Origin of the sequence: Streptomyces sp. BPTC-684, assembly GCF_030028635.1 — a bacterium.
GTDB lineage: Bacteria > Actinomycetota > Actinomycetes > Streptomycetales > Streptomycetaceae > Streptomyces > Streptomyces noboritoensis.
In genome coordinates this window covers 5395939-5451540 of record NZ_CP124863.1, presented here as the reverse complement: position 1 = coordinate 5451540, position 55602 = coordinate 5395939, and the positions used below count along the sequence as shown (strand labels likewise).

At 72.7% G+C, this 55602-nt stretch carries 53 protein-coding genes and 5 tRNA genes (2 of these 58 cut by a window edge); 16 read left to right on the top strand and 42 right to left on the bottom strand.

Translation table 11 applies throughout. The annotated features are described in order from the left end of the window. Nucleotides 1-32, bottom strand: partial view of a hypothetical protein gene (locus QIY60_RS24245; protein WP_283144307.1) — the beginning only. Its footprint begins 415 nt before the window's first position; only the first 32 of its 447 coding nucleotides appear in the window; its start codon is at nt 30-32; its stop codon lies off the left edge, out of view. A 155-nt stretch (nt 33-187) separates the two neighbouring features. On the opposite strand from QIY60_RS24245, the gene QIY60_RS24240 reads away from it, so the two are divergent. Beyond that, nucleotides 188-709, top strand: a complete 522-nt coding sequence (locus tag QIY60_RS24240; protein ID WP_283144306.1) for a DsbA family protein — start codon at nt 188-190, stop codon at nt 707-709. A 60-nt stretch (nt 710-769) separates the two neighbouring features. On the opposite strand, the gene QIY60_RS24235 is transcribed toward QIY60_RS24240, so the two are convergent. The 3 genes from QIY60_RS24235 to QIY60_RS24225 all read right to left on the bottom strand — a co-directional run bounded on the left by QIY60_RS24235 (nt 770) and on the right by QIY60_RS24225 (nt 3547). Then, on the bottom strand, nt 770-1606 hold the full coding sequence (locus QIY60_RS24235) for a GNAT family N-acetyltransferase (protein WP_283144305.1): 837 nt from the start codon (nt 1604-1606) through the stop codon (nt 770-772). A gap of 72 nt (nt 1607-1678) precedes the next feature. After that, on the bottom strand, nt 1679-2500 hold the full coding sequence (locus tag QIY60_RS24230) for an aminodeoxychorismate lyase (RefSeq protein WP_283144304.1): 822 nt from the start codon (nt 2498-2500) through the stop codon (nt 1679-1681). Further along, the gene (locus QIY60_RS24225) at nt 2501-3547 is read right to left on the bottom strand and encodes a chorismate-binding protein (RefSeq protein ID WP_283144303.1); all 1047 of its coding nucleotides are present in this window, start codon (nt 3545-3547) and stop codon (nt 2501-2503) included. A 212-nt stretch (nt 3548-3759) separates the two neighbouring features. Here QIY60_RS24225 and QIY60_RS24220 point away from each other — a divergent pair. From QIY60_RS24220 to QIY60_RS24200, 5 genes are all read left to right on the top strand, one after another. Beyond that, a tRNA-Gly gene (locus tag QIY60_RS24220) sits at nt 3760-3832 on the top strand. Nucleotides 3833-3871: 39 nt separating this feature from the next. Then, nucleotides 3872-3945: transfer RNA gene (locus QIY60_RS24215), tRNA-Cys, on the top strand. Between the two features lies 1 nt (nt 3946). Next, nucleotides 3947-4018 (top strand) — tRNA-Val (locus tag QIY60_RS24210). Between the two features lie 24 nt (nt 4019-4042). Continuing rightward, nucleotides 4043-4114 (top strand) — tRNA-Val (locus QIY60_RS24205). A gap of 49 nt (nt 4115-4163) precedes the next feature. After that, nucleotides 4164-4235, top strand: a tRNA-Val gene (locus QIY60_RS24200). 91 nt (nt 4236-4326) lie between these two features. Here QIY60_RS24200 and QIY60_RS24195 read toward each other — a convergent pair. From QIY60_RS24195 to QIY60_RS24180, 4 genes are all read right to left on the bottom strand, one after another. After that, nucleotides 4327-4641 carry a zf-TFIIB domain-containing protein gene (locus QIY60_RS24195; RefSeq protein WP_283144302.1) on the bottom strand — a complete coding sequence of 105 codons (315 nt, stop codon included), beginning with the start codon at nt 4639-4641 and terminating at the stop codon, nt 4327-4329. A 60-nt stretch (nt 4642-4701) separates the two neighbouring features. Further along, nucleotides 4702-5745, bottom strand: coding sequence for an aminoglycoside phosphotransferase family protein (locus QIY60_RS24190; protein WP_283144301.1), 1044 nt, complete (start codon nt 5743-5745; stop codon nt 4702-4704). Nucleotides 5746-5980: 235 nt separating this feature from the next. Next, nucleotides 5981-6190: a hypothetical protein gene (locus QIY60_RS24185; protein ID WP_190089579.1), complete on the bottom strand. Its 210-nt coding sequence runs from the start codon at nt 6188-6190 to the stop codon at nt 5981-5983. A gap of 187 nt (nt 6191-6377) precedes the next feature. Further along, complete coding sequence (locus QIY60_RS24180) at nt 6378-6644, bottom strand: hypothetical protein (protein WP_283144300.1); 267 nt, start codon at nt 6642-6644, stop codon at nt 6378-6380. 201 nt (nt 6645-6845) lie between these two features. Here QIY60_RS24180 and QIY60_RS24175 point away from each other — a divergent pair, with 201 nt between their 5' ends. Beyond that, nucleotides 6846-8069: a serine/threonine-protein kinase gene (locus QIY60_RS24175; RefSeq protein WP_283144299.1), complete on the top strand. Its 1224-nt coding sequence runs from the start codon at nt 6846-6848 to the stop codon at nt 8067-8069. A gap of 123 nt (nt 8070-8192) precedes the next feature. On the opposite strand, the gene QIY60_RS24170 is transcribed toward QIY60_RS24175, so the two are convergent. The 8 genes from QIY60_RS24170 to QIY60_RS24135 form a co-directional block, all read right to left on the bottom strand. After that, nucleotides 8193-9008, bottom strand: a complete 816-nt coding sequence (locus tag QIY60_RS24170; RefSeq protein ID WP_283144298.1) for an RNA methyltransferase — start codon at nt 9006-9008, stop codon at nt 8193-8195. A 64-nt stretch (nt 9009-9072) separates the two neighbouring features. Continuing rightward, nucleotides 9073-10302: a uroporphyrinogen-III C-methyltransferase gene (gene cobA, locus QIY60_RS24165; RefSeq protein WP_283144297.1), complete on the bottom strand. Its 1230-nt coding sequence runs from the start codon at nt 10300-10302 to the stop codon at nt 9073-9075. A gap of 132 nt (nt 10303-10434) precedes the next feature. Further along, nucleotides 10435-13950, bottom strand: coding sequence for a nicotinate-nucleotide--dimethylbenzimidazole phosphoribosyltransferase (cobT, locus tag QIY60_RS24160; protein ID WP_283144296.1), 3516 nt, complete (start codon nt 13948-13950; stop codon nt 10435-10437). Nucleotides 13951-14286: 336 nt separating this feature from the next. Next, nucleotides 14287-15504 carry a precorrin-6y C5,15-methyltransferase (decarboxylating) subunit CbiE gene (cbiE, locus tag QIY60_RS24155; protein WP_283144295.1) on the bottom strand — a complete coding sequence of 406 codons (1218 nt, stop codon included), beginning with the start codon at nt 15502-15504 and terminating at the stop codon, nt 14287-14289. Nucleotides 15505-15617: 113 nt separating this feature from the next. Next, nucleotides 15618-16274: a GNAT family N-acetyltransferase gene (locus QIY60_RS24150; RefSeq protein ID WP_283144294.1), complete on the bottom strand. Its 657-nt coding sequence runs from the start codon at nt 16272-16274 to the stop codon at nt 15618-15620. A 162-nt stretch (nt 16275-16436) separates the two neighbouring features. Beyond that, nucleotides 16437-17300, bottom strand: coding sequence for a MetQ/NlpA family ABC transporter substrate-binding protein (locus QIY60_RS24145; RefSeq protein WP_283144293.1), 864 nt, complete (start codon nt 17298-17300; stop codon nt 16437-16439). Nucleotides 17301-17369: 69 nt separating this feature from the next. Continuing rightward, nucleotides 17370-18038 carry a methionine ABC transporter permease gene (locus QIY60_RS24140; protein ID WP_283144292.1) on the bottom strand — a complete coding sequence of 223 codons (669 nt, stop codon included), beginning with the start codon at nt 18036-18038 and terminating at the stop codon, nt 17370-17372. Further along, complete coding sequence (locus tag QIY60_RS24135; protein ID WP_283144291.1) at nt 18035-19096, bottom strand: ATP-binding cassette domain-containing protein; 1062 nt, start codon at nt 19094-19096, stop codon at nt 18035-18037. The genes QIY60_RS24140 and QIY60_RS24135 overlap by 4 nt, the downstream gene beginning before the upstream one ends. A gap of 547 nt (nt 19097-19643) precedes the next feature. Here QIY60_RS24135 and QIY60_RS24130 point away from each other — a divergent pair. Then, nucleotides 19644-20003 (top strand): hypothetical protein, encoded by a 360-nt coding sequence (locus QIY60_RS24130; protein ID WP_190089588.1) that lies wholly within the window; start codon nt 19644-19646, stop codon nt 20001-20003. A gap of 2 nt (nt 20004-20005) precedes the next feature. Next, nucleotides 20006-20443 carry a hypothetical protein gene (locus QIY60_RS24125; RefSeq protein WP_283144290.1) on the top strand — a complete coding sequence of 146 codons (438 nt, stop codon included), beginning with the start codon at nt 20006-20008 and terminating at the stop codon, nt 20441-20443. Between the two features lie 127 nt (nt 20444-20570). On the opposite strand, the gene QIY60_RS24120 is transcribed toward QIY60_RS24125, so the two are convergent. The 3 genes from QIY60_RS24120 to QIY60_RS24110 form a co-directional block, all read right to left on the bottom strand. Next, nucleotides 20571-21074 carry a GNAT family N-acetyltransferase gene (locus QIY60_RS24120; protein ID WP_283144289.1) on the bottom strand — a complete coding sequence of 168 codons (504 nt, stop codon included), beginning with the start codon at nt 21072-21074 and terminating at the stop codon, nt 20571-20573. A gap of 36 nt (nt 21075-21110) precedes the next feature. Further along, nucleotides 21111-21605, bottom strand: coding sequence for a sigma-70 family RNA polymerase sigma factor (locus tag QIY60_RS24115; RefSeq protein WP_283144288.1), 495 nt, complete (start codon nt 21603-21605; stop codon nt 21111-21113). A gap of 82 nt (nt 21606-21687) precedes the next feature. Beyond that, complete coding sequence (locus QIY60_RS24110) at nt 21688-22869, bottom strand: glycerophosphodiester phosphodiesterase (protein WP_283144287.1); 1182 nt, start codon at nt 22867-22869, stop codon at nt 21688-21690. Between the two features lie 255 nt (nt 22870-23124). Between QIY60_RS24110 and QIY60_RS24105 the strand changes: the two genes are divergently transcribed. Beyond that, nucleotides 23125-23796 carry a lysophospholipid acyltransferase family protein gene (locus QIY60_RS24105; RefSeq protein WP_101387443.1) on the top strand — a complete coding sequence of 224 codons (672 nt, stop codon included), beginning with the start codon at nt 23125-23127 and terminating at the stop codon, nt 23794-23796. A gap of 146 nt (nt 23797-23942) precedes the next feature. Here the strand turns inward: QIY60_RS24105 and QIY60_RS24100 are convergent, their stop codons facing one another. Continuing rightward, a complete protein-coding gene (locus QIY60_RS24100) occupies nt 23943-25487 on the bottom strand; it encodes an MFS transporter (RefSeq protein ID WP_283144286.1) in 1545 nt (514 codons plus the stop codon). Then, nucleotides 25484-26035 carry a TetR/AcrR family transcriptional regulator gene (locus QIY60_RS24095; protein WP_283144285.1) on the bottom strand — a complete coding sequence of 184 codons (552 nt, stop codon included), beginning with the start codon at nt 26033-26035 and terminating at the stop codon, nt 25484-25486. The genes QIY60_RS24100 and QIY60_RS24095 overlap by 4 nt, the downstream gene beginning before the upstream one ends. 116 nt (nt 26036-26151) lie before the next feature. Here QIY60_RS24095 and QIY60_RS24090 point away from each other — a divergent pair, with 116 nt between their 5' ends. After that, a complete protein-coding gene (locus QIY60_RS24090) occupies nt 26152-26658 on the top strand; it encodes a DinB family protein (protein ID WP_283144284.1) in 507 nt (168 codons plus the stop codon). Nucleotides 26659-26727: 69 nt separating this feature from the next. On the opposite strand, the gene lepB is transcribed toward QIY60_RS24090, so the two are convergent. The 3 genes from lepB to QIY60_RS24075 all read right to left on the bottom strand — a co-directional run bounded on the left by lepB (nt 26728) and on the right by QIY60_RS24075 (nt 30451). Then, nucleotides 26728-27627, bottom strand: coding sequence for a signal peptidase I (gene lepB, locus QIY60_RS24085; RefSeq protein ID WP_283144283.1), 900 nt, complete (start codon nt 27625-27627; stop codon nt 26728-26730). Nucleotides 27628-27746: 119 nt separating this feature from the next. Then, nucleotides 27747-29174, bottom strand: coding sequence for an argininosuccinate lyase (gene argH / locus QIY60_RS24080; protein ID WP_283144282.1), 1428 nt, complete (start codon nt 29172-29174; stop codon nt 27747-27749). A gap of 83 nt (nt 29175-29257) precedes the next feature. Next, the gene (locus tag QIY60_RS24075) at nt 29258-30451 is read right to left on the bottom strand and encodes an argininosuccinate synthase (RefSeq protein ID WP_190089597.1); all 1194 of its coding nucleotides are present in this window, start codon (nt 30449-30451) and stop codon (nt 29258-29260) included. Nucleotides 30452-30624: 173 nt separating this feature from the next. On the opposite strand from QIY60_RS24075, the gene QIY60_RS24070 reads away from it, so the two are divergent. Further along, nucleotides 30625-31335: a L,D-transpeptidase family protein gene (locus QIY60_RS24070; RefSeq protein ID WP_283146054.1), complete on the top strand. Its 711-nt coding sequence runs from the start codon at nt 30625-30627 to the stop codon at nt 31333-31335. Between the two features lie 12 nt (nt 31336-31347). On the opposite strand, the gene QIY60_RS24065 is transcribed toward QIY60_RS24070, so the two are convergent. The 11 genes from QIY60_RS24065 to QIY60_RS24015 all read right to left on the bottom strand — a co-directional run bounded on the left by QIY60_RS24065 (nt 31348) and on the right by QIY60_RS24015 (nt 43354). Continuing rightward, nucleotides 31348-31887 (bottom strand): arginine repressor, encoded by a 540-nt coding sequence (locus QIY60_RS24065; RefSeq protein WP_190089598.1) that lies wholly within the window; start codon nt 31885-31887, stop codon nt 31348-31350. Nucleotides 31888-31894: 7 nt separating this feature from the next. Beyond that, nucleotides 31895-33088: an acetylornithine transaminase gene (locus tag QIY60_RS24060; protein WP_283144281.1), complete on the bottom strand. Its 1194-nt coding sequence runs from the start codon at nt 33086-33088 to the stop codon at nt 31895-31897. After that, entirely contained in the window at nt 33085-33984 is a 900-nt protein-coding gene (argB, locus tag QIY60_RS24055) for an acetylglutamate kinase (RefSeq protein WP_283144280.1), read from the bottom strand. The genes QIY60_RS24060 and argB overlap by 4 nt, the downstream gene beginning before the upstream one ends. After that, complete coding sequence (gene argJ, locus QIY60_RS24050) at nt 33981-35138, bottom strand: bifunctional glutamate N-acetyltransferase/amino-acid acetyltransferase ArgJ (RefSeq protein WP_283144279.1); 1158 nt, start codon at nt 35136-35138, stop codon at nt 33981-33983. Before argJ ends, argB begins: the two co-directional genes overlap by 4 nt. Continuing rightward, nucleotides 35135-36166 carry an N-acetyl-gamma-glutamyl-phosphate reductase gene (gene argC / locus QIY60_RS24045; RefSeq protein WP_283144278.1) on the bottom strand — a complete coding sequence of 344 codons (1032 nt, stop codon included), beginning with the start codon at nt 36164-36166 and terminating at the stop codon, nt 35135-35137. The genes argJ and argC overlap by 4 nt, the downstream gene beginning before the upstream one ends. 93 nt (nt 36167-36259) lie before the next feature. After that, nucleotides 36260-37318: a VWA domain-containing protein gene (locus QIY60_RS24040; protein WP_283144277.1), complete on the bottom strand. Its 1059-nt coding sequence runs from the start codon at nt 37316-37318 to the stop codon at nt 36260-36262. Nucleotides 37319-37430: 112 nt separating this feature from the next. After that, nucleotides 37431-38108 carry a response regulator transcription factor gene (locus tag QIY60_RS24035; protein ID WP_283144276.1) on the bottom strand — a complete coding sequence of 226 codons (678 nt, stop codon included), beginning with the start codon at nt 38106-38108 and terminating at the stop codon, nt 37431-37433. Further along, entirely contained in the window at nt 38105-39343 is a 1239-nt protein-coding gene (locus QIY60_RS24030) for a sensor histidine kinase (RefSeq protein WP_283146053.1), read from the bottom strand. Before QIY60_RS24030 ends, QIY60_RS24035 begins: the two co-directional genes overlap by 4 nt. A 79-nt stretch (nt 39344-39422) precedes the next feature. Next, nucleotides 39423-40592, bottom strand: a complete 1170-nt coding sequence (locus tag QIY60_RS24025; protein ID WP_283144275.1) for an acyltransferase — start codon at nt 40590-40592, stop codon at nt 39423-39425. Beyond that, the gene (locus QIY60_RS24020; RefSeq protein ID WP_283144274.1) at nt 40585-41544 is read right to left on the bottom strand and encodes an alpha/beta hydrolase; all 960 of its coding nucleotides are present in this window, start codon (nt 41542-41544) and stop codon (nt 40585-40587) included. Before QIY60_RS24020 ends, QIY60_RS24025 begins: the two co-directional genes overlap by 8 nt. Nucleotides 41545-41905: 361 nt before the next feature. Then, complete coding sequence (locus QIY60_RS24015) at nt 41906-43354, bottom strand: PLP-dependent aminotransferase family protein (RefSeq protein WP_283144273.1); 1449 nt, start codon at nt 43352-43354, stop codon at nt 41906-41908. On the opposite strand from QIY60_RS24015, the gene QIY60_RS24010 reads away from it, so the two are divergent. Both QIY60_RS24010 and QIY60_RS24005 read left to right on the top strand, forming a co-directional pair. Beyond that, nucleotides 43353-44306, top strand: coding sequence for a DMT family transporter (locus QIY60_RS24010; RefSeq protein WP_283144272.1), 954 nt, complete (start codon nt 43353-43355; stop codon nt 44304-44306). The two genes, QIY60_RS24015 and QIY60_RS24010, sit on opposite strands and share 2 nt — an antisense overlap. A gap of 73 nt (nt 44307-44379) precedes the next feature. After that, the gene (locus QIY60_RS24005) at nt 44380-44571 is read left to right on the top strand and encodes a DUF1918 domain-containing protein (RefSeq protein ID WP_283144271.1); all 192 of its coding nucleotides are present in this window, start codon (nt 44380-44382) and stop codon (nt 44569-44571) included. A gap of 9 nt (nt 44572-44580) precedes the next feature. Here QIY60_RS24005 and QIY60_RS24000 read toward each other — a convergent pair whose 3' ends face one another. Then, nucleotides 44581-45864 (bottom strand): family 10 glycosylhydrolase, encoded by a 1284-nt coding sequence (locus QIY60_RS24000; protein WP_283144270.1) that lies wholly within the window; start codon nt 45862-45864, stop codon nt 44581-44583. A 166-nt stretch (nt 45865-46030) separates the two neighbouring features. Here QIY60_RS24000 and QIY60_RS23995 point away from each other — a divergent pair, with 166 nt between their 5' ends. Together QIY60_RS23995 and QIY60_RS23990 are read left to right on the top strand one after the other, a co-directional pair. Then, a complete protein-coding gene (locus QIY60_RS23995; protein ID WP_283144269.1) occupies nt 46031-46891 on the top strand; it encodes a 3-hydroxybutyryl-CoA dehydrogenase in 861 nt (286 codons plus the stop codon). Between the two features lie 189 nt (nt 46892-47080). Then, the gene (locus QIY60_RS23990; protein ID WP_283144268.1) at nt 47081-47338 is read left to right on the top strand and encodes a hypothetical protein; all 258 of its coding nucleotides are present in this window, start codon (nt 47081-47083) and stop codon (nt 47336-47338) included. An 8-nt stretch (nt 47339-47346) separates the two neighbouring features. On the opposite strand, the gene QIY60_RS23985 is transcribed toward QIY60_RS23990, so the two are convergent. From QIY60_RS23985 to QIY60_RS23960, 6 genes are all read right to left on the bottom strand, one after another. Next, nucleotides 47347-47883, bottom strand: a complete 537-nt coding sequence (locus QIY60_RS23985; RefSeq protein WP_283144267.1) for an NUDIX domain-containing protein — start codon at nt 47881-47883, stop codon at nt 47347-47349. 51 nt (nt 47884-47934) lie between these two features. Continuing rightward, entirely contained in the window at nt 47935-49275 is a 1341-nt protein-coding gene (locus tag QIY60_RS23980; RefSeq protein ID WP_283144266.1) for a transcriptional regulator, read from the bottom strand. Between the two features lie 253 nt (nt 49276-49528). Then, on the bottom strand, nt 49529-50596 hold the full coding sequence (locus tag QIY60_RS23975) for a PP2C family protein-serine/threonine phosphatase (protein WP_283144265.1): 1068 nt from the start codon (nt 50594-50596) through the stop codon (nt 49529-49531). A gap of 214 nt (nt 50597-50810) precedes the next feature. Beyond that, nucleotides 50811-53339 carry a phenylalanine--tRNA ligase subunit beta gene (gene pheT / locus QIY60_RS23970; RefSeq protein ID WP_283144264.1) on the bottom strand — a complete coding sequence of 843 codons (2529 nt, stop codon included), beginning with the start codon at nt 53337-53339 and terminating at the stop codon, nt 50811-50813. Further along, nucleotides 53339-54460 carry a phenylalanine--tRNA ligase subunit alpha gene (pheS, locus tag QIY60_RS23965; protein WP_283144263.1) on the bottom strand — a complete coding sequence of 374 codons (1122 nt, stop codon included), beginning with the start codon at nt 54458-54460 and terminating at the stop codon, nt 53339-53341. Before pheS ends, pheT begins: the two co-directional genes overlap by 1 nt. Nucleotides 54461-54609: 149 nt before the next feature. Next, nucleotides 54610-55602 carry the 3' portion of an ATP-binding protein gene (locus QIY60_RS23960; protein ID WP_283144262.1) on the bottom strand. Its footprint extends 132 nt past the window's final position, so the window shows 993 of its 1125 coding nt (coding positions 133-1125); the start codon falls outside the window, past its right edge; it ends in the stop codon at nt 54610-54612.

The following is a 55602-nucleotide window of genomic DNA, read 5'->3' as shown; positions in this document are numbered from 1 at the left end:
GACGCGGCGGAGCAGACGGTCTCGGCAAGCATCCGGTTCCTCCAGACATGGGGGGTGTGGCCCTTCCATCCTGCACCGGAGCGGGCCGTCCGGGCCACGGTGCGCCAGGACATCAGGGAGATCTCCGGGGCGGATCCTCCCCAGGTCCCGGTTGGGGCCCGTCGGGCGGGGCTGGAAGACTGGCCCCATGAGCGAGACCACCCCCGAAACCCCCGGCTCCGCCCCCGTCGTCCTCGACGTGTGGTGCGAGCTCCAGTGCCCCGACTGCCACGCCGCCCTCGACGACGTCCGCGCCCTGCGGGCCCGGTACGGCGACCGGCTGGACATCCGGCTGCGGCACTTCCCGCTGGAGAAGCACAAGCACGCCTACGCCGCCGCCCAGGCCGCCGAGGAGGCGTTCGGGCAGGGCCGGGGCTGGCCGTACGTGGAGGCGGTGCTCGCCCGCACCGAGGAGCTGGGCGAGCGGGGAGAGCGCGTACTGCTCGACGCCGCGCGGGAACTGGGCCTGGACGCCGAGGAGTTCGACACCGCCCTCATCGACGGCCGGCACCTGCTGATCGTCGACGCCGACCAGGCCGAGGGCAAGGCGATCGGCGTCACCGGCACGCCCACGTACGTCATCGACGGGGAGCGCCTGGACGGCGGCAAGAGCCAGGCGGGCCTGCGGGCCCGCATCGAGGAGATCGCGGACCGGCTACTGGGAGCTTGAGCGCTCGGCCGGGAGTGCGGTCATTTCGGCTGCGGGCCGTCTCCGGCTGGTCGCGCGGGTCTACAACAGCGGCTTCGCCCGGTTGTACTCCGTCGGCTCGTACCCCAGCGACTCGTACAGCCGCACGGCCGGGGTGTTGTCGCTGAAGACGTGCAGGGCCAGCGTGGACATGCCGTCGGCCAGCGCCGCCCGCTCGGCCAGCAGCATCAGGGCCCGGCCGTGGCCCCGGCCCCGGTGCTCCTCGGCGACCGCCACGTCGTAGACGTAGGCGGCGGGTCCCGTCTCCAGCTCCTTGCGGGCGACCCAGACGTGGCCGACCACGGAGTCGCCGCTGACCAGCACCTCCAGGTGGACGCCCGGCGTCGCCAGGCCGTCGGGCAGCAGGCCGCGGTGGTCGGCCTCGGACTTGGCGCGGGCCTGGTCGGCCGGGACGCCCCGGGCGATCCAGCTGCGGGCGTAGTTCTCCTGCTCGTCGTGGTGCCAGACGGTGTACTCGGCCTCGGTCATCGGGCGCCCGGTGACCGAGGCGGGCAGGGCGGGCGGCTCGGCGGGCAGCCGCTTGACCATGTTGCGGCTGCGCTCGGTGTAGCCGAGCGCGTCGGCCAGCCGCAGGGCCGCCACGGCGTCCGCGGGCACCGCCGCGCGCACCTGGGTGCAGCCCCAGCCGCGCAGCACCTCCTCGGCGGCGAGCGCGGCGACGGTCCCCCGGCCGCGGCCCCGGTCGGGCTCGTCGATGCGCAGCCCGCTGATCACCCCCATGGCGCGGCCGAAAGCCGCGTCGGTGGCGACGGTGATGGTGCCGACGCGTCTGCTGTTCACACAGACGTCGTACGTACGGGAGGCGGCGCCGTCGGCGCCCTGCTGGAGCGGCCCGGTCGGCCGAATGGTCGTGGTCATCAAGGCCGTTGTACCTGCCGGGCCGCCGTCCGTCACCGCATTTGCCGGGACGTAACCGCTCGCTTCCCGTCTCTACGGGTCGAGGTCGGAGGCGGCCCGCTCGTCGAAGACGCGCATCGCCTTGGCGGTGACCGGGCCCGGCGTGCCCGTCAGCTCCCGGCCGTCGACCCGGTGCACCGCCTGGACGTCCCGGAGCGTGGAGGTCAGGAAGACCTCCTCGGCGGATGCGAGCACGTCGAGCGGCAGCTCGGTCTCCTGGGCGCCGGTCCACTCCACGACCAGCTCGCGGGTGATCCCGGCGAGGCAGCCGGAGGCGAGCGGCGGGGTGTGCAGCTGTCCGTCGACGACCACGAAGACGTTGGAGCCGGTCCCCTCGCAGAGCGCGCCGACGGTGTTGCCGAAGAGCGCCTCGGTGGCTCCGTGCCCGTGGGCGCGGGCAAGGGCGACGACGTTCTCGGCGTACGAGGTGGTCTTGAGCCCGGCGACGGCGCTGCGCTCGTTGCGCGTCCAGGGGACGGTGACCACGGCGGTGGTGTCGGGTCGGCGCCGGGTCTCGCCGACCGCGACGACCAGCGTCGGGCCGGTGTCGCCGCGCTCGGAGCCGAGCGGGGAGAGGCCGCCGGTGTAGGTGATCCGCAGCCGGCCGAGGGCGACCGGGTTGGCGTCGAGCACGGCGGCGCAGGCGCGGCGGACCTCGTCCGGATCGGGGTCGGGCAGCCCGAGGCCGCGGGCCGAGCGGGTCATCCGGGCGAGATGGCGGGTGAGCGCGAACGTCGTCCCCTTCTCCGCCTTCACCGTCTCGAAGATGCCGTCGCCCACGGTCATCCCGTGGTCGAGGACGGACACCCGTGCGGCGTCGGCGTCCCGCAGTGCGCCGTTCACCCAGATCTGCATTTACGCGGTCCTTCCACTCTGCGTATACGCGCCCGACGCTACCGCGAGGAGCCGCGCCGCCTTCAGCTCGGTCTCGGCCCACTCCCGCTCGGGGTCCGAGCCCCAGGTGATGCCCGCGCCGGTGCCGAAGCGGAGCACGCCTCGGGGGCGGTCGATCCAGAAGGTGCGTATGCCGACGGCGAGCTCGGCCCGGCCCCGGTCGGCGTCGACCCAGCCGATGCCGCCGCAGTAGGGGCCGCGCGGGGCGGTCTCCAGGGCCTCGATGATCCGCAGCGCACTGGACTTGGGCGCCCCGGTGACCGAGCCGGGCGGGAAGGAGGCGTCGAGCAGCTCCTTCCACCCCGCTCCTTCGCGCAGTTCCCCGCGCACGGTCGAGACGAGGTGGACCAGGCCCGGGTGCGGCTCGACCGCGCAGAGCTCGGGCACGGTGACCGAGCCGGTGGCGCAGACCCGCCCCAGGTCGTTGCGGACCAGGTCGACGATCATCACGTTCTCGGCGTGGTCCTTCTCCAGGAGGTCCTCGGCCGTTCGGCCGGTCCCCTTGATGGGTCCGGACTCGACGACCCGTCCCGTACGCCGCAGGAAGAGCTCGGGCGAGGCGGTGGCGATCTCCACGCCGTGCGCAGGAAGCCGAATCGTTCCTGCGTAGGGGGCGGGGTTGCCCCGGGCGAGCAGCGCGGTGAGCGCGTCGACGTCGGCGGCGGCCGGATCGGGCAGCGGCGCGGTCAGCACGCGGCAGAGGTTCGCCTGGTAGACCTCGCCGGCCGCGATGTGCTCGCGGATCCTGCGTACGCCCGCGATGTACGCGGCGCGGTCGAGGGAGGACGTCCAGTCACCGGCGGCGGGCCCGCGCCAGGCGCCCGGGACGGGCGCGGGGACGGGGGCGGCCCGTACGTCCGCGAAGCGGGCGCAGACGAGGCGGCCCTCGAAGTCGGCGGCGACGGCCCAGAAGCCGGCGGAGTCCAGCGCCTCCGGGTCGGCGGTCACATCGCGGAGATCGGAGGCGAGGAGCCCGCCGAAACGGGCCAGAGGAGCGAGGTCATGCACGGTTGTGAGTCTAGGGGTGCCGCCGTACGGCCGCCCCGGACCGGCGCGGACCAGGGACGACGCCGGGGCGCCGCCGGGCCGGGGGCGGCCCCGGCGGCGGGTGCGGGCCGAGCACACCGCAGCACGCTGCGGAAACGCGTTTTTGTACTGGCCCAGGAATCCGCTAGAGTTCAACACGTCGCCGGGACGCGCAAGCGGAACGGAAACGACAAGCGGACGTGGCTCAGTTGGTAGAGCATCACCTTGCCAAGGTGAGGGTCGCGAGTTCGAATCTCGTCGTCCGCTCGATGTGGGGGATCTTCCCGAACCCCTGCTCTCACTCCTGGTGGAGTGGCCGAGAGGCGAGGCAACGGCCTGCAAAGCCGTCTACACGGGTTCAAATCCCGTCTCCACCTCCAAGGACGATTAGCTCAGCGGGAGAGCGCTTCCCTGACACGGAAGAGGTCACTGGTTCAATCCCAGTATCGTCCACTGGATCTTCTCGAAGATCTGCCCGCGCGATTAGCTCAGCGGGAGAGCGCTTCCCTGACACGGAAGAGGTCACTGGTTCAATCCCAGTATCGCGCACGCAGTACCACCCGGTCCGGAACCGTCCTGTATGGTTCTGACCGACCCCGCGCGATTAGCTCAGCGGGAGAGCGCTTCCCTGACACGGAAGAGGTCACTGGTTCAATCCCAGTATCGCGCACAGCCCGGAGCCCCCGGCCTTCTCGAAGGCCGGGGGCTCCGTCGTGCGCAGGGTTCGGCGTACGGGGCCCCGGCGTGCGGGGCCTCGCCGCTCAGGACGAGAAGAGCATGTGGCCGAAGCCCTTGTGGCGCTTGTGGCCGCCGTAGTGACCGCCGTGGCCGCCGTGCTGCGGGGCGCCCCAGGCCGGGGCGTGCGGGGCCTGGGCCGGGTAGCCCTGCGGGGCCGGGGGCGCGGGGTAGGCCTGCGGAGCGGGCGGCGCCTGCTGCACCCACTGCGACTCCAGCCGGGTCAGCGACTCCAGCTCCCCGTAGTCGAGGAAGATCCCCCGGCAGCCGCTGCACTGCTCGATCTGGACACCGTTGCGGTTGTACGTGTGCATCGGTGCGTGGCACTTGGGACACTGCATGACCGGCTCAACTCCTCGCCGTTTCTACGATGGGCAACCAGCACCCTACGTCGGCCGCCGTCACGGGAACTCGGGCGGGAGTGCTGCGATTCGGGTACAGCTCTCGATCATGGCCAGCTCCGCCTCGTCCGGTGCGCGGCGCTCGCCCGCGCACTTGGCGAGGGCCAGGGCCGCCGTCTGTACGGTCAGGGCGCGGGCGGGCGCGTCGAGTTGGGGCCACGGGTCGCCCTCCGGCGGGACGGCGGGACCGCCCGCTTCCCGGTACGCGGCGAGGAAGCGGGCCCAGTCGTCGGGGTCGAGCAGGCCCGCCGCGTACCAGGCGGCGGGGCGCGCCAAGTCCCAGGCGGGCTCGCCCAGTCCCAGGTCGTCCACGTCGATGAGCAGCCAGTCGCCGCTGCCGGCCGGGTGCCGGATGAGCTGGCCGAGGTGGAAGTCGCCGTGGCAGAGCCGGGCGGTGCGCTCGGCCGGACCGGGGTGGAGGGTCTCGGCCCGGGCCCACGCGGGGAGTTGGCCCCAGGCCCGCAGCACGGCGTCGGCCGCCGCCCCCGGGATCCCGACGCCCCGCATCCGCGCCACCGCCCTGGCCGCCTTGGCGGGTCCCCGCATCGCGGGCAACGGCCCGGGCAGCGCGTCGGTCGGCACTCGGTGCAGGTCCGCCACGAGCCGGCCGGCCTCGGCCCAGGGGGCTCTGTCGGGGTCGGTGGGGTCCACGGGGGTGCCGTGGGGCCAGAGGGTGAGGGGGCGGCACGGCTGGAGGGCTGCGTGTTTGTCTGCGGGCCGGTGGGGGCTTGGCGCGCAGTTCCCCGCGCCCCTTGGGGGGACGGGGGCCGACGGGACGGAGGCCCCGGCCGGGGCGTGCTGGAGAGGGGCCAGCAGCACGCCGTGCAGGAGGGGGTGCGCGGCGACGGCCAGGCGGACGTCGAGCACGGCCCGGTCCGCGTCAGGGGCATGCGCCTTGGCCACGACGCGGCCGTACCGGACGACGGTCCCGTCTGGGCGGTCCGCGAGCACCTCGGTACCGGGCGCGGGGAGCCCGTCCCCCGGCTCGCGCTCGGCCGCCGTACGGGCGGCCTCGGCCAGGGTGGCGACGAGTGAGGGGGGCATAGGTCTCCCAGCGTACGGCTCGGCCTGCGCCCTGAGGGGCGCGGGGAACTGCGCGACCAGCCACAGACGGCCCGCAGCCAAACCACCGGGCCCATACAAAAGGCGTTGCCCGGACGGCTCCCCAGCCGTCCGGGCAACGCCTTTTTACTGCCGTCCGCCGCACCCCCGTCCCCACGGGGCTGAAAATGGCCGGATGTCCCCGACCCGGTCCGCTCTACCGGGTCCGGGGCGCCGCTCAGCGCCCCAGCATCACGCCCACGGACGACGCTTGTGTGACCACCGCGTCCCAGCCGCCGAAGACGACTGTCAGCAGGGCCGCCAGGGGAAGGGCCATGGCCGTCGCCACCAAGGGGTGGCGCGGACCGGACCGGCGGGCGCCGAACGCCGCGGCGTAAGCCCTGCGTCCTCGCGTGCGGAGAACCGTCCGCGTTGCCGTGTCCGCCATGGTCCCTCTCCTGTCGATTGGACAGCGGCGGGCGTCTGACCTCGGGGGACGAGTGCTGCGCCCGCCGCTTGACTTCAACATTAGGGAAACGGCGGCCGCCGGGCGTCATGCCCTCGTACCGATTGCCGGGCCTCCCAGGGGATGAGTGGGTCCCCACTCTCGTACTCCCCTGGGTGGAGACGGGGTCCTAGGACTTGGGGTCTTCCCGGAGGGGACGGGACTGCGCCTCCGACGCGTCCTCCCTGGGGACGGGCTGCTCGACCAGGGCCAGGACCCGGTTCGCCATGAAGCGCGCGGTGCGCACCACCGTGCCGCTGCGGGTGACTTCGCTCACTTCCACCACCCCTCTGCGGACCGCCGTCTCCACCCTGCGACCCGCCCGGCTTGCCACCACTTCGTACGTCCGTGTCGTGTCACCCGCGTCCACGACTATCTCCACTCGGTCACCCTTCACTGATCCAATCCCCCTTCTGCGCCGGACGGTTGGGATCACGCTCGCGCCGCCGCGCCCCGCACGGCGGCTCGCTGACCACTCTTCAAGTTTCCCACCGGGCACTGACAATCGATGGGTGCGCGAGGGCGCGGCCTATGAGCACACCGGCCCGGGGGTACGTAAGCTGTGCCACGTCAACAGGACCGGGCAGCGGGGATGAAAATGGCGATGATGCGGCTCCGGCGCGAGGACCCGCGTGTCGTCGGCTCGTTCCGGCTCCACCGGCGCCTCGGCGCGGGTGGCATGGGTGTCGTCTACCTCGGCTCCGACCGGCGCGGCCAGCGGGTCGCGCTGAAGGTGATCCGGCCGGACCTCGCCGAGGACCAGGAGTTCCGCTCGCGCTTCGCCCGCGAGGTGTCGGCGGCCCGGCGCATCCGCGGCGGCTGCACGGCCCGGCTGGTCGCGGCCGACCTGGAGGCCGAACGCCCCTGGTTCGCGACGCAGTACGTGCCCGGCCCCTCGCTCCACGACAAGGTCGCCGAGGAGGGCCCGCTGGCCGCGGCCGAGACCGCCGCGATCGGCGCCGCGCTCTCCGAGGGACTGGTGGCGGTCCACGAGGCCGGTGTGGTGCACCGGGACCTCAAGCCGTCCAACATCCTGCTCTCCCCCAAGGGCCCCCGGATCATCGACTTCGGCATCGCCTGGGCAACCGGGGCCTCCACGCTGACCCACGTCGGCACGGCGGTGGGCTCGCCGGGCTTCCTCGCGCCCGAGCAGGTGCGCGGCGCGGCGGTCACGCCCGCCACGGACGTCTTCTCGCTGGGCGCGACGCTGGCGTACGCGGCGATGGGCGACTCGCCCTTCGGGCACGGCAGTTCGGAGGTCATGCTCTACCGGGTCGTACACGAGGAAGCGCAGCTGCACGGGGTGCCGGACGCGTTGGCGCCGCTGGTGCGGGCCTGTCTGGCCAAGGACCCGGAGGAGCGTCCCAGCACGCTCCAGCTCTCGATGCGGCTCAAGGAGATCGCGGCGCGGGAGGCGCAGGGCGGCGGCCTGGACGCGCGCCCGCCCGCCCAGCGCGACCGCTCCGAGGCGGACCGCCCCACCGGGCGGCTGAACGAGCGCACCGAGCGGTACGAGCACGACGAGCGCACCCAGCGCTACACGGACACCGGGCGGGGCACCGGCGCGGGGCAGCGTCCCGGGGCACCGCGTCCCAACGGGCCGCGCACCGGTGGCTCGCGGGCGCCCGCGCCGCGCAACGGCGCGCGCCCGGCCAGCCGTACGAACGGGACCAACGGCCGCCCCGGCACCCGTCCGGGCGCCCGGACCGGCACGGGCCGGCTGCGCCCGGCCAACCCCCGGCTGCTGCGCCAGCGGCTGATCGTGTTCTTTGTTGTCACGCTGATCGTGGCGCTGGGGATCGCTGCGGCGCAGCAGCTTTAGCGTTCCACTGGTGGTGTGGTTGCCGATTCGGCTGCGGGCCGTCTGTGGTTGCTCGCGCAGTTCCCCGCGCCCCTTACAGGGCGCCCAGCACGGCATCCAGACCGCCATGAAGCCGTTGGCGCGCTACTCCGGGCGGCCCGTCGCCACCGCGTAGAAGGCTACTGCCGCCGCCGCGCCCACGTTGAGCGAGTCGACGCCGTGGGCCATCGGGATGCGGACCCACTCGTCGGCCGCGACCAGGGCCTGGGTGGAGAGCCCGTCGCCCTCCGCGCCGAGCATCAGGGCCACCTTGTCCAGCCGGTGGGGCGCCGCCTCGTCGATGGCGGAGGCCTTCTCGTCCGGGGTGAGGGCGAGCAGCCGGAAGCCCGCCTCGCGCACGGTCGCCAGGCTCTTGGGCCAGGACTCCAGGCGCGCGTACGGGACGGAGAAGACCGCGCCCATGGAGACCTTCACCGAGCGGCGGTAGAGCGGGTCGGCGCAGTCCGGCGAGAGTAGCACCGCGTCCATGCCGAGGGCCGCCGCGCTCCGGAAAATTGCACCGATATTCGTATGGTCGTTCACGGCTTCCATCACCGCGACCCGTCGGCTGCTCGCGAGGATCTCCTCGGCCGTCGGCAGCGGCTTGCGCTGCATCGAGGCGAGGGCGCCGCGGTGCACGTGGTAGCCGGTGACGCGCTCGGCCAGGTCGGGGCTGACCGCGTAGACCGGCGCCGGGAGTTCGTCGATGACGTCGCGCATGACGTCGACCCACTTGGCGGAGAGCAGCATGGACCGCATCTCGTAACCGGCGTCCTTGGCGCGTCTGATGACCTTCTCGCCCTCGGCGATGAACAGGCCCTCGGCGGGCTCGCGCTTGCGCCGCAGCTCGACGTCGGTCAGGCCCGTGTAGTCGCGCAGGCGCGGGTCGTCGGGGTCGTCGATGGTGATGAGATCAGCCACAGGGTGATACTGCCTTGTCCTGGGTGTGGTGCCAACGGCCCGGACCGAGATCCGTTACCGCGGGTTACGTAGTGGGTCGGGCAGGGCCCACGGCGACGACGTCACCGATCACGATGACGGCCGGCGGCCGCACGTCCTGCGTGGTCACAGTCTCCCCCACCGTGGCGAGGGTCGCGTCGACCCGGCGCTGGGCGGCGGTGGTGCCCTCCTGGACGAGGGCCACGGGGGTGTCGGGGTTCTTGCCGTGGGCGATCAGCGTCCGGGCGATCGCGCCGATCTTGTCGACGCCCATCAGGATCACCAGCGTGCCGGTGAGCCGCGCGAGCGCCTCCCAGTCGACGAGCGAGCGCGCGTCGTCGGGGGCCACATGGCCGCTGACCACGGTGAACTCATGGGCCACGCCCCGGTGGGTGACGGGGATCCCGGCCGCGCCCGGCACCGAGATGGAGCTGGAGATGCCCGGGACGACCGTGCACGGGATGCCCGCGTCGGCGAGCGCCTGGAGCTCCTCCATGCCGCGGCCGAAGACGTACGGGTCGCCGCCCTTGAGCCGGACGACCGCCTTGCCCGCCTTGGCGTGCTCGATCAGCGCGTTGTTGATGGCTTCCTGGGCCATGAACCGGCCGTACGGGATCTTCGCCGCGTCGATCACCTCGACGTGCGGCGGGAGTTCGTCGAGCAGGTCGCGCGGGCCGAGCCGGTCGGCGATGACCACGTCGGCCTCGGCGAGCAGCCGGCGGCCGCGCACGGTGATCAGGTCCGGGTCGCCGGGGCCGCCGCCGACGAGGGCGACGCCGGGCGTCCGGGTGCGGTGGTGCGGGGCGACCAGGGTGCCGTCGCGCAACCCCTCGACGACCGCGTCGCGGATGGCGGCGGTGCGGCGGGGGTCGGGGGCGCCGCCGGTGAGCACGGCGACCGTGACGCCCTCGCTGCGGCCGGTGGCCGGGGTCCAGGCGGTGGCCTGGGTCGCGTCGTCGGAGCGCACGCACCAGACGCGCCGGCGCTCGGCCTCGGCGGAGGCGAGGCGGTTGGCCTCGGTGTCGCTGCTCGCGATCAGCGCGTACCAGGCGTCCGCGAGGTCGCCGTCCTCGTACGGGCGGCGGTGCCAGGTGATCTCGCCGGTGTCCGCCATCGCCTCCACGGAGGGGGTGGCGGACGGGGAGACCAGGACGATGTCGGCGCCGGCCGCGATCAGGGCCGGGAGGCGGCGCTGCGCGACCTGGCCGCCGCCGATGACGACGACGCGGCGGCCGGTGAGGCGCAGGCCTACGGGGTACGCGGGGTGTTCTGCCATGGCGGGTGGCTCCTGGTGCGGCGTCGTCGAAGGCCGGGGCGTCGCCCCGGACCCCATTGTCTGCGGACCGTCGCCCGGCGCGCCCCCCGTTCCGTACTGCGGAACGGGCGGGCACGCCGGGTACGACAGCGGCTACTTCTCGGTAACTCCGGCCGAGTCGAAGGTCGCGACCTCGTGCATCGCCCGGGCCGCGCTCTGGACCAGCGGCAGGGCGAGGAGGGCGCCGGTGCCCTCGCCGAGGCGCAGGTCCAGGTCGACCAGCGGGCGCAGGCCCAGCTTGTTCAGGGCCGCGACGTGGCCGGGCTCCGCGCTGCGGTGGCCCGCGATGCACGCCGCCAGGGCTTCCGGTGCGATGGCCCGGGCGACCAGGGCCGCCGCGCCCGCGCTCACGCCGTCCAGGATCACCGGCGTACGCAGCGAGGCGCCGCCGAGGATGAAGCCGACCATGGCCGCGTGCTCCAGGCCGCCGATCCCGGCGAGGACGCCGATCGGGTCGGCCGGGTCCGGGCTGTGCAGCTCCAGGGCGCGGCGGACCACGTCGACCTTGCGGGCGTGCGTCTCGTCGTTGATGCCGGTGCCGCGGCCGGTGACCTCGGCCGGGTCGACGCCCGTGTAGAGGGAGATCAGGGCGGCCGACACCGTGGTGTTGGCGATGCCCATCTCGCCCGTGAGGAGCGCCTTGTTGCCCGCCGCCACCAGGTCGCGGGCGGTCTCGATGCCCACCTCGACGGCCGCGACGACCTCTTCGCGGGTCATGGCGGGCCCGGTGGTCATGTCGCCGGTGCCGGGGCGCACCTTGCGGGGCAGCAGCCCCGGGGTGGCCGGGAGTTCGCTCGCCACGCCCACGTCGATGACGCAGACCTCGGCGCCGACCTGGTTGGCGAACGCGTTGCAGACCGCGCCGCCGCCCAGGAAGTTGGCCACCATCTGGCCGGTGACCTCCTGCGGCCAGGGGGTGACGCCCTGGGCGTGCACCCCGTGGTCGCCCGCGAAGATCGCCACGGCGGCGGGCTCCGGGATCGGCGGCGGGCACTTGCGCGACAGACCGCTGAGCTGTGCGGAGATGATCTCCAGCATGCCGAGCGCACCGGCCGGCTTGGTCATCCGCTTCTGCCGCTCCCACGCCTCGCCGAGCGCCTTGGCGTCCAGCGGGCGGATGGTGGCGACGGTCTCCTGGAGCAGGTCGTGCGGGTCCTCGCCGGGCAGGGCGCGGCGGCCGTACGTCTCCTCGTGGACCACCCAGGACAGCGGGCGCCGCTTGGACCAGCCCGCCTGCATCAGCTCGGGCTCCTCCGGGAACTCGTCCACGTACCCCACGCAGAGGTAGGCGACGACCTCCAGGTGCTCGGGCAGGCCGAGCGCGCGGACCATCTCGCGCTCGTCGAAGAAGCTGACCCAGCCGACGCCGAGGCCCTCGGCGCGGGCGGCGAGCCAGAGGTTCTCGACGGCGAGCGCCGAGGAGTACGGGGCCATCTGCGGCTGGGTGTAGCGGCCCAGGGTGTGGCGGCCGCCGCGGGTGGGGTCGGCGGTGACCACGATGTTCACCGGGGTGTCGAGGATGGCCTCGATCTTCAGTTCCTTGAACTGCTTGGCGCGGCCCTTGGGCAGCGACTTCGCGTACGCGTCGCGCTGGCGCTGGGCGAGCTCGTGCATGGTGCGGCGGGTCTCGGCGGACCGGATGACCACGAAGTCCCAGGGCTGCGAGTGGCCCACGCTGGGGGCGGTGTGCGCGGCCTCCAGGACGCGCAGCAGCACCTCGTGCGGGATGGGGTCGCCGCGGAAGCCGTTGCGGATGTCGCGCCGCTCGCGCATCACGCGCAGCACGGCCTCGCGCTCGGCGTCGGCGTAGCCGGGGGCCGGGGCGCCCGCCTCGGCGTAGACGTCCTCGGCGTCGGCGCCTTCCGCCTCCGGGGCGGCTTCGGCCTGGAGGGGCTCGCCCTGCTCGACGGCCTCGGCGGCCGGGGCGATCTCCTCGGCTGCGTCCTCGTCGTCCTCGATGATCACGGGAACGGGTGCGGCCTGCTCGGGCTCGGGCTCGGGCTCGACGGCCAGGAGCTCGGGCTCGTCCGTGACGAGCACGGGAGCCGGTGCCTCGGGGGCCGCCGGGACCGTCTCGGGCCGCGGCTCCGGGACGGACTCGGAGCGGGGTACGGGCACGACCGGCGTCGCGGCGGCCGGGACGGGCACGGGCTGCGGCTCGGTCGCGTCCGGCTCCTGGACCTGGGTCCGCTCCTGGACGTGGGTCCGCTCCTGGACCTCGGCCACGGGCTCGGCGGGCGCGGGGGCCTCGACGGGCTCCACGACCTCCGGCGCCACGGCGACCGGGGCGGGCACGGCCTCGACGACCACCGGCTCGGGCTCGGCCGCGACCACGGCGGCGACCGGCTCGGCCACGGCGTCCTCGGCCTCTTCCACGACCACGGGGCCCAAGGCGATGGGCGCCACCGGTGCCACGGGCTCGGCGACGACCTCGGCCACCGGCTCCGGCTGCGCGGCTTCGGGCTGGGGGGACTGGGCGGGCCGCACCGGCTGAGGGGCCTGCGACGGCGGCTCCGCCGAGGTGGCGGCCATGACCGGCCCGGCCACCGGCTCGGCGGCGGGCACCGCGATGGGCTCGGGCACGGGCACGGGCACGTGCTCGGCGGCGGGTGCGGCGACCGGCTCCACCGGCGACGGGGCCAGATGCGGCCCGGTCGGGACCGAGCCCTCCACCGGCACGAACTGACCGACGGCGGGCGGCTGTACGGCAGGTACCGGCGCGACGGGCGAGACCGGCGACACCGGTGCCATGACCGGCGACGGCTGCTCGGCGGCGGCGACGGCGTGGACCGGCACCCCGGCGGGCGCGAGCTCCTCCGGGACGACCGTTTCTGCGGCGCCGACCAGGCCGTTCGGTGACTGCTGGGGCTCAGGCTGCGCGAGGGACGGCTGGGGCCGCACGGCCTGCGGCACAACGGCCTCGGCCCGTACGGGCTCGGGCTGCCGGACCCGCTGGGCCTGCTGCGGCTCGGGCGCGGGCTGCGGCGCCGGGGCCTCGACGGCCTCCTGCGGCGCCACGGACTCCCACGGCGTCGCGCCCTGCGGCGGGAGCTCGCTCAGCTGGGGGCCGGGCAGCGGCGCGGGCGCCTCCTCGCGGGGCACGTCCAGGTATTCGGGACCGGTGGTCGGCGGGCCGGGGGTGCGCATCGGGGCCGGGTTCACCGGGGCGCCGGTGGCCGGGCCGCGGTCGGCGAGGGACCGTACGACACCGCCGGAGGCGTCGGGCATCGGCGGGCCCATGTGCAGCGGGCGGCGGGCGGGCGGGGGCGTCGCGGACGGGGTGCGCACGGCGCCCAGGTCCACCGAGCCGGAGTCGCGGCCGCCGGCCTCGTGGGCGCCGGGCTCGGCGGGCTGCTCCGGGGCGGGGGCGGCGTGCGCCGGGGACGGCACCGGCACGGGGGCCGCGAGCGGGGCGGGCGCGGACTGCGGGTCGATCCAGGCGCCCTGGGCGCCCGGCATCAGCAGGAGGTCGTCGTCGTCCGCGCCGAGCGCCGAACCGTCGGAGGGGTCGAGGAAGGTGTACGCGCCGGGAGCGGGGACGCCCGGCTGCTCCACCATGCCTGCGTCCTCCGGCAGCCCCTCGCCCGGGACCTGGCCGGTGTCAGTCATGCGTACCCCTCGCCCATCTGTAGTGCTTCTTCGGCCTGCGCCCGGGGACCGCCCACGCACGGAGCGCCCCGCACCCGTCAACAAGAACGAGCGGGCACGCCGCGCGGTGCGAACGGCCCGCGAACACACAGCATTCTCGCGGGAGATCGCCGACCTGGCGCCCCGTCTCGGCCACGGAACGTGTGGGGTGCGCCACGTTGCGCTTCCCCGGGATCCGACGTACCGCGACAGGGCTCCAAACCGGTTCCCCATTCCGGACATTGACGAACGTAGCGCCGAACGGCCCGGTGCGGTACAACAGTCGGCCAGCCTACCCCGGACGACACGCCGGAGAGATCACGGGGACCTTTCCCGGCGCCTGCCGGAGAGCAGGAATACGACCGAGCGTTCGCGTTCCGACCAGGCGGTCGTGTCCAGCTCCACGGACTGGAGGAGGGCGCACTCCACCTCGTACCCGCCGGCTTCGAGGGCGGCCCCGATCGCCTCGGCGCCGTCGCGGGTGGCGGCGTGCGCGACGATCCGCTCCGGGCGGCGGTCGGCGCAGGCGGAGACGACCTCCGCTCCCCCGCCGCCGACGCGGACGACGTCGGGTTCGGGCAGCGACTCCAGTACGTGCGGGGCGCGGCCCGCCCGCACCTGGACCTGGACGCCGAAGCGGCGGGCGGCGGCCTCGGTGCGGGCGCAGGCGTCCGGGTCGGCGTCGACGGCGATGACGGCGGCCCCGAACCGGGCGGCCTCGGCGGCCAGCGCGCCGCTGCCGCAGCCGATGTCCCAGACCAGGTCGCCGGTGCGCGGGCCGAGCCGGGCCAGCTGGGCGGCGCGCAGACCGGCCGATTCGCCCGGGCCGAGTCCGTCCCCGTACTCGTGCGCGGGCAGCGCCCAGCCGCGGACCTGCTGCGGGTGGCCGGGGTCGCGTCCGGCGATCCAGCCGGGTCCCGGTACGGCGCCCTGGCCGCCGCCGATGACGATGACCAGGTTGGGGTCGCGCCAGGCGTGGTCGGCGACCTTGTCGGAGGTGAGGACGGTGACCTGTTCGCGCTCGCTGCCGAGCTCCTCGCAGATGACGAAGGTGCGGTGGACGCCTTCGAGGAGCAGGGCGAGCTCGGCGGGCCCGGCGCCCGGCGAGGTGAGGACGGCGACCTTGGTGTGCGCCCGGCACACGTTGACGGCCCGGCGCAGGGTGCGGCGGTGGGCGACGACGATCTGGGCGTCGTCCCAGGGCATCCCGGCCCGGGCGAACGCGGCGGCCACGGCCGAGACGGCGGGCACCACTTCGACTTCCAGGCCGTGCTCGGGGGCGCGCAGGGTGCGTACGACGCCGAAGAAACCGGGGTCCCCGTCGGCCAGGACGACCGCGCTGCCGCGGTGGCCGGCGATGCGGCGGGCGGCGAGGTCGACGCTGCCGAGGCGGATCCGCTCGGCGCGCGGGGGCACTTCGGGCAACGCCAGGTGGTGGGCGGCGCCGGCCACCAGGGTGGCGGCGGACAGCGCGGACCTGGCCGCCGGGGTGAGCGGCGAGCCGTCCCAGCCGATCACCGTGACGCGGTCGGCCATCGTCGTCAGTCTCCTGGAGTTGTCGCAGGTCGGGGCGGCCCCGGTGGGCCCGGCCAGGGTGAGGGTACCTGGTGCGGCGGGGGTGCGGGCGGGCGAGCGGGAGCCGGGCCGACTCAGTTCCAGTCGGCGTACGAGGCGTATCCGGCGTCCGCGAGCTGGTCGGCGACGCCGTCCAGGTCCTCGGGGAGCAGGCTCCACACGATCAGGTCGGTGCGGATGTCCGCCCAGCCGCCGTCCTCCGTCTGCGTGCGCGCTATCCAGGCGTTGCGCAGCACGCCCTCGCTGATGCAGCCGATCTTCTGCGCGACCTGCTGGGAGGCGGTGTTGTCGGCGGCGGTGCGCAGCTCGACGCGCTCGAAGCGCTGGTCCCTGAAGAGCCACTGCGCGGCGGCGAGCACGGCCTCGGTGGCATAGCCCTCGCCGCGCGCCCAGGGGGCGACGACGTAGCCGACCTCGGTGGCCAGGGTGCGCCAGTTGGTGTTCTGCAGGTGGACGACGCCGACCAGGCGCTGGGTGAGGAACTCGGTGACGGCGAAGACGATCCCGCGCCCCGAGGTGCGCTCGGCGGGGGCGTGCAGGCGTACGAACTCCAGGGCGTCGCGGGCCGTGTAGGGGTGGGGCACGGAGGTCCAGGCGATGACTTGCTCGTCGTTCATCATCTCGATGTGCGCCGGGATGTCGTCCTCGTCGAAGGCGCGCAGCACCAGCCGGTCCGTGCTGATGGAGATGTCCGGGAACACCGGGGTCGGGGTAGTCATGTGCCGCTCCATGCCGGGGGACGGTCGTCAGGCCGTAAAGGCACAGCATGCAGCATCGGCGCGGGGATGTGCATGGCCGGGGGGATGCCTGGGAGATGGACCACAGCGCCGGGGCCCCGCGCACCGTGCGGTGTGCGGGGCCCCGGCGCTGTGTCGGGAACTGACCGGCGGGGGTCAGGACTTGACGGCGCCGAAGGCCGGGATGACCGAGCCCTGGTACTTGTCCTGGATGAACTTCTTGACCTCGTCGGAGTTGAGGAGCTGGGCCAGCTTCTGGACCCGCGGGTCGGCCTCGTTGCCCTTCTTGACGGCGAGGAAGTTGGCGTACGGGTTGGCGTCCGCCTTCTCCAGGACGAGCGCGTCCTTGGCCGGGCTGAGCTTGGCCTCGATGGCGTAGTTGCCGTTGATGACCGCGGCGTCGACGTCGTTCAGGGCGCGGGGCAGCGTGGCGGCCTCGATCTCCTTGAACTTCAGGCCCTTGCTGTCCTTGATGTCGGAGAGCTTGGCGGAGGTGCCGACGCCGTCCTTGAGGGTGATCAGGCCGTTGCCCGCGAGCAGCTGGAGCGCGCGGCCCTCGTTGGTGGTGTCGTTCGGGACGGCGATCGTCTGCCCGGAGGCGATCTCCTTCACCGACTTGACCTTCTTGGAGTAGAGGCCGAGCGGCTCCAGTTCGACGTTCACGACCGGCACGATCGTCGTGTGGTTCTTCTTGTTGAAGTCGTCGAGGTACGGCTTGTGCTGGAAGAAGTTGGCGTCGACCTGGCCCTGCTGGGTGGCGGTGTTCGGCAGGACGTAGTCCGTGAACTCCTTGACCTCCAGCTTGAGTCCGGCCTTCTCCGCCAGGTTCTTCTTGACGAAGTTCAGGATGTCGGCGTGCGGGGTCGGGGACGCCGCGACGACGAGCGCCTTGGAGGTGTCGGCCGAGGCGCCCTTGGCGCTCGACGTCTTCGGGTCGGAGGAGGTGCCGCAGGCGGTGAGGCCGAAGGCGAGCGCGGCGGTGGCGGCGGCAGCAGCGGTGATCTTGATGTTGTTACGCACGAAAAGTGCCTCTTCCTGGTGATGCGGTCGGTCGCCCGGACAAGGAGTGCGGGCTCTGCGGAGAGAAGTTCAGGAGGTACGGCCCCGGCGGGCCAGGAGTCGTACGGCGCCGTCGCCGATCAGCTGGATCACGGTGACGATGGCGATGAGCACACCGACGGTGATGAGCATGAACTGCGTCTCGAAGCGCTGGAATCCGTAGGTGATGGCCTTGGAGCCGAGGCCCTCGCCACCGACCGCGCCGGCCATCGCCGAGTAGCTGACCAGCGTGATCACGGTGGTGGTGAGCCCGGCGATCAGCGAGGGCAGCGCCTGCGGGAGCAGCACCTTGCGGACGATGGTCGGGATGGAGCCGCCCATCGACTGGACGGCCTCGACCAGACCGTGGTCGACCTCGCGGATCGCGGTCTCGACGAGCCGGGCGAAGAACGGGATGGCGCCGACGGCGAGCGGCACGATCATCGCGGTGGGGCCGATGAAGGTGCCGACCACCCAGGTGGTGAAGGGGATCAGCGCGATCAGCAGGATGATGAACGGCATCGAGCGGCCGATGTTCACGATCACGCCGATGACCTTGTTCACCGGGCGGTTCTGGAGCAGCCCGCCCTTGTCGGTGAGCACGAGCAGCACACCGAGGGGCAGTCCGCCCGCCACGGTGACCAGGGTGGACCAGAGCACCATGTAGAGGGTGTCGATGGTTCCCTGGGACAGCAGCGGCTGCATCTCGGACCAGCTCACTTGGCACCTTCCTTGACCACGAGGGGGGCGGCGCCCTGCGCCGGGATCTCGATGTCGGATTCGACGACGTCCACCTGGAGTCCCTGCTCGCGCAGGAAGCCGACCGGGACGACGTTGTCCTCGTACCGACCGGGCAGCTCGATGCGCATCCGGCCGATCTGCCGGCCGCCGACGGTGTCCATCGCGGCGCCGAGGATCGAGATGTCGACGTTGTACGTGCGCGCCAGCTGCGAGATGACCGGCTGGGTGGCCGACTCGCCGTGGAAGGTCACGTCGACGACGGTCCGCTCGGGGCCGGTGGCCTCGCCGGTCACCGGGAACAGCTCGGCGGCGAGCTCGGAGCCGGGCGTGGCGAGGAGTTCGCCGACGGTGCCGGACTCGACGATCTGGCCCCGCTTCATCAGCGCGGCCGAGTCGCAGACCGTCTTGACGACGTCCATCTCGTGGGTGATGAGCAGCACGGTGAGGCCGAGCTGCTGGTTGAGGTCGCGCAGCAGCTGGAGGATGGAGCGGGTGGTCTCCGGGTCGAGCGCGCTGGTCGCCTCGTCGGAGAGCAGCACCTTGGGGTCGCCGGCCAGGGCGCGGGCGATGCCGACGCGCTGCTTCTGGCCGCCGGAGAGCTGGGCGGGGTAGGCCTTGGCCTTGTCGGCGAGGCCGACCAGGTCGAGGAGTTCGAGGGCCTTGCGGGAGCGCTCCTTGCCGGAGACGCCGAGGATCTCCAGCGGCAGTTCGATGTTGGCCTGAACGGTACGCGCGGAGAGCAGGTTGAAGTGCTGGAAGACCATGCCGATGCGGCTGCGCGCCTGACGCAGCTCCTTGCCGGCGCGGCGGCCGCGCCCGGCGAGCGCGGTGAGGTCGACGCCGTCGACGGTCACCGTGCCGGTGGTCGGCCGCTCCAGGAGGTTGACGCAGCGGATGAGGGAGGACTTGCCGGCGCCGCTCTGGCCGATGACGCCGAAGACCTCGCCCTCGCGGACATGGAGGTCTACGCCGTCCAGGGCGGTGACCTCGCGGCCGCGCGACTGGTAGACCTTGGTGAGGCCCGTAGTGGTGATCACAGGATTTCCGTCACTGTCGAGTGCGCGGCGCGGTGTCCGCCGGGCACGGTGCATTCGTGTTCGGGACGCGTCACAGCCACATCGGTGGTAACCGGGAGGCATGGCGTGCGCGGGCATGGCTCATGGGTCTCGCTTCGGGGCGCGAGGCTCAGGCGGGGGCCCTCAGAAGGCGCACATTCGACACATACAACGAGCACCGGGCGTGGTCATCGCCTCGGTCGCAAGGGTGCGGCTGCTCGTCGTGGTCATGCATGAAGTAAAGCAGAAGGAGCGAAGAGCGGATCAGCGCTGTCCGCATTCCGGACAGCCATGGACCGCCATACGGACGCGTCCAGGACGGCCGACGGACGGCACAGGCACCCCCGCCCACCCCCTCTCCCCCGTCTGGCCTGGGCCGATACGGAAGGCACCGGCCACCCGCCGACAGCGGCGACGACACCCCGGCCCGAGGCGTCCTGTGGCCAAGGCCACGGTGGCCCGATCGCCCCGGCCGGTCCGGCCCGGGGCGGGCGCATCGGGCGCTTCGGGCCGTAATACGCTCGTTCCCATGCTTGACGCCCTGACGGTCGCGGTCGCCGCCGCCGCGCTCGCCCTCGCCGCCTGGTGCGGCTTCGCCGCCTACCGGGACCAGCCCACCAAGGACTGGCACTTCATCGGCATGGCCGTGGTCTCCGTGCTCGCCCTGGCCCAGCTGGTGGTCGGCATCGTGCAGCTCGGGCGGGGCGAGCGGCCCGACCAGGGCATGGCGATCTTCATCGCCTATCTGGTGGGCTCGTTCGCGGCGGTCCCGGCGGCGGGTCTGCTGTCGCTGAGCGAGCGGACCAAGTGGGGCTCCGTGACGGTCTCGGCCGGCGCGGTGGTGCTCGCGGTGCTCGAAGTGCGTCTCTACGACATCTGGGGAGGGTGACCGTGGCCGAGTCCACCACCGAGTCCACCGGGCGGAACGAGTCCGACGGCAGGAAGCTGGGCAGCGGCCCCGGCCGCGTACTGGTCTGGTTCTACGGGGTGTTCACCGTCGCCGCCGCCTCCCGCTCGATCGTCCAGATGATCCAGGACTTCGGCAAGGCACCGCTGGCGTACGTGCTGTCGGCCGTGGCGGCCGTGGTGTACGGCTTCATCACGTTCTCGCTGGTGCGCGGCGGCGAGCGGCTGCGGCGCACGGCGCTGGTGTGCTGCGCGGCCGAGCTGGTCTTCGTCCTGACCGTGGGCACGTGGACGCTGGCGGACAAGTCGGCGTTCCCCGATGCCACGGTCTGGTCGGACTACGGAGCGGGCTACTTGCTGATCCCGGTGATCCTGCCGGTGCTCGGCATGCTGTGGCTGCGCCGCAACAGGGCTGCCGCCTGAGGGTGCTTTGTCCGCGGACCGTGCTGGGTTGCTCGCGCAGTTCCCCGCGCCCCTAGGTATTTAGGGGCGCGGGGAACTGCGCGACCAGCCACAGCGGGCCCGCAGTCGAACGACCACCAGTGGAGCGCTACGCGCTGGCCACGAACTCCCGAGCCGCCGCATCCTTCTCCAGGGTGACCACAGACAGCCCGGGACTCAGCGCCTCCGTGGCGACGGGCGCGTACCCGTGCTTCCGATACAGCCGCAGATTGGACTCGCTGCGATGCCCCGTGAAGAGCCGGAACCGCTTGGCCGACAGCTTCCCGGCGAAGTGGTCCTCTATGGCGCTCAGCAGCCGGCTGCCCAGACCGTGCCCCTGCATCCGCGGGTGCACGATCAGCTTGTCGATCCGGCCGGTGCCCGACGCGTCCACGCTGCCTCTGACCGAGGCGACCACCTCGTCTCCGAGCCGCGCCACCAGCGCGTACCCGCTGCCGAGCTCACTGCGCAGGCCGTCGAGTGTCTGGGTGAGCGGCTCGATGGAGTAGTCGCCGTACAGCTCCGCCTCGCTCTGGTAGCAGAGGTACTGAAGCTTGAGGATCTGCTCGCAGTCGCCTTCACGCGCCGCAGAGATGGTCACGCTCATGCCCATGTGTGCATGCCTTCCGCTCACCTGTCCGCCGGTTGTCTAACGCTCCCTTCCCCGCAGGCCAGGAGCCGCAACCTCCGCCGCGAGCATTCTGCGCAGGCATCCCAGGCAACGGGAACGCATCGGCCCCAGACTCCCCTGTGAGATATCCAACTCCCCTGCGATTTCGCGGTAAGTGAGGTCGCTGGGCGAAAGAAGTGCGGTCAGCAGGCGCGGGCAGTTCCCCGGAGTTCTGGCCACGGCCGTACGCAGAGCACGGCTCAGCTCCTCGCTCAGAACCCGGCGTTCCGGGCCTGATTCCGGGTCGGCGGCCGGTTCCGCGGCGAACGGCAGTTCGCGCCGCGCCCGGCGACGGGCCCGTCTGACTTCCGCCCGAACGGCCCAACGCACCCAGGGCACGGGGTCCGCCGGACGGATTTCGAGCAGACGCACCCAGACGTCCTGTTCGAGGTCTGCGGGGTCGACTCCGGCGCCCGGCGCCTCCGCGGCGGCCTCGGCGGCCAGCAGCGGGCTCAGCTCTTTGACGAGGTCCATGCCGGGCGGGACGCGACCGCCGCGCGAGGCGGTTTCGACGGCGGCCGCATCTCACCCGTAAGTGAGGACTCGTATACGAGAGCTACCGGTACGGGGACTGGCGCTTCGCCCGGAAGTCTGCCGCCGCCAGCAGCGCCGTGTCCGCGTTGTCGGAGAACACCGCGTCGATACCGGTCGCGAAGTACGCCTTGAAGGCCCCGAACGCGTCCCCGTACGCGTTCGGGTCGGTGCCGCGCCGGAAGTCGGCGGGCAGGAAGGCGTTCTCGTTTCGCATCGTGTACGGGTGGAGGATCAGCCCGTGCGCGTGGGCGTCCGCGACCAGGGTGGTCGGCTTGGTGAGCCGGCCCGCCGCGTCCTTGGGGACGATCAGGTCCAGGGTGGGGCCGATGCCCTGCGCGTACGAGGCGATCCACTTCAGGCCCGCGGGCTTGACCAGGTCGTCGGTCGTGCGCGGGTCGCCGCTCACCACGAAGTCCCAGGGCTTGGTGCCCTTGCCGGAGAGCAGCACGACCGACGGGGTGTCGACCAGTCGGCTCAGCCGCTGGATGCTGCTGGGCTCGAAGGACTGCAGGAACTGCGGGGAGTCGGCGCGGTGGCGCCCGTACCGGCGCAGCAGCCGCGCCACCCGGTCCTCCAGCGGAAGGCCGAGCTTCCGGAAGTAGGTGGGGTGCTTGGTCTCGGTGTGCAGCCAGATGCGACGGCCCAGGCGGCGGCCCTCGCGCTCGGCCCACTGGAGGACCTCCTCGAAGGTGGGCACGTCCCAGCGGCCGTCGTAGAGCGTGTTGCGCTGGCGGACGGCGGGCAGCCGCTCCTTGGCGCGCAGGGTCTTCAGCTCGGCGAGCGTGAAGTCCTCGGTGAACCAGCCGGTGACGGCCACCCCGTCGACCGTCTTGGTGGCCTTGCGGGCGGCGAACTCGGGGTGGTCGGCGACGTCCGTGGTGGCGGTGATGTCGTTCTCGTGACGGCAGACCAGATGCCCGTCCTTGGTGGGGACGAGGTCCTGCTCGATGACGTGGGCGCCGAGGTCCAGGGCGTGCTGGTAGGAGCCGAGGGTGTGCTCGGGGCGGTACCCGGCGGTGCCGCGGTGCCCGATCACGTACGGGACCGGCAGGTCCTTGTACGTGCCGTGGCGGCGCGCCTCGCCGTGCTCCTGCCGGGTCTGCGCGCTCGCGGCCGCGGCGGGCAGCCCGGCGGCCGCCGTGCCCAGAACCGCCGCGCCGAGCACCGTGCGCCGCCCGGGGCTCATCCGCTCACCCTGTGTCATGAACGCTCCTTGGAAGTGTGCTGGTTCCACGTGTCCCGCACCTGTCAACGGGAGGGGTCGAGCGTAGGCGTACCGCCCTTAAGGAGGGGAGCCCCCACGGCCAATGGGGGTGGAACGTGGCGCGAACACGCGTCAACATCGCGTATCCACTCCGTGAACCCGATGTGCGATCGGGCGCGTGCCGCGAGTATCGTCCTCACCTGCGCGGACCTCACTCCCGTGCGGACCCGTCAGCCCACGACACCGGAGGAAGCGTTGTCCCGACTCGCGCTCATCAAGGCAGTGCTCGGACCGATCATGCGCCTGATGTTCCGTCCGCAGGTGGAGGGCGCCGAGAACATCCCCGGGACGGGTCCGGTCATCCTCGCGGGCAACCACCTGACGTTCATCGACTCGATGATCATGCCGGTGTGTCTGGACCGTCCGGTGTACTTCATCGGCAAGGACGAGTACGTCACGGGCAAGGGCCTCAAGGGCCGGCTGATGGCGTGGTTCTTCAGCGGCGTCGGCATGATCCCGGTGAACCGCGACGGCGGGCACGGCGGGGTCGCGGCGCTGATGACGGGGCGTCAGGTCCTGGAAGAGGGCAAGGTCTTCAGCATCTACCCGGAGGGCACCCGCTCCCCCGACGGCCGTCTGTACCGCGGCCGCACCGGCATCGCGCGGCTGACCCTGATGACCGGGGCGCCGGTCGTGCCGTTCGCGATGATCGGCACGGACAAGATCCAGCCGAGCGGGGCGGGGCTGCCGCGGCCCGGCAAGGTGACGGTCCGCTTCGGCGAGCCGATGGAGTTCTCGCGGTACGAGGGCATGGACCGGGACCGCTATGTGCTGCGGGCCGTCACGGATTCGGTGATGGCGGAGGTCATGCGGCTGTCCGGGCAGGAGTACGTCGACATGTACGCCACGAAGGCGAAGGCGGCGTAGCCGCGGCTTTCAGGGGCGCGGGGAACTGCGCGCTCAGCCCAGCACGGTCCGCAGGCGAGGAGGTTGCTCTTCGAGTGCGGACCGTCTGTGGTTGCTCGCGCAGTTCCCCGCGCCCCTAGGGGGTCCCTGGCGGAGCCGCACGCAAGCTACGGGTGTTCCAGGCCCTCCTCCAGGCGTTGGCCCCGCAGCAGGAACCACGCCGCCACCGCCGTCGCGAACAGGACCGCGCTGCCGACCGCCGCCGCCGTCTGGAAGCCGTCCGTGAAGGCGTCCCGGGCGGCGGACAGCAGGGGGTCCGCCTGCTCGGCCGGGAGTCGCGCGGCCGCTTCCACCGCGCCGCCGAGCGAGTCGTGGGCCTCCGCGGAGACGCCCGCGGGCAGGTCCGCCGGGGCCGTGAAGCCGCGGTAGATGCCCGTGACCACGGAACCCAGGAGCGCGATGCCGAGGGCCGCGCCCAGCTCGTACGCCGTCTCCGAGACCGCCGACGCCGCCCCCGCCTGCTCCTTCGGCACGCTGGAGAGGATCACGTCGGCGGTGACCGTGAAGGCGAGACCGGCTCCGAGGCCGCCCACGAACAGCGCGATCCCGAGGGCGAGGACACCCGTGTCGGCCGATACCGCCACACAGGCCGCGAGGGCCGCGCCGACCGCCGCCAGACCCACGGCGACCGCGCTGCGCACCGAGGCCCGGCGGGCCACGTAACCCGCCGCGAGCCCCGCGCCCACCGCGCCCACGGCCGCGGGCAGTTCGATGAGACCGGCCTCCAACGGCGAGCGCACCTGGACCAGTTGGAGGAACTGGGAGAGGAAGAACACCAGGCCCGACAGGCCAAGGATGGTCAGCAGATCGGCCAGGACCGCGCCGGAGAAGCCCCGGTGGTGGAAGAGCCGCATGTCGAGGAGCGGTGAGTCCAGGGTGAGCTGGCGGCGTACGAACCAGATCAGGGCCAGCACGCCCACCAGCGCCACCCCGCCGATCTCCAGGCCGAAGCCGTTGACCGCCGCCTCCTTCACCGCGTACACGATCGCGACCATGCCCACCAGCGACAGCAGGACGCTGACCAGGTCCCACGGGCCGGGGTTGGGGTCGCGCGACTCGGGGAGCAGCTTGCTGCCGACGAGGACGAGGACGGCCATCACCGGCAGGTTGATCAGGAAGACCGAGCCCCACCAGAAGTTCTCCAGGAGGAAGCCGCCGACGACCGGCCCGACGGCCGCGCCCGCCGAGGCCGCCGCGCCCCAGATGCCGACGGCGAGGCTGCGCTCGCGCGGGTCGTGGAAGATGTTCCGGATCAGCGCAAGCGTGGACGGCATCAGGGTCGCGCCCGCGACGCCGAGCAGCGCCCGCGCCAGGATCATCATCTCGGGGCTGGAGGCGTACGCGTTGAGCACCGAGACCGCGCCGAAGGCCACCGCGCCGCAGAGCAGCAGCCGCTTTCGGCCGATCCGGTCGCCGAGGCTGCCCATCGAGACGAGCAGGCCCGCGATGACGAACGAGTAGACGTCGCCGATCCACAGCAGCTGCGGGCCGGACGGCTTCAGGTCCTCGCTGAGGAACGGGGTGGCGAGGCCGAGCACGGTCGCGTCGACCGCGACGAGGAGCACGGCCAGTACGAGCACGGCGAGGGCGAGCCAGCGGCCCGGGTGGCGCACGTCGTGGCCGGATTCGGCCCGCCGGTCGGTACTGGTCATTTCTCCACGCTCCGTCGCGCTCCGCCGAGCAGCAACTCGACGATCATGTACTGGAAGTCGTTGGCGGCCACCCGGCCGACCTGGACGGCCCAGGCGCAGGTGCCGATCAGGCCGTACAGGGCCTCGGTGAGCCAGGCCGGGGTGAGGTCGATACGGAACTCGCCCCGCTCCTGGCCGCGCCGGAAGAGCGCGGAGACGCGGGCGTCGAGGCGGGCCCAGCCCTCGTTCATCTGGTCGCCCTCGAAGAGCTGGTTCTCGGTGACCAGGAAGGCGAGCAGTCCGGCCGCGGGCTCCACCTCGGCGATCAGCCGGCGCAGCGCGTCGGGGGCGGGCCCCTCGTCCAGCCGGGCCGCGTCCAGGGCGGCTTCGAACTGCTCGATGCCGAAGTTCTCCAGCGCCCTGACCAGCGCGTCGCGGCCGGCGAAGTGGCGGTGCAGGGTGGCGCGCCCGATGCCGGCGGCGCGGGCCACCTCGTCCATCGTGGCGGTCGATTTGCGGGAGAGCAGGGCGGCTGCCGTACGCAGCACCTGGTCGCGGTCCACGGTCATGAGACAACCATAGACCGAATGAGACGTCACCGTCTCATTCGAAAGCCTGTCGACTCGCGGCTCCTCGCTCACTAGCCTGGCGGGCGGCCCCTCAACACCCTCGGAAGGAACCCGAAGTGACCGACAACCGCGTGCCGCCGCCCCTGCTCGCCGGTGAGCGCGAGACGCTGCGGGCCTTCCTCGACTACCACCGCGCGACGCTCGCGATGAAGTGCGAGGGCCTGACCGACGACGAGCTGCGCGCCAGGTCCATGCCGCCCTCGACGCTCTCGCTGCTCGGTCTCGTACGGCACATGGCGGAGGTGGAGCGCACCTGGTTCCGCAAGGTCGTCAACGGCGAGGACATCACGCTGGTCTACTCGGACGTGGACGACTACCAGGTGGCGTACGACGCGAGCGGCGCCACCCGGACGGACGCGTTCGAACGGTGGCAGGCCGAGGTCGAGCACTCCCGCCGCATCGAGGGCGCGGCCGAGTCGCTCGACACGGTCGTCCATGCCGCCCGGTGGGACACGGACGTCTCGCTGCGGCTCGTGATGGTGCACGTGACACTGGAGTACGCCCGGCACAACGGCCACGCCGACTTCCTGCGCGAGGGGATCGACGGCGTGGTCGGGGCGTAAGCGCTCCGCCAGTAGCGCGGTGATTCGGCTGCGGGCCGTCTGTGGCCGGTCGCGCAGTTCCCCGCGCCCCTACAGGGCGCGGGTGCTGCGGCGACGCCTGCGCAGCAGCACGATCGGGGCCGCGCCGAGCAGGCCGAGCGCGGCCGGCGCCGCCGCCGCGACCGTGCCGATGCCCGACTGGCCGAAGGTGCTCGGCACCGGAAGCGTGTCCCAGCGGTTGACCGGCCAGGCGATGACGAGCGCGCGCCCCACGACCTTGTCGACCGGCACCGAGCCGCCGCCCGGCTGCTCCTGGTGGTAGCGGGAGTCCGCCGAGTTCTGCCGGTGGTCCCCCATGACCCAGATGCGGCCCTTGGGCACCGTGACCTTGAACTGGCTCTCCGGGTCCGTGCTGCACGGGGTGTTCCCGGCGAAGACGTACGGCTCGTTCAGGTCCTTGCCGTTGACCTTCAGCGGGCCCGTGCCCTTGCACTCCACGGTGTCGCCGCCGACCGCGACGACCCGCTTGATCAGGTCCTTCTCCTCGGCGGACGGCATCAGCCCGACGAAGCTGAGCACCTTCTGCACGGCGTTGGGCTGCGGCGTCGGCTCGCCCTGGAGCCAGTTGCCCGGGTCGTGGAAGACGACGACCTCGCCGCGCTCGGGCTCGGAGCCGAACCACGGCGTCAGCTTGTCCACCAGGACGCGGTCACCGCGCTGCAGCGTGTTCTGCATCGAGTCCGAGGGGATCGAGAACGCCTGCACCAGAAACGTTTTGATCAGCAGTGCGAGGATCAGCGCGATGCCGATGAGCAGCGGCAGCTCCTTCCAGAAGGAGCGCTGCTTCTTGGGGCCGGGGTCCGAGTCACCCGCCTCGGGCTCCGTCGCCGTCCCCTCGGTCCCCTGGGGCCGGTCGAGCCCCTCGGGTCCCTGCTGGGGCCGCTCGGCCTCCCCGTGTCCTTCTTGCGCGCCGACCGCCACGTCCCCCACGTCCACTCCCTCACCGCCGAAGGGACCATGGTCGCACGAAACGGGTGCCGCTGATCGACATCGGCAGGCCACTCCATCCGTACGGGGCATGCGCGGCGCGCACACCCCGTACCGGTATGTCAGTTCTTGGCGGTGGCCCAGGCGTGCTGGACGGTCAGGTCGGCCTTGACCTCGGCGAGTTGGACGGCGACGGCCGAGGGGGCGGTGCCGCCGCGGCCGTCGCGGGAGGCGAGGGCGCCGGGGACGTTCAGGACGGTCCGCACCTCGGGCGTCAGATGCTCGGAGATCTTGGCGAACTGGTCGTCGGTGAGCTCGTCGAGCTCGATCCCCTGCGCCTCGCAGACCTTGACGCACTCCCCCGCGACCTCGTGCGCCACCCGGAACGGCACGCCCTGCTTGACCAGCCACTCCGCGATGTCGGTGGCGAGCGAGAAGCCCGCGGGCGCCAGCGCCTCCATGCGCTCCCGGTTGACCGTGAGGGTCGCCATCATCCCGGTGAACGCGGGCAGCAGCACCTCCAGCTGGTCGCAGGAGTCGAAGACCGGCTCCTTGTCCTCCTGGAGGTCCCGGTTGTACGCGAGCGGCAGCGCCTTCAGCGTCGCCATCAGACCGGTCAGGTTGCCGATCAGACGGCCCGACTTGCCGCGCGCCAGCTCCGCGATGTCCGGGTTCTTCTTCTGCGGCATGATCGAGGAGCCGGTGGAGAAGGCGTCGTGGAGGGTGACGAAGGAGAACTCCTTCGTGTTCCAGATGATGACCTCCTCGGCGATCCGGGAGAGGTTGACGCCGATCATCGCGGTGATGAAGGCGAACTCCGCCACGAAGTCGCGGGAGGCCGTGCCGTCGATGGAGTTGGCGACGGAGCCGTGCTCGAAGCCGAGGTCCTTCGCCACCGCCTCCGGGTCCAGGCCGAGGCTGCTGCCCGCGAGCGCGCCCGATCCGTACGGCGAGACCGCCGTGCGCTCGTCCCACTGCCGCAGCCGCTCGGCGTCCCGGGACAGGGACTGGACGTGGGCCAGCACGTGGTGGGCGAAGAGGACCGGCTGGGCGTGCTGGAGGTGGGTGCGGCCGGGCATCGCCACGTCGGGGTGCGCCTCGGCGAGGCCCACCAGCGCGTCCTGGAGCTCGGCGATCAGGCCGCCGATGATCCGGGCGTGGTCGCGCAGGTACATCCGGAAGAGCGTGGCGACCTGGTCGTTGCGGGACCGGCCGGCCCGCAGCTTGCCGCCGAGGTCGGGGCCGAGGCGTTCGAGCAGGCCCCGCTCCAGGGCGGTGTGCACGTCCTCGTCGGCGATGGTGCCGGTGAACGAGCCGGCGGCGACATCGGCCTCCAGCAGGTCGAGCCCCGCGATCATCCGCTGGAGCTCGTCCTCGGTGAGCAGACCCGCCTTGTGGAGCACTCGGGCGTGAGCGCGCGAACCGGCGATGTCGTACGGCGCGAGCCGCCAGTCGAAGTGGACCGACGCCGACAGCTTCGCCAGCGCCTCGGCCGGACCGTCGGCGAACCGGCCGCCCCAGAGCCGGACGTCACCGTTGTTGCTGCTCACAGCTACTGCTCCTCACAAGGGTGGATATGCGGCCGCCTCCCCGCCGCGGAGGATCGGGGAGGCGGCCGTACAACGAGTCGGGGTTAGGCCAGGTCGCGCTTGGCGGCGATCTTCGAGGAGAGGCCGAAGATCTCGATGAAGCCCTGCGCCTTGGACTGGTCGAAGGTGTCGCCCGAGTCGTAGGTGGCGAGGTTGAAGTCGTACAGCGACTCCTCGGACTTCCGGCCGGTGACGACGGCGCGGCCGCCGTGCAGGGTCATCCGGATGTCGCCGGTGACGTGCTGGTTGGCCTCGTTGATGAAGCCGTCCAGGGCGCGCTTGAGCGGGGAGAACCACAGGCCGTCGTAGACCATCTCGCCCCAGCGCTGCTCGACCTGCCGCTTGTAGCGGGCGAGTTCGCGCTCGACGGTGACGTTCTCCAGCTCCTGGTGGGCGGTGATCAGCGCGATCGCGCCCGGCGCCTCGTAGACCTCGCGGGACTTGATGCCCACGAGCCGGTCCTCGACCATGTCGATCCGGCCGATGCCCTGGCCGCCGGCCCGCTCGTTGAGCTGCTGGATCGCCTGGAGCACGGTGACGGGCTTGCCGTCGATGGCGACCGGGACGCCCTCCTTGAAGGAGATGACGACCTCGTCGGCCTCGCGCTGCTCGGCCGGGTTCGAGGTGTACTCGTAGATGTCCTCGATCGGCGCGTTCCAGATGTCCTCCAGGAAGCCGGTCTCGACGGCCCGCCCGAAGACGTTCTGGTCGATGGAGTACGGCGACTTCTTGGTGGTGGCGATGGGGAGGTTCTTGGCCTCGCAGAAGGCGATCGCCTTGTCCCGGGTCATCGCGTAGTCACGGACCGGGGCGATGCACTTCAGGTCGGGGCCGAGGGCGGCGATGCCGGCCTCGAACCGCACCTGGTCGTTGCCCTTGCCGGTGCAGCCGTGGGCGACCGTGGTGGCGCCGTGCTTCTTGGCGGCGGCCACCAGGTGCTTGACGATGGTCGGCCGGGAGAGGGCGGAGACCAGCGGGTAACGGTCCATGTACAGGGCGTTGGCCTTGATCGCCGGGAGGCAGTACTCGTCGGCGAACTCGTCCTTCGCGTCCGCGACCTCGGCCTCGACGGCACCGCAGGCGAGCGCGCGCTTGCGGATGACGTCCAGGTCCTCGCCACCCTGGCCGACGTCCACGGCAACGGCGATGACCTCGGCGCCCGTCTCCTCGGCGATCCAGCCGATGGCGACGGAGGTGTCCAGACCGCCCGAGTAGGCGAGTACGACGCGCTCGGTCACGGGTTTCTCCTTACGGTGCATTCGGTGATGGGTATAACTATGCAGTGCTCCGTATGTTTTGTCAACGAGAGGTCCAGTGAGAGGGGTGAGGGGGCGCCGGGAGCCCGGCCGGGGTAACGGTTGGATCCCCTGAGAGGACGTCAGCGGGTGGGCCGCGTACGGTCTCGGGCATGATGCGTACCGCTCTCGCGCTCGGCGCGGCCCTGCTCGCGCTCGCGACCCCGGCCGCCGCCGCGGACTCCTGCCCGTTCCGCTCGCCGAACCTGCCCAACCGGATGGCCGACACCGGCGGCGGCACCCAGCTGATCACCGCCGAGGCGTCCTCCACCGGCGCCACCACGGGCACGGTGACCTGGTGGAACAAGCGCGGGCCGCTGTGGGTCGCGGCGGGCCGGGCCGAGGCCAGGTTCGGCTCCAACGGGCTGGTCGAGGGCACCGCCCGCAAGCAGGGCACCAGCACCACCCCGACCGGCCTCTACGACCTGCCGTACGCCTTCGGCACCACGGCCGCGCCCACCGGGACCCGGTTCTCCTACCGCCGCGCCACCGACAAGTCGTGGTGGTGCGAGGACACCGCCTCGCAGGCGTACAACCGCTGGGTGGAGGGCCTGCCCGCCGACTGCCGCGCCGGCGAGTCCGAGAAGATCACCGCCTTCCCCACGCAGTACGCCCGCGCCCTGGTGGTCGGGTTCAACTACGACCAGCCGGTGCGCGGGCGGGGTGCGGGGATCTTCCTGCACGTCAACGGGAAGGGGGCGACGGCCGGTTGCGTGTCCGTCCCGGCGGACGCGATGGCCCGCATCCTGGCCTGGGCGGACCCGGCCAAGCACCCCCACATCGCGATCGGCACGGCGTCCGGGCCGACCGCGATCACACGGTACTGAACCGCGTCCTGCTCAGCGGTCGTTCTGGGCCAGGCGCAGCAGGTGGTCGGCCAGGGCCTGGCCGCCGGCCGGGTCGCGGCTGATCAGCATCAGGGTGTCGTCGCCCGCGATCGTGCCGAGGATGTCGTGCAGTTCGGCCTGGTCGATGGCCGAGGCGAGGAACTGGGCGGCGCCCGGCGGCGTACGGAGCACCACCAGGTTGGCGGAGGCCTCCGCGGAGATCAGCAGCTCCGCGGAGAGCCTGCGCATCCGCTCCTCCTTGGCCGACTCGCCGAGGGGGGCCTTGGGCGTGCGGAAGCCGCCCTCGCTGGGCACCGCGTAGATCAGCTCGCCGCCGGTGTTGCGGATCTTCACCGCGCCCAGCTCGTCGAGGTCGCGGGAGAGCGTCGCCTGGGTGACGCTCAGCCCGTCGTCCGCGAGCAGCTTGGCGAGCTGGCTCTGGGACCGCACCGGCTGCCGGTTGAGGATGTCCACGATCCGGCGGTGGCGGGCGGTGCGGGTCTGCGGTACGGCGGGGCCGCCGAGCTCTTGGTCCTGCGCCTCGTCGGTCATCGTCGTCTCATTCTCCGGATCGTCCGTCCCCGTTGGTCACTGCGTCGAGGACGCCGGGCAGCGACTGGAGGAACGCGTCCACCTCCGCGTCACCGATGATCAGCGGCGGCATGAGCCGTACGACATCGGGGGCGGGCGCGTTGACCAGGAAGCCGGCATCCTGGGCCGCGCGCTGCACCTCGGCGGCGACGGCCTCGGTGAGCACGATACCCAGCAGCAGGCCCGCGCCACGGACATGGGAGACCAGCGGGTGCGCCAGCGCCTCGATTCCGCCCCGCAGCCGCTCGCCGAGCCGCTTCACCCGGTCCAGGGCGCCGTCGGCGGCGAGGGTGTCCAGAACCGCGAGTCCGGCCGCGCACGCCACCGGGTTCCCGCCGAAGGTCGTACCGTGCTGACCGGGCTTCAGGAGGTCGGCGGCCGGGCCGAAGGCGACGGTGGCGCCGATGGGCAGACCGCCGCCGAGGCCCTTGGCGAGCGTCACGATGTCCGGCTCGACGCCTTCGTGCTGCTGGTACTCGAACCAGGTGCCGGTGCGGCCGATGCCGGTCTGCACCTCGTCGAGCACGAGCAGCGTGCCGGTGGCCGCGGTGATCTCGCGGGCCGCCCGCAGATAGCCCTTGGGCGGGACGACCACGCCGTTCTCGCCCTGGATGGGCTCGATGACCACCAGCGCGGTCTCCTCGGTGACCGCGGCCCGCAGCGCCTCGACGTCCCCGTACGGCACATGGGTGACGTCGCCGGGCAGCGGCCGGAAGGGCTCCTGCTTCTTGGGCTGGCCGGTGAGGGAGAGCGCGCCCATCGTCCGGCCGTGGAAGCCGCCGTCGGTGGCGACCATGTGCCCGCGCCCGGTCAGCCGCCCGATCTTGAAGGCGCCTTCGTTGGCCTCGGCGCCCGAGTTGCAGAAGAAGACCCGGCCGGGCCGCCCGAAGAGCTCGATCAGCCGCTCGGCGAGGGCGACCGGGGGTTCGGCGATGTACAGGTTGGAGACGTGGCCGAGCATGGCGATCTGGCGGGACACCGCCTCGACGACGGCCGGGTGGCCGTGGCCGAGGGCGTTGACCGCGATGCCGCCGACGAAGTCGGTGTACTCGGTGCCGTCCGCGTCCCACACCTTGGCGCCCGCGCCGCGCACCAGCGCGAGCTTCGGGGTGCCGTAGTTGTCCGCCATGACCCGCTGCCACCGCTGGGCGAGGCCGCTCATGATTCCCCCTGTCCGTCCGGCACGACCATCGTGCCGATGCCTTCGTCCGTGAAGATCTCCAGCAGGATCGAGTGCTGGACCCGCCCGTCGATCACGCGCGCGGTGGTGACGCCGTTGCGCACGGCGAACAGACAGCCCTCCATCTTGGGGACCATGCCGCTGGAGAGGTCGGGCAGCAGCTTCTCCAGCTGGCTCGCGGTGAGCCTGCTGATGACCTCGTCGCTGTGCGGCCAGTCCTCGTACAGGCCCTCGACGTCGGTGAGGACCATCAGGGTCTCGGCGCCCAGCGCAGCCGCAAGAGCCGCAGCCGCCGTATCAGCATTGACGTTGTAGACATGTCCGTCGTCCTGGGAGCGGGCGATCGAGGAGATGACCGGGATCCGGCCGTCCGCGAGCAGCGCCTCGATGGCGCCGGTGTCGATCGCGGTGATCTCACCGACCCGGCCGATGTCGACGAGCTCGCCGTCGATCTCGGGCCGGTGCTGGGTGGCGGTGATGGTGTGGGCGTCCTCGCCGGTCATGCCGACGGCGAGCGGGCCGTGCTGGTTGAGCAGCCCGACGAGCTCGCGCTGGACCTGCCCGGCGAGCACCATCCGTACGACGTCCATGGCCTCCGGCGTGGTGACGCGAAGGCCCGCCTTGAACTCGCTGACCAGGCCGTGTTTGTCGAGCTGGGCGCTGATCTGGGGGCCGCCGCCGTGCACCACGACGGGTTTGAGGCCGGCGTGCCGCAGGAAGACGACGTCCTGGGCGAAGGCGGCCTTGAGCGCCTCGTCGACCATGGCGTTGCCGCCGAACTTGATGACGACCGTCCTGCCGTGGTGGCGGGTCAGCCACGGCAGCGCCTCGATGAGGATCTGCGCCTTCGGGAGCGCGGTGTGCTTTCGAGTACTCATGAGCTGTACGCGCTGTTCTCGTGGACGTAGTCGGCGGTGAGGTCGTTGGCCCAGATGACGACGGGCTCGGCGGATCCGGCGGCGAGGTCGGCGGTGATCCGGACCTCCCGGTAGCGCATGTCGACGAGGTCGCGGTCCTCGCCGACGCTGCCGTTCTTGCAGACCCACACGCCGTTGATGGCGACGTTGAGCTGGTTCGGGTCGAAGGCGGCCTTGGTGGTGCCGATGGCGGAGAGCACCCGGCCCCAGTTGGGGTCCTCGCCGTGGATGGCGCACTTGAGGAGGTTGTTGCGGGCGATGGAGCGCCCGACCTCGACGGCGTCGTCCTCGCTCGCGGCGTTCACCACCTCGATGCGGATGTCCTTGCTGGCGCCCTCGGCGTCGCGGATCAGCTGCTGGCCGAGGTCGTCGCAGACGGCCCGGACGGCCTCGGCGAACTCCGCGTACTCCGGGGCGACTCCGGCGGCGCCGGAGGCGAGCAGCAGCACGGTGTCGTTGGTGGACATGCAGCCGTCGGAGTCGACCCGGTCGAAGGTGGTCCGGGTGGCGGCGCGCAAGGCCTTGTCGAGAGTGGCCGCGTCCAGGTCGGCGTCGGTGGTGAGGACGACGAGCATGGTGGCGAGGCCGGGGGCGAGCATGCCGGCGCCCTTGGCCATCCCGCCGACGGTCCAGCCGTCCTTGGCCACGACGGACGTCTTGTGGACGGTGTCGGTGGTCTTGATGGCGATGGCGGCCTTCTCGCCGCCGTGCGCGGAGAGCTCGGCTGCGGCCGTCTCGATGCCGGGCAGCAGCTTGTCCATCGGCAGAGTCACGCCGATGAGCCCCGTCGACGCGACGGCGACCTCGCCCGCGCTGTGGCCCTCCAGCACCTCGGCCACCTTCTCCGCGGTGGCGTGGGTGTCCTGGAAGCCCTTCGGGCCCGTACAGGCGTTGGCGCCACCGGAGTTGAGGACGACGGCGGTCACTTCGCCGCCCTTGAGCACCTGCTCGGACCACAGGACCGGCGCGGCCTTGACGCGGTTGGAGGTGAACACGCCGGCGGCGGCTCGGCGGGGCCCGGTGTTGACCACGAGGGCCAGGTCCGGGTTGCCGTTCTCCTTGATCCCGGCGGCGATCCCCGCCGCCGTGAACCCCTTGGCTGCCGTCACGCTCACGGCGCAACTCCGATCGTGGTCAGGCCCGTGGTCTCGTCGAGACCCAGGGCGATGTTCATGCTCTGCACCGCGGCGCCCGCGGTGCCCTTGGTGAGGTTGTCGATCGCGGCGACCACCACGATCCGGTGGGCGCCCTCGTCGTACGCGACCTGGATCTGCACGGCGTTGGAGCCGTACACGGACGCGGTGGCGGGCCACTGCCCCTCGGGGAGCAGATGGACGAACGGCTCGTCGGCGAACGCCTTCTGGTACGCCGCCCGTACGGCCTCCGCGCCCACCCCCGGCTTCGCCTTGGCGGAGCAGGTGGCGAGGATGCCGCGGGCCATCGGGGCGAGGGTCGGCGTGAAGGAGACGGTGACGGGCTCCCCGGCGGCCGCGCTGAGGTTCTGGATCATCTCGGGGGTGTGCCGGTGGCCCCCGCCGACGCCGTACGGCGACATCGACCCCATCACCTCGCTGCCCAGCAGGTGCGGCTTGGGGGCCTTGCCCGCGCCGGAGGTGCCGGAGGCCGCGACGATCACGGCCTCCGGCTCGGCGATACCGCTCTCGTACGCGGGGAAGAGCGCAAGGGAGACGGCGGTGGGGTAGCAACCGGGGACCGCGATGCGCTTGGACCCCTCCAGCGCGGCGCGGCCGCCCGGCAGTTCGGGCAGCCCGTAGGGCCAGGTCCCGGCGTGCGGCGAGCCGTAGAACTTCTCCCAGTCGGCGGCGTCCTTCAGCCGGAAGTCGGCGCCCATGTCGATGACGAGCACCTCGTCGCCGAGCTGCTCGGCGACGGCGGCGGACTGCCCGTGCGGCAGCGCCAGGAACACGACGTCGTGGTCGCGGGCGAGCACCTCGACGGTGGTGGGCTCAAGGACGCGCCCGGCCAGCGGCAGCAGGTGCGGCTGGAGCGCGCCGAGCCGCTGCCCGGCGTTGGTGTTCCCGGTCAGGGCGCCGATCTCGACGCCGGGGTGCGCGATGAGCAGCCGCAGCAGCTCCCCGCCCGCATACCCGCTCGCCCCGGCCACTGCCGCTCGTACCGCCATCGAAGCCTCCTCGTCGATGGCATGACTATACGCAACTATGCAGTTTTATGCAAAGGTCGCCTGTCGAGCGGACGCCGAGGCCGAAGCACGACCTCAGAGCATGATGAGCAGACGCGTCTTCGGCTTGAGCTTCCTGTTCACCGAGCGGCTCTGTACGTAGACCTCCAGCTCGGGGTTGTTCCCCGCCTTCACGGAGACGGTTCCCTGGATGCCCGTGCCGAACAGGAGGCTGCGCGCCGCGTCGCCCGTATAGGCGCGGTCGGTGTCCTTCTCGACCACGATGACCTCCTTGTTCGCCTGGACCTGGGCCCGGGCGCCCAGCTGGTAGTAGCAGGAACCGCGCTCGTACGTGACGCCCGGGTGCGAGTCGACGAAGGGGCGGATCTCGACCTCCTTGTCGACCTTCAGGAGCCGGTACCGGTCGGCCGGGATCGGTTCGAGGTTCGCCCGCACATCGTCGACGGATATGTCCTGGCCGACCGCGAACAGGTTCTTCGTGCCGCGCACACCCCGCTCGCGGCCGCGGAGGAAGCTGGTGGCGGCGGCGCGCACGGTGCCGATCGCCTCCTCGACGCCCTCCTGGGAGTCCGCGTCCCAGATGGCGATGTTGCCGGCCGGGAAGCCGTAGTTCTGGGCGGTGCGCTTCGCCAGGGAGTTGGGGACGAGGATCGCGGAGGTCCAGTGGCCCGGAAGCGCGCCCATCTTCGCCGCGATCCTGTCGAGCCAGGGGCCGAGGACGGCCATGTCGCCGTCGTGCCGCCGGTCGCCGCCGGAGGCGTTCTCCTCGCCGTCCGTCACCACGATCTGGAGGAAGCTGTGCTCGCCGTACCCCTCCCAGATGTGGCCCAGGTCGTCCAGCGACTTCAGCGAGGCTTCGATGAGGGCCGTGGCGCCGTTCTTGACCTCGTACAGACCCCGCATGGACGGCAGGTGCTTCACGTCCATGTCCCAGACCAGGTTCTCCACCCTGTGGTCGAAGGAGTAGAGGCTGATCCGGGTCTCGTGGCCGAGGCTGTCCGACTCGGCCTTCAGACCCGCCACGAACTCGTCCACCACACGCACGAGTTGCCCCTGGTGCTGATGCATGGAACCCGAGCAGTCCACTACCAGCGCGACGTGATTGACCTTGTGCTGGATCCTGTTTGCGGACACGTCTGTGCTCCCCCTCCGGTGTCTCCGAGTGATGTTTTCACTGTAGGAGGAGGCACTGACAACGGCCTTTGACGTCCTCTCAGCCGCCCCGGCCCATCTGCCCCGACCCGGTTCAGTACCCGGTCGGCCGCACCAGCCCCGTCTCGTACGCGAAGACCGCCGCCTGGGTGCGGTCGCGGAGGCCGAGCTTGACCAGGATGCGGCTGACGTGGGTCTTCACGGTCTGTTCGGCCACCACCAGAGCGGTGGCGATCTCCGCGTTGGACAGGCCCTGGGCGATCAATGACAGGACCTCCGTCTCGCGTTCGGTCAGGGTGGCCACGCGGTCCTTGAGCGGGGAGCGGGGAGCGCCCGTCGTACGGGAGAACTCGGCTATCAGGCGCTTGGTGATGTTCGGGGCCAGCAGGGCGTCGCCCGCCGCCACCACCCGCACCGCATGCGCCAGTTCGGCGGCGGAGGCGTCCTTCAGGAGGAAGCCGGAGGCGCCCGCGCGCAGGGCCTCGTACACGTACTCGTCCAGGTCGAAGGTGGTCAGGATGAGGACCTTGACCGTGGCGTCGGCGGGGCCGGTGACGCGGCGGGTGGCCTCGATGCCGCCGAGCTCGGGCATGCGGACGTCCATCAGGACGACGTCGGGGTCCAGTTCGGCGACCTTGGCCACGGCGTCGAGGCCGTCGACCGCCTGGCCGACCACCTCGATGCCGGGTTCGGCGTTGAGCAGCACCGTCAGGCCCTGCCGGACCATCATCTGGTCGTCGGCGATCAGGACGCGGATGGTGGTGGTCGTCATGGGGTGTCCTCGGTGGGGTTCGTGGCGGTGGTGCGGTCCGTGGGCAGGAGCGCCGTGATCTCGTAACCGCCCTCCGGGGTCGCGCCGGTGGCCAGTTCGCCTCCCAGCATCGCAGCCCGCTCCCGCATCCCGAGCAGGCCGTGGCCGGTGCCCGGCGAGGGCGGGGCGGTGCCGGTGGGCGGGGAGTTGGTGACGCGGACGGTGAGCGTGGCCGGGTGGTAGCCGATCGCCACGCGCACGCTCGCCCCGGGCGCGTGCCGCATCGCGTTGCTCAGCGCCTCCTGGACGATGCGGTACGCCGAGAGCCCGACGCCCGGCGACAGCGGGCGCGGGGTGCCCGTGGTCCCGGTGGCCACCTCCAGGCCGGCGGCCCGCACATTGGCGACCAGTTCGCCGAGCCGGTCGAGGGTGGGCTGCGGGGCGTGCCGTACGCCCTCCGCCTCCGGGTCTTCCGAGCGCAGCACGCCCAGGACCCGGCGCAGTTCGGTGAGGGCCTGGACCGCGTTCTCGCGGATGCCCGCCAGGTTCTCGGTGAGCTCCGGGGGCGGGTCGGCCACCAGGTGGGGGGCGACCTGGGCCTGGATGGAGATCACCGACATGTGGTGGGCGACCACGTCGTGCAGCTCGCGGGCGATGCGGCCGCGCTCCTCCAGGAGGGTGCGCCGGGCCCGCTCGTCGGCGGTGAGCCCCTCCTGCTCGACCAGGCGGGAGCGGGCCACCCGGCTGATGCGCAGCGACGCCCCGACCACCACGGCGGTCCCGAAGGCGATGGCGGCCCGGGTGACGTCCTGGTTGTGGCTGCGGCCCGAGAGGGCCAGGTCGAGCAGCCCCGACCCGACGGTGATGACCAGCGCGGCGGCGGCGACCCGGGGACGGACCCGCAGCGACAGCAGGAGCAGCACCACGGTGTGCAGCGCGATCCCGGCGACGCTCCACGGCCACACCCGGCCCTCGGGGACCGTGGCGCCCACGGATTCCGCCGACACGAAGAGCGCGGCCGTGGAGAGCCACCAGGCGGCCACCGGGCGCGAGAGCGCCATGACGACCGCTCCGGCCTGCACCACCGCGCACACCGCGACGGCGGCCTTGGCCAAGCCCGCCGCATAGGTGTACTCCACCCCGTTGGTGACCCCGACAGCCAGCGCGAACAGCACCACATGGACGTGCGGCAGCCAGCCCAGCACCCCCTGGCGCGGCAGCGGGTCGCGCGCCACCGTCCACATCTCCTCGCGCATCCCGCGCGCCCCCGCCCGTACGGCTTCCACCAGCCGTTTCGTGTCCACTCGCAAGTCCCCCTCGCCGATCCCGCCCACCTTAGGCACGCTCCACCGCCCTGCCGCTCCCGGCCCGGTGCACGCGCACGACCCGGCCGCCGCCGCGCGTGCGCCCGCCGCCCTGCTCGTACGTACGGAAGGCGGCCCAGCACACCAGCAGGGCCCCGGCGAACACCGGCAGCCAGGCCAGCCGGGCGAGCACCCAGTCCGCGCCGTCGGGCACGGTGTGCAGGCCGGGCAGCGGGCGGCCCGCGAGCAGTCCGGTCGCGGTGACCGCGATCATCGCGGTCTGGTGCCAGAGGAAGACGGTCATCGCGTACAGGTTGAGCAGGGCCACCGCCGCCCAGACCGCCGGGCGGGCGAGGACCCGCCACAGCGGGCCGAGCAGCAGCAGCGCCGCGCCGCACTGGGCGAGGCCGAAGGTGACGGCCGCGAGGGTGGGCGGGTTCAGGTTGGAGACGGCGGCGCCCGGGACGCCGACCATGGACGCCGGGTAGCCCGCGCCCAGGACGAGCCCGGCGGTGGCGGCGGCGCCCCCGCCGAGCAGCACCCAGCCGGTGGTCCGGGACCGCAGTCCGCCGCGCGCCCGCAGTGCGCCCAGGCAGTACGGGACCATCCAGCCCGCCGCCACGTTGAGCCAGCCGAGCGCGGCGGGGCCGTCGAGTCCGAAGCGGAACAGGTCGACGTAGAGCACGACGGCCAGCGGCCACAGCGGGTGCATCCGGGCGAGCAGCGGGGTCGCCGCGGTCAGCGCGGTGAAGACCAGCAGGAACCAGAGCGGCGACAGGACCAGCTTGAGCAGGGCGTGCACGGTGTCGTAGCCGGCCCCGGCGGCGAACAGCGCGACCACGGCCGCCGTCCACACCACGAGGACGGCCGCGACCGGCCGGAAGAGGCGGGCGAGGCGGGCGCGCAGCCACTGCCCGTAGGTGGCGCCCCGGGCGCGTGCCGAGGCGTGGCCGCTCGCCGCCACCTGCCCGCCGACGAAGAAGAACACGGCCAGGGTCTGGAACGTCCAGGAGAGCGGCGCCAGTTCGGGCATGTGCTGGAGGGGGCTGACGGCGCGCAGGGTGCCGCTGTCCGCGACCAGCGCGGTGACCAGCCAGTGGCCGAGCACCACGCCGAGGATGGCGAAGGCCCGCAGGGCGTCCACGGCCCGGTCGCGGTCGGGCGGGGTGGCGGCGTCGATGCGCCGGACGAGCTCACGCATGGCGGCGCTCCTCGGTCGGTGCCTGGCCGGAGGCGATCAGGGCGATGGTGCGCAGGGAGACCGAACCGGGCTTCAGGTAGTCGCTGTGGCCACCGGTGCCCGCGTCGAAGACCCGCGCCCCGAACGCCGTCGACACCGGGTCGGTGCCGAACCCGACGGTGGTGACCAGGAGCGGAAGCCGCAGATGGGGTACGTCGGAGATCCAGTCGCCCGAGGCCCGGCCCGCCCAGACGGCGGCGCGGGTGTGCAGTTTCCCGACGTCGTGGGCGCCGGTGCCGGGACTGCCGTACAGGACCAGGGTGTCGGCGCGCAGCTCGGGGGCGGCGCGGGCGCAGACGACGGATCCGTAGGAGTGGCAGAGCACCGATATGCGGGCGCTGGGCTTGGCCTCGCTCAACTCCCGTACGAACGCGTCGAGTCGAGGGGCGGCGCGGTCGGCGCGGCCCAGGGTCAGTGACCCGGCGCTGCCGGTGGCCGGGGTCGGGTAGCCGAGCCAGGCGACCACGGCGGACCGGGGGCCCATCTCCCGCTGGAGGGCCACGGCACCGGCCCGGAAGCGCCCGTACTTGTCGAGGCTGGTGTCCGAGCCCGGCACCAGGACGGCGATCCGGTCGGCGTGCGCGAGATCCCCGACGACCTCGGCGGTGCGCCCGCCATCGCGGCCGTCGAAGGAGAGAAAGTGACGGCCGGGCCCGGCCATGGCGCGCAGCGCGGCGGCCCGCCTGCGGTCGCCGTGGCCGGTGGCCATCCGCTCGGCCGCCCCGATGCCGTCGCGGGCCGCGCTGTAGCGCGCGTCGAGCGCGGCCGGGGTCGCGGAGGTCAGCGGGGCGAGGGCGGCCGGGGCGGGCGCCGGTACGGCCGCGGGGCGCACCGCGCCCGACAGCGGCAGCGCCACCGAGGTGACGACGAGCGCGGCGAGCAGGGTGCGGAGCACGCGGGGGCGAGGGGCCATGGGTGGGGGTCCTTCCGTACCGGCTGATGCGCGTCGGCCTCACGGCCTGCGCGCTTGCGGTACCGAAGTTATGGATCAAGGCCTGTCGCCCGCGTCCGACCGGGGAGGGCATCTTCCGCGTAGCTCTGAAGTACTACGAGTACGGGCCGGGTCGCCGAACCGAGCACTTGAGGGCGCGGGGCCGTGACATTGTGCGGCTCCGCCGCGATGGGGGCCCCTGTTCGAGCGAAGCCGAGAACTTGGGGGAGCGCCCGGCCACGCACGGTCCGCAGCCGAATCGTCGCCCTAGCTCGCGGCCAGGCTAAGCGGGCTCAGGTGCAGCGGTGGGCTGGTCAAGAGGCGGGGGCCGCGAGCGGGCCGGTCAGGCCGGTCCCCGGACGCCCACCTCGTCATATGCCGTACGCAACCGCCGTACGCCCTCCTCGATCTCGGCCCGGCCCGCCACGCCCGCGAAGCACAGCCGGAGGTGGGCGGCGGGGGGCTCGGCGCTGAAGTAGGGGCGGCCGGGGGCGACGGCGACGCCGGAGCGCAGGGCCGCGGCGGCGACCGCGTCCTCGGGCGTGCCGTCCGGCAGCCGCAGCCAGAGGTGGTAGCCGCCGGAGGGCAGGTGCGGCACCTCAAGGTCGGGGAGGTGGACGGCCAGGGCGGTCGCCATGGCCTGCCGGCGGTCCCCCAGCTCCTGGGAGACGGACCGCAGATGGCGGGGCCAGGCCGGGGAGCCGACCAGTTCCAGGGCCGCCTCCTGGAGCGGGCGCGGCACGAAGAAGCTGTCGACGACCTGGATCGCGCGCAGCCGTTCCAGGACCGGGCCGCGGGCGGCGAGCGCGCCCACGCGCAGACTGGGCGAGGTCACCTTGGTGAGCGAGCGGACGTGGACGACCACACCGTCCGGGTCGTCGGCGGCGAGCGGCGCGGGCAGCGGCCCCGCGTCCGCGTGGACGAGCAGGCGCGCGAAGTCGTCCTCGATGACGAACGCCCCGAACTCCCGGGCCACAGCACGCACTTCGGCCCGCCGGGCCGGGGAGAGCACCGCGCCCGTCGGGTTCTGGAAGAGCGGCTGGCTGACCAGGACGCGGGCGCCGGTGGCCCGGAAGGCGGCCGCGAGCAGGTCGGGGCGCACCCCGTCGGTGTCGACCGGGACCGGCACCGGCCGCAGCCCCGAGGCGCGGGCCACCGCGAGCATGCCGGGATAGGTGGGCGACTCCACCAGGACCGGCGCGCCCGGCGCCGCGAGCGCCCGCAGCGCCGTGGTGAGCGCGGACTGGCCACCGGCGCAGATCAGCACCTCGGCGGCGGTGACCGTGCCGCCGATCTCGCGGGCGAACCAGTCGCGCAGCTCGGCAAGACCGTCGGTGGGCGGCCGCCCCCAGGCGCCGGGGCGGCGGCCGGCCCGGGCGAGGGCGGCGGCCATCGCGCGCTCCGGCTGGAGGGCGGGGGCGAGGTAGCCGCCGTTGAACTCGATCACCCCGGGCGGGGGCGCGGCGAGGGTGGCCAGGACCCCGGAGGCGTCGACCGCGCGCGGCACCGCGTCGGTGGCGCCTTCGGCGCTGAGCGACACCTCCTGCCAGGAGGTGTCGCCGGGGCGGGACGCGGGCGTACGGGGCTCGGCGCGGAAGACCCCGGCGCCGGGCCGGGTGACGACCAGGCCCTCGGCGGCGAGCTTGGCCAGCGCCCGCGAGACGGTGACCGGCGAGACCCGGTACCGCTCGACCAGCGCCCTGCTCGACGGCAGCTTTCCACCTACTGAGTAGCGGTCGAGGTCTCCCTTGAGGATGTTCGCCAGTTCGGCCACACTGCTACGCTCTTGCATGACAGCACAGGATAGCGCTACTGCCCGGACGTCGATAGCGGTCGCCAGCCCCCGGACCACCTCTGCGGCCCCGGACCCCGCCGCGCCTGCCGCCGCCTCCCGCCAGGGCGCGCTCCTCGCCGGGCTCGGCGTCGTCGCCTTCTCACTGACCTTCCCGGCCACCGCCTGGGGCCTGGAAAGCTTCGGCCCGTGGTCGCTCGTCGCCGTCCGCAGCCTGCTCGCCGGGCTGACCGCGGGCGCCTTCCTGCTGGTGGGCCGGGTACCGCTGCCCGAGCGGCGGCACTGGGCCGGGCTCGCGGTGGTCGCGGCCGGGACCGTGGTCGGCTTCCCGCTCCTCACCACGCTCGCCCTGCGGACGTCGACGACCTCGCACGCGGCGGTCGTCGTGGGCCTGCTGCCGCTGACCACGGCCGCGCTCTCGGCGCTGCGGACCGGACGCCGCCCCTCCCGCGCCTTCTGGGCGGCGGCGCTGGCCGGGGCCGGGGTGGTGGTCGCCTTCACCGTCCAGCAGAGCGGCGGCGCCCTCTCCACCGGCGACCTCTACCTCTTCGGGGCGCTGCTGATCTGCGCCGCCGGGTACACCGAGGGCGGGCGGCTCGCCCGGGTGATGCCGGGGTGGCAGGTGATCGGCTGGGCGCTGATCCTGACGCTGCCGCTCGCCGTCCTCGGCTCGGCGGCCGCGCTCGCCGCCGAACCGGTCCACCTGAACGCGCACGGCGTCCTCGGGGTGCTGTGGGTGGCGGCCGGGTCGCAGTTCTTCGGGCTGTACGTCTGGTACCGGGGCATGGCCGCCATCGGTGTGCCCCGGGCCAGCCAGCTCCAGTTGGCGCAGCCGCTGCTCACGCTGGTCTGGGCGGTCCTGCTGCTCGGCGAGCACCTGTCCCCCGCCGCCCCGCTGGCCGCCGCGGGGGTACTGGTGTGCATCGCCGTGACCCAGCGCGCGGCGGCCTGAAACCGCCCGGACGGTGCCACTCGTGGCCCATCCGCACGGGCTCAACTCGGCCCTCTCGCCCTAGAATGAGCACATGCGAGCGAGCGTGGGCGACCGGCTGCTGGTCCACGGCAGAACCGTCGGACAGCACGACCGGAACGCGGAAGTCATCGAGGTACTGGGCCCCGACGGGTCCCCGCCCTACCGGGTGCGTTTCGAGGACGGGCACGAGACCCTGATGTCCCCGGGTCCCGACACCGTCGTCCAGCACCTGGCCGAGGAGTAGGCGGCCCGGTCACGGCCGCACCCGTCCCGGGTAGTGGTCGGCGACCACGCGTGCCATGGCGCCGATCGGGTCCAGGGCCACGTCCTTCGCCGAGAAGAAGCAGTGGCCCCGCACGGAGGCGTACTTCCGTGCGAGCGTGAGGTGCCGGGACAGCTCCGCCGGGTCCTGCCAGGCGGGCGGCTGCGCCGGGTTCCCCGCCTTGTACAGCGCCTCCCCGATGATCAGCTGGGTCCCGCTGCCCCGCGCCACCGCGTCCCACCAGGGCACGAGCTTGGCGTAGTCGGCGGCCTGGAAGCCGATGTTCCAGTACACCTGCGGGCAGATGTAGTCGATCCAGTGCTCGCGCACCCACTTGCGGGTGTCGGCGTGCAGGTCGTCGTAGGTCTGCACGCCGGCCGTGGTGGGCGAGCCCAGCGGGTCGGTCGCCGCGTTGCGCCAGACCGCGAACGGGCTGATCCCGAACTTCACGCGTCGGCGGATCCGCTTGATCCGGGCGGCCGTCTCCCGTACCAGCTTGTCGATGTTGTCGCGGCGCCAGGCCGCGCGGTCCGGGAAGCCCGCGCCGTACCGGGCGTAGGCCTCGTCGTCGTTGAACGTCTGCCCGGCCACCGGGTACGGATAGAAGTAGTCGTCCCAGTGCACCGCGTCCACGTCGTAGCGCGCGACCGCGTCCAGCATCGCGTCCTGCACGAACCGGCGGACCTCGGGCAGCCCCGGATTGTAGTAGAGCCGCCCGCCGTACGCCACGACCCAGTCGGGGTGCACCCGCGCGGGGTGGGTCGGGACGAGTCTGGACGGGTCGGTGTGGTTGGCCACCCGGTACGGGTTGAACCAGGCGTGCAGCTCGAGGCGGCGCCGGTGGGCCTCGCGGACGGCCGTGCCCAGCGGGTCCCAGCCGGGGTCCCGGCCCTGGGCGCCGCTGAGGTACTGGGTCCACGGCTCGTACGGCGAGGGCCACAGGGCGTCGGCGGTGGGGCGGACCTGGAGCGCCACCACGTTGAGTCTTCGGGCCGCGGCCCGGTCGAGGTGGGCGAGGAGCTCGGCCTCCTGCCGGGCCGGGGGCAGACCCGGTTGTGAGGGCCAATCGAGGTTGGACACCGTGGCCAGCCACATTCCGCGGAACTCCAGGGGCCGCGGCGGGTGCCACGGGCGGGCCGGGCCGGGAGTCGCCAGGACCCCGGGCGCACCCTCCGCGGCACTGGCCGCACCCGCTGTGACCAGCCCGTTCATCGCGCCCGCCGTTCCGGCCGCGAGGGTACCCGCCAGCAGTCCCCGCCGAGTGATCCGTCCCACTTGATGACCCCCTCGTCGCTACGAATGTCCGGTGTTGCGCACAGCATGCCCGCCCCACCCCGTGATCCACACGCAGACGCGGAGTAACGTCGTGGGGTCGGGACGGGCGCCGGAATCACACGGGGGACCCGCCGGGACTTTTTCTGTCAGAAGCGAAAGGCACGATGTGACCGACATCGAACGCGTCGGAGTGGTGGGCTGCGGCCAGATGGGGGCCGGCATCGCGGAGGTCTGCGCCCGCAGCGGCCTGGACGTGAAGGTCGCCGAGACCACCGGCGAAGCCCTGGAGATCGGCCGTACCCGGCTGCACAACTCCCTTTCGAAGGCCGCCGAGCGCGGCAAGATCACCGTGGAGGAGCGCGACGCGACGCTCGCCCGCCTCAGCTTCACCACCGACCTCGGCGAGTTCGCCGACCGCGATCTCGTCATCGAGGCCGTGGTGGAGAACGAGCAGGTCAAGACCGAGATCTTCCAGGTGCTCGACCAGGTGGTGACCCGCCCGGACGCGATCCTGGCCTCCAACACCTCCTCCATCCCGCTGGTGAAGCTCGCGGTCGCCACCTCGCGGCCCGACCAGGTCATCGGCATCCACTTCTTCAACCCGGCCCCGGTGCAGAAGCTCGTCGAGCTGATCCCGGCGCTCACCACCTCCGAGGGCACCCTCAGCCGGGCCCAGGCCATGGTGGAGAAGGTCCTCGGCAAGCACGCGATCCGCGCCCAGGACCGCTCGGGCTTCGTGGTCAACGCCCTCCTCATCCCGTATCTGCTCTCCGCGATCCGGATGTTCGAGTCGGGCATCGCCAGCCGCGAGGACATCGACAACGGCATGGAGCTCGGCTGCGCCCACCCGATGGGCCCGCTCAAGCTGTCCGACCTCATCGGTCTGGACACCGTCGCCTCGGTGGCGGACTCGATGTACAACGAGTTCAAGGAGCCGCTGTACGCGGCGCCGCCGCTGCTCCAGCGCATGGTGGACGCGGGACGCCTGGGCCGCAAGACCGGGTCCGGTTTCTACTCGTACGCCTGAGTACGGCGGGGACATCTGTCGCCGGGCCCGGCTCCTCTGTGTGAGGGCCGGGCCCGCCGCGTTCACACCCGGTGTGCGGCGCGAGCCCGCATATGCTCTTCGCACACTCTCCCGCCCCTGGAACAGGGCGAGTTGACTCCTTGCCGAAAAGTCAATGGCGATCCGCCACAACGACGAAGGAGCCTCGCCGTGCCGAGCGACCCCGGCCACCCGATGGCCGTCGACGAACTGTTCGAGTTACGCCGTTCCCTGGAAGTGGGCCTGGCCCGCATCGACGGGCAGCTGACGCTGCTCACCCACCGCGACGACCAGAGCGAACGCGAGCTGACCGAGCTGGGCGTACGGGTGGCGTCCCTGGAGCACACGAGGTGGCCGCTGCCCGCGCTCACGGTGCTCACCGCCCTCGGCGCGCTGACCGTGGCAGTGTGGCAGGCGCTGGGGCGGTGAGCGGACGGTCAGCCGTCGCCGAGCCGCATGTGGTGCAGGAGCAGGAGCCCGGCCGCCATGTTGGCGGCCGGGACCTCGCCGCGGGCGATCATGTCGGGTACCAGTTTGAGCGGTATCCACTCGCGCCGCGACGACTCGAAGTCGTCCTCGGGGTGGCCGATGTACTCGGCCGTCTCCGACCAGTAGAGGTGGTGGCGGGCGTCGATGAGCCCGTTGGCGGGCTCGACGGTGAGGAGGTGGCGCAGCGGGCCCGGCCGCCACCCGGTCTCCTCCTCCATCTCGCGGGCGGCCGCGGCCGCGATGTCCTCGCCGTCCTCGACGACGCCGGCGGCCAGCTCCCAGCCCCAGCTGTCGGTGATGAACCGGTGCCGCCACAGCAGCAGCACCTCGTTGGCCTCGTTGACGGCGGTCGCCACGGCGACCGGGCGGAGCCGGATCAGGAAGTGGTCCAGGTGCCGCCCGTCCGGGAGGGCGACGTCGGCGAGATTGACGCGGAACCAGCGGTTCTCATACACAGTTTGTTCACTCAGGTTCGTCCACTGCACGTTTTTGCCACCTTCCGACAAGTAGATGGCAATATCGCAGCAGGCGCACGCTCACAGGGGAACGCGCAATGCCCCGTCGATCAGCTCGGCGGCTTCGTCGGCGCCGGCGCAACCGCTCTCGACCAGATGCTCGCGTACGACGCGCAACCGGTCGCGCAACCGCTGCGACTCCATCCCCCGGGCCCGCTCGGCCATTTCGACCGCCGTCGCGGCGGCCCGGTCCACCTCGCCCTGCCGGAGCTCGATCTGCGCGAGCATCGCCAGGCGGTGCACCCTGCCCCGGTCGTGCGAGGGGGCGTGCGCCGCCAGTCCCGCCTGCTCGCGCGCGGCCGGCAGATCGCCGAGCCGCAGCAGGGCCTCCGCCACCTGGACGTTGACCAGGCCCGGCTGGACGTAGCCGGTCTCGGCGGGTTCGTTCTTCGGCCGGATCCGCTCGGCCGCCCGCTCGGCGCCGCGGATGGCGCCGAGCGCGCTGGGCCCGTCGCCGAGGTGCGCGTACGCCTTGGCCTGCATCGCGTGCAGATCCGAGGCGAGCGCCGGGGTGAGCTGGTGGCCCGCCGCCCGCAGCGCCGCCTCCGCGAAGGCGACCGCCTGCCGGTAGTCGCGCATGAACAGCGACTGGTTGACGAGCAGCGCGATCACATACGCGCCGAGTCCCCGGTCCCCGCTCGCCTTCGCCAGACGCAGCGCCTGGTGGAAGTAACGCTGCGCCAGGCCCTGGGCGTTGGAGTCGTACGCGCAGATCCCGGCGATCGCGACCAGGCCGCCGGTCGCCCGGTGCAGCTGGCGGCCGGTCGCGTCGGTGTAGCAGCCGCGCAGCAGCGGCGCGGTCTCGGAGTTGAGGAAGCCCACGATGCGCGAGCGGGTGGCGATGCCCCCGGCCTTGCGGTACATCAGCTCGTAGTGCGCGCGGGCCGCCCGCAGCATCTCGATGTCGCCCTCGCTCACCGCGGTCTGCCCGTGCCGGGACACGTCGGTGTCCTCCGGCGGGTTCTCCCACTCCCACACCGGCATCACGGCCGGGGTGCCGGTGACCGCGGGCGCGCCCAGTATGTGCGGGCGCTGCTGCTCGTCGGAGCGCCACAGGGCGGTGGCGCGCTCCACGAACCCGGCGAGCGGCGAGCCCACTTGGGCGACCGGCTCACCCGGCACGCCGAGCCCGATGTCGTCGAGGGTGACCGACCGGTGCAGCCGGGCCGCCAGCACCTCGCAGATCAGATCGGGCACCTGGCCGCGCGGCCGCTGGCCCTTCAACCACCGGGCCACCGCGGTGTGTTCGTACTTCAGTGCCAGGCCTCTGGCACGGCCGGCCTCGTTCACATGGGCCGCGAGCCCGGCGTTCGAGATGCCGGCCTCGTCGACCAGCGCGTCGAGCAGGGTATTGGGCTGCATCAGGCCCTCCGTTGGCTCGGTGCGCCCAGCGTAAACGAGGCGCGTTCACACGGGGTGTGAAGGGAGTACTCGCATTTATGCGCCGCGCACTCTGCCGCGGGGAGGCGGCGGCCGATTGACTGAACTGCCTCTCCACAGAGGCGTGGTGGGCCGCCGGCTCCCCCTCGTACAGTGCGGCGGCCCGCTCCCGGCGCCGCCGGTCCTGCCGAACTGCCCGTCACTCCGCGGCAGGGCCGACGGCGCACGCGCAGCCTCAGCGCTGTGCCTGCGCGGTCCGCACGGCTCCGGGCTGCGCGGGCACGCGCAGCCGGTCGTTGCGCAGCACCATCAGCGCCACGTCGTCGGCGAGCCGTCCGCCGGTGTGGCGCAGCAGCTCCCGCTGTACGCAGTGGACCACTGCGGCGGGGGACAGCGGGGTGTCCAGGGCCGCCCGGGCGAGTACTTCCTGCAGCCGGAAGAACCGCCCGGCGCGGTCCCGGGCGTCCTCGGCGCCGTCCGTGTGCAGACACAGGGCCTCCCCGGGCAGCAGCCGGGTGCAGCGGTGCAGCGGCAGTTCGGCGGGCAGCGGGAAGGAGCCGAGCGGAGGCAGCGGGTCGCCGGGCAGCAGCGGCTCGGCGCCGCCGCACAGCCGATAGGGCCACGGATGGCCGCAGTTGAGGGCGAGCACCAGGCCGTCGGAGCGGATCTCCAGGAGCAGTACGGTCACGAACTCCTCGGCGAGCGGGTTGTCCGGCGCGCCCGCGCAGCTCGCCGGGTGCTCGGCGCGGGCCTGCTCGCGCAAGTGCCGTTGCAGCGCCCGCTCCAGGCGCCGCAGCACGCCCGCCAGGTCCGGCTCGTCGTGCGCGGCCTCCCGGAAGCTGCCGAGCACCGCCGCGACCGCCGCCAGCGAGCCGAGCCCGTGTCCGCGTACGTCACCCATGACGACCCGTACCCCGTACGGCGTGGCCATCGCCTCGTACAGATCGCCGCCGACCACCGCGCCCCGGCCCGCGCAGAGCTGTCCGGCGGCCACGGTGAGCCCGTCGAGGCGGGGCGGCGGGGGCCGCAGCAGCACCCGCTGGGCGGCGTCGGCGACCTCCTGGACGAGCCGCAGCTCCCGCGCCGCGCCCAGCCGTACGCCGTGCACCAGGCAGACCACCGCGATCAGGAAGGCCGCGCAGGTGGCGATCCGCAGGCCCATGGACTCGTCGGTGGCCAGCGGGCAGGTCAGCTGCCAGACGACGACCACGACCAGCCACAGGGCGGGCAGTGACAGGGCGAGCCCCCGGCCCGTACCGAGGGCGCTCGCGCAGGCCGCCGTCCAACTCCTGGTACGGATCATGCCGTCGGCCCCCCTAGGCCTCTGCACCGTTCACCCCTGTACCGGCTTTCACCGGCTCCCCGACCTTCACGACCGGATTGATTCTGTCGACGGTGCGCCCCCTTTTGCGTACATCGCTCCCTCTTCTCACCCGAACGAGTGAGAAGGCGTGAGGACATGCGCGAAGGGCGCATCCGGCGGTCCGGATGCGCCCTTCAGAGGTCCTGCCTGCGGGTCACGCCCCGCGGAGCACCGCGCCCGTGCGCTCGGCGGCCAGGGCCACCGCGGCGTCGCGGGCGGCCGAGGCCTCCTCGACGGTCAGCGTGCGGTCGGCGGCGCGGAAGCGCAGCGCGTACGCCAGCGACTTCTTGCCCTCGCCGATCTGCTCGCCGGTGTAGACGTCGAACAGCCGGATGGACTCCAGGAGTTCACCGGCGCCGCCGCGCAGGAAGTACTCGACGACGGCGGACGGGACCTCCGTGTCGACGACCAGCGCCACGTCCTGGGTGGCCACCGGGAAGGTGGAGATCCGCGGCGCCCGGAGGGCGCCCTCTCCGGCCTTCGCCAGCAGGTCCAGGTCGAGCTCCATGGCGCAGGTGCGCTCGGGCAGGCTCAGCGCCTTGACCACGCGCGGGTGCAGCTCGCCCGCGTGGCCGATCACCACGATCTCGCTGTCGACGACGACAGCGAGCTCGGCGCACCGGCCCGGGTGCCACGGCCCGTACTGGCCCTGCTGGACGATGAGTTCGGCGCCGGCCTCGGCGGCCAGGGTCCGGGCGGCCTCGACCGCGTCGGCCCAGTCCGCCGGGCGGCCCTTGCCCCACCAGCCGGCCTGCTCGCGCGCACCGGCGAGGACGACGGCCGCGTGCCGGGGCTGCGCGGGCAGCACGGCGTCGAGCGCGGCGATCTCCTCGTCGGTGGGGCGGCGGTCGACGGGCAGCTGGACGGCGACGCCCTGCTGCTCGCCCGGCTTGAACACCAGACCGGTCTCGAAGAGCGCCAGGTCGTGGCTGCCGCGGCCGTCGTTGCGGCGCAACGCGGTGAGCAGCCCCGGCAGCAGCGTGGTGCGCAGCGCCGGCTCCTCGTCGTTGAGCGGGTTGACCAGCTTCACGACGCGGCGGGCCGGGTCACCGGCCTCCAGGCCCAGCTGGTCGAAGACCTGCTCGGAGACGAACGGGTAGTTCAGCGCCTCGACGTAACCGGCGCCCGCGAGCGCGCGGCCCGCGCGGCGGTGCAGCCGCTGCCGCTCGGTGAGCCCGCGCCCGGCCGGGGGCTTGGGCAGCGTCGAGGGCAGGTTCTCGTACCCCTCAAGGCGAATGACCTCTTCGGCGAGGTCGTTCGGCTCGGTGAGGTCGGGGCGCCACGAGGGCACGGTGACGACGAGCTCGTCCTGCCCGTAGACGTCGCAGCCGATCTCCTGGAGGCGGCGCACGACGGTCTCGCGGCCGTAGTCGACGCCCGCCACCCGGTCCGGGTGGTCGGCGGCGACGGAGATGGTGCGCGGCGCGGAGGGCGCGATGACCTCGGTGACGCCGGCCTCGGCGGTGCCGCCCGCGAGCAGCACCAGCAGGTCGACGGTCCGCTGGGCGGCCGCGGAGGCGGCCTGCGGGTCGACGCCGCGCTCGAAGCGCTTGGACGCCTCGGAGGACAGCTTGTGGCGGCGCGCGGTGCGGGCGATGGCGACCGGGTCGAAGTGCGCGGCCTCGATGACCACCTCGGTGGTGCCCCTGACCTGTCCGGTCTCCGGGTCGGTGACCGAGTCGGCGATCTCCGTGTTGGCGCCGCCCATCACACCGGCCAGGCCGATCGGGCCCCGGTTGTCGGTGATGACCAGGTCGGCGGCGTCCAGCTTGCGCTTGGCGCCGTCGAGGGTGGTGAGCACCTCGCCGGGCTCGGCGCGGCGGACCCCGATGGGGCCGTCGACCAGCGTGCGGTCGTAGGCGTGCAGCGGCTGGCCGAGCTCGATCATCACGTAGTTGGTGACGTCGACGGCGAGCGAGATCGGCCGCATGCCGGCCTTCTGGAGGCGGCGCTGGAGCCAGATCGGGGAGCGGGCCTCGGGGTCGAGGCCGCCCACGGTGCGCGCGGTGAAGCGGTCGCAGCCGATCGGGTCGGCGCTCTTCACCGGGTAGCCGTACGAGTTGGGCGCGGGCACGTCGAGCAGCGCCGGGTCGCGCAGCGGCAGGCCGTACGCGATGGCGGTCTCGCGGGCCACGCCGCGCATCGACAGGCAGTCGCCGCGGTTGGCGGTGACGGCGATGTCCAGCACCTCGTCGACGAGCTCAAGGAGCTCGATGGCGTCGGTGCCGGCCTCGTGCTCGGGCGGCAGGACGATGATGCCGCCGCTGCCGTCGTCGCCCATGCCCAGCTCGTCGCCGGAGCAGATCATGCCGTGCGAGGTCTTGCCGTACGTCTGGCGCGCGGCGATGGCGAAGTCGCCGGGCAGCACGGCGCCGGGGAGCACCACGACGACCTTGTCGCCGACCTGGAAGTTGCGCGCGCCGCAGACGATCTCCTGCGGCTCACCGGTGCCGTTGGCCGCGCCGACGTCGACCGTGCAGAAGCGGATGGGCTTCTTGAAGCCCTCCAGCTCCTCGATGGTCAGCACCTGGCCGACGACCAGGGGGCCCTTGAGGCCGGCGCCGAGCTGCTCGACGGTCTCGACCTCAAGGCCGGCGGAAACGAGCTTGGCCTGGACGTCACGGCCGGTCTCCGTCGCCGGCAGGTCGACGTACTCCCGCAGCCAAGAAAGCGGGACCCGCATCAGATCTCCATCCCGAACGGCCGGGTGAACCGGACGTCACCCTCGACCATGTCTCGCATGTCTTCGACGTTGTGGCGGAACATCAGCAGGCGTTCGATGCCGAAGCCGAAGGCGAATCCGCTGTACTTCTCGGGGTCGACGCCGCAGGCGACGAGCACCTTGGGGTTGACCATGCCGCAGCCGCCGAGCTCGATCCAGCCCTCGCTGGAGCAGGTGCGGCAGGGGCGGTCGGGGTTGCCGACGGACTCGCCGCGGCACACGTAGCACACCATGTCCATCTCGGCGGACGGCTCGGTGAACGGGAAGAAGTTCGGCCGCAGCCGGGTCTTCATGTCCTGGCCGAAGAGCGACTGGACCATGTGGTCCAGGGTGCCCTTGAGGTCCGCCATGGTCAGGCCCTCGTCCACGGCGAGCAGCTCGACCTGGTTGAAGACCGGGGTGTGCGTGGCGTCCAGCTCGTCCGTGCGGTAGACCCGGCCGGGGCAGATCACGTAGACCGGCGGCTCGCGGTCGAGCAGCGAGCGGATCTGCACCGGGGAGGTGTGCGTGCGCAGCACCGTGCCGGAGTTGGCAGAGCCGTCGGCGGCCTGGACGAAGAAGGTGTCCGCCTCGCCGCGGGCCGGGTGGTCCGGGCCGATGTTGAGCGCGTCGAAGTTGAACCACTCGGCCTCGACCTGCGGGCCCTCGGCGACCTCGTAGCCCATGGCCACGAAGATGTCCTCGATGCGCTCGGAGAGCGTGGTCAGCGGGTGGCGGGCGCCGGCCGGTACGCGGTCGTACGGCAGCGAGACGTCCACCGCCTCCTCGACCAGGACGCGCGCGTCGCGCTCGGCCTCCAGCTCGGCCTGGCGGGCGGCCAGCGCCTTGTTCACGGCGCCGCGGGCCATGCCCACGAGCTTGCCCGCCGCGGCCTTGGCCTGCGGCGGCAGCGCGCCGATCTCACGGTTGGCGAGCGACAGGGGCGAGGTGCCACCGGCGTGCGCGGTCTTCGCGTGAGCGAGCGCGTCGAGGTCACCGGCCGCGGCGAAGGCGGCGAGCGCCTCGTCCCGCATGCGCTCGATCTCTTCCGGTTTCAGCGCCTCGACCTCAACAGGGTCGTACGACTTATTGGGTGCCGACATCTCTTCCCGTACTTCCGATTGGCTTGGCTGGGGGTCCCCGCCTCCGCGACAGCGATGGGGCCGCGTGACAGCACGGACACGAACGCGCCAAAGGTCGAGTCTAACGGGGTGGAGGAATGCGGATGCGCCCGTGGGCGGCCCGGCGGTCGCTACTGGAGGTAGGCCGGGGCGCCGACGGGCAGGATAAATCGGAACTCGGCGCCGCCGCCGGAGCCGCGGCCCACCGCGATCGTCCCGCCGTGCGCCTCCACGATGCCCTTGACGATGTAGAGGCCGAGGCCCGTCCCGCCGCGCTTGCTCCCCCGCCAGAAGCGGGTGAAGACACGGCCCATCGACTCCTCGGGGATGCCGGGGCCTTCGTCGCTCACGGTGACGGCCGTTCCCTTCTCGTCGTGCTCGTCGATGCGGACGGGCGCGGGTGCCACCTCGATGGTGACGGTTCCCTCGCCGTGGCGCACCGCGTTTTCCAGCAGGTTGCCCAGGACCTGGTCGATCTTGTCCGGATCCGCCCACAGATCCGGCAGCGGGCGCTGGATGCGGACGAGGAAGCGGTCGGGGGCCTGTCCGGAGGCGACATGGGCCTGGATGTGCCGGCCGACGGCGGCCGCTATGTCCACGGGCTGGCGGCGCACCTCCAGGCGGCCGGAGTCGATCCGCGAGATGTCGAGCAGCTCGGCGATCAGCCGGGTGACCCGGTTGGCGTCGGCGTCGACGGTCTCCAGCATCAGCCGCTTCTGGTCGTCCGTGAACCGCTCCCACTTGGCGAGCAGCGTGGCGGTGAACCCCTTGACCGAGGTCAGCGGCGAGCGCAGCTCGTGGGCGACGGTGGCGATCAGCTCGGCGTGGCTGCGCTCGGTGCGCCGCCGGGCCTCGGTGGAACGCAGGCTCACCACGACCCGGCGCACCGGGCCCGTGGGGTGCTCGCGCACGTACCGCGCGGAGACCAGCACCTCGCGCCCGCCGGGCAGCAGCAGATTGCGCTCGGGCTGGCCGACGCGGATGGCGAGACCGCCGTACGGGTCGGTCAGCTGCCACCAGCGGCGGCCCTTGAGGTCCTCCAGCGGCAGGGCGCGCTCCAGCTCCACGCCGAGCGCGTCGCGCGGGGAGACCGCGGTGATCCGGGCGGCGGCCGCGTTGAAGCA

Excerpts from the sequence above, each read along its gene's own strand:
- QIY60_RS24240 (WP_283144306.1), top strand. The coding sequence starts at position 188 with ATGAGCGAGACCACCCCCGAAACCCCCGGCTCCGCCCCCGTCGTCCTC.
- QIY60_RS24235 (WP_283144305.1), bottom strand. The coding sequence starts at position 1,606 with ATGACCACGACCATTCGGCCGACCGGGCCGCTCCAGCAGGGCGCCGAC.
- QIY60_RS24230 (WP_283144304.1), bottom strand. The coding sequence starts at position 2,500 with ATGCAGATCTGGGTGAACGGCGCACTGCGGGACGCCGACGCCGCACGG.
- QIY60_RS24195 (WP_283144302.1), bottom strand. The coding sequence starts at position 4,641 with ATGCAGTGTCCCAAGTGCCACGCACCGATGCACACGTACAACCGCAAC.
- QIY60_RS24190 (WP_283144301.1), bottom strand. The coding sequence starts at position 5,745 with ATGCCCCCCTCACTCGTCGCCACCCTGGCCGAGGCCGCCCGTACGGCG.
- QIY60_RS24185 (WP_190089579.1), bottom strand. The coding sequence starts at position 6,190 with ATGGCGGACACGGCAACGCGGACGGTTCTCCGCACGCGAGGACGCAGG.
- QIY60_RS24175 (WP_283144299.1), top strand. The coding sequence starts at position 6,846 with ATGGCGATGATGCGGCTCCGGCGCGAGGACCCGCGTGTCGTCGGCTCG.
- cobA (WP_283144297.1), bottom strand. The coding sequence starts at position 10,302 with ATGGCAGAACACCCCGCGTACCCCGTAGGCCTGCGCCTCACCGGCCGC.
- cobT (WP_283144296.1), bottom strand. The coding sequence starts at position 13,950 with ATGACTGACACCGGCCAGGTCCCGGGCGAGGGGCTGCCGGAGGACGCA.
- cbiE (WP_283144295.1), bottom strand. The coding sequence starts at position 15,504 with ATGGCCGACCGCGTCACGGTGATCGGCTGGGACGGCTCGCCGCTCACC.
- QIY60_RS24150 (WP_283144294.1), bottom strand. The coding sequence starts at position 16,274 with ATGGAGCGGCACATGACTACCCCGACCCCGGTGTTCCCGGACATCTCC.
- QIY60_RS24130 (WP_190089588.1), top strand. The coding sequence starts at position 19,644 with ATGCTTGACGCCCTGACGGTCGCGGTCGCCGCCGCCGCGCTCGCCCTC.
- QIY60_RS24120 (WP_283144289.1), bottom strand. The coding sequence starts at position 21,074 with ATGGGCATGAGCGTGACCATCTCTGCGGCGCGTGAAGGCGACTGCGAG.
- QIY60_RS24115 (WP_283144288.1), bottom strand. The coding sequence starts at position 21,605 with ATGGACCTCGTCAAAGAGCTGAGCCCGCTGCTGGCCGCCGAGGCCGCC.
- QIY60_RS24110 (WP_283144287.1), bottom strand. The coding sequence starts at position 22,869 with ATGACACAGGGTGAGCGGATGAGCCCCGGGCGGCGCACGGTGCTCGGC.
- QIY60_RS24100 (WP_283144286.1), bottom strand. The coding sequence starts at position 25,487 with ATGACCAGTACCGACCGGCGGGCCGAATCCGGCCACGACGTGCGCCAC.
- QIY60_RS24095 (WP_283144285.1), bottom strand. The coding sequence starts at position 26,035 with ATGACCGTGGACCGCGACCAGGTGCTGCGTACGGCAGCCGCCCTGCTC.
- QIY60_RS24070 (WP_283146054.1), top strand. The coding sequence starts at position 30,625 with ATGCGTACCGCTCTCGCGCTCGGCGCGGCCCTGCTCGCGCTCGCGACC.
- QIY60_RS24065 (WP_190089598.1), bottom strand. The coding sequence starts at position 31,887 with ATGACCGACGAGGCGCAGGACCAAGAGCTCGGCGGCCCCGCCGTACCG.
- QIY60_RS24060 (WP_283144281.1), bottom strand. The coding sequence starts at position 33,088 with ATGAGCGGCCTCGCCCAGCGGTGGCAGCGGGTCATGGCGGACAACTAC.
- argB (WP_283144280.1), bottom strand. The coding sequence starts at position 33,984 with ATGAGTACTCGAAAGCACACCGCGCTCCCGAAGGCGCAGATCCTCATC.
- argC (WP_283144278.1), bottom strand. The coding sequence starts at position 36,166 with ATGGCGGTACGAGCGGCAGTGGCCGGGGCGAGCGGGTATGCGGGCGGG.
- QIY60_RS24035 (WP_283144276.1), bottom strand. The coding sequence starts at position 38,108 with ATGACGACCACCACCATCCGCGTCCTGATCGCCGACGACCAGATGATG.
- QIY60_RS24030 (WP_283146053.1), bottom strand. The coding sequence starts at position 39,343 with ATGCGCGAGGAGATGTGGACGGTGGCGCGCGACCCGCTGCCGCGCCAG.
- QIY60_RS24025 (WP_283144275.1), bottom strand. The coding sequence starts at position 40,592 with ATGCGTGAGCTCGTCCGGCGCATCGACGCCGCCACCCCGCCCGACCGC.
- QIY60_RS24020 (WP_283144274.1), bottom strand. The coding sequence starts at position 41,544 with ATGGCCCCTCGCCCCCGCGTGCTCCGCACCCTGCTCGCCGCGCTCGTC.
- QIY60_RS24010 (WP_283144272.1), top strand. The coding sequence starts at position 43,353 with ATGACAGCACAGGATAGCGCTACTGCCCGGACGTCGATAGCGGTCGCC.
- QIY60_RS24015 (WP_283144273.1), bottom strand. The coding sequence starts at position 43,354 with ATGCAAGAGCGTAGCAGTGTGGCCGAACTGGCGAACATCCTCAAGGGA.
- QIY60_RS24005 (WP_283144271.1), top strand. The coding sequence starts at position 44,380 with ATGCGAGCGAGCGTGGGCGACCGGCTGCTGGTCCACGGCAGAACCGTC.
- QIY60_RS23980 (WP_283144266.1), bottom strand. The coding sequence starts at position 49,275 with ATGCAGCCCAATACCCTGCTCGACGCGCTGGTCGACGAGGCCGGCATC.
- QIY60_RS23975 (WP_283144265.1), bottom strand. The coding sequence starts at position 50,596 with ATGATCCGTACCAGGAGTTGGACGGCGGCCTGCGCGAGCGCCCTCGGT.
- pheT (WP_283144264.1), bottom strand. The coding sequence starts at position 53,339 with ATGCGGGTCCCGCTTTCTTGGCTGCGGGAGTACGTCGACCTGCCGGCG.
- pheS (WP_283144263.1), bottom strand. The coding sequence starts at position 54,460 with ATGTCGGCACCCAATAAGTCGTACGACCCTGTTGAGGTCGAGGCGCTG.